The organism is Pseudomonas sp. 3JA, from assembly GCF_036961705.1.
Lineage (GTDB): Bacteria > Pseudomonadota > Gammaproteobacteria > Pseudomonadales > Pseudomonadaceae > Aquipseudomonas > Aquipseudomonas fluorescens_Q.
The window spans coordinates 1-45418 of sequence record NZ_JBAMDJ010000048.1; the positions used below are offsets into that span (position 1 = coordinate 1).

General features: G+C 63.8%; 18 protein-coding genes. 9 read left to right on the plus strand and 9 right to left on the minus strand.

Features of this window, described 5'->3' with window-relative positions:
* Both V7773_RS26465 and V7773_RS26470 read right to left on the minus strand, forming a co-directional pair.
* Positions 1 to 272 (minus strand): hypothetical protein (locus V7773_RS26465; protein ID WP_336076092.1); only part of this gene is annotated, 272 nt, incomplete at its 3' end.
* 178 nt (positions 273 to 450) lie between these two features.
* Positions 451 to 1398: an AraC family transcriptional regulator gene (locus tag V7773_RS26470; RefSeq protein ID WP_336076093.1), complete on the minus strand. Its 948-nt coding sequence runs from the start codon at positions 1396 to 1398 to the stop codon at positions 451 to 453.
* A gap of 202 nt (positions 1399 to 1600) precedes the next feature.
* On the opposite strand from V7773_RS26470, the gene V7773_RS26475 reads away from it, so the two are divergent.
* Positions 1601 to 2338 (plus strand): SDR family oxidoreductase, encoded by a 738-nt coding sequence (locus V7773_RS26475; RefSeq protein ID WP_336076094.1) that lies wholly within the window; start codon positions 1601 to 1603, stop codon positions 2336 to 2338.
* 35 nt (positions 2339 to 2373) lie between these two features.
* The gene (locus V7773_RS26480; RefSeq protein WP_060741379.1) at positions 2374 to 2631 is read left to right on the plus strand and encodes an Atu4866 domain-containing protein; all 258 of its coding nucleotides are present in this window, start codon (positions 2374 to 2376) and stop codon (positions 2629 to 2631) included.
* A 72-nt stretch (positions 2632 to 2703) separates the two neighbouring features.
* Here the strand turns inward: V7773_RS26480 and inhA are convergent, their stop codons facing one another.
* Positions 2704 to 3390 (minus strand): isonitrile hydratase, encoded by a 687-nt coding sequence (gene inhA / locus V7773_RS26485; protein WP_336076095.1) that lies wholly within the window; start codon positions 3388 to 3390, stop codon positions 2704 to 2706.
* Positions 3391 to 3489: 99 nt separating this feature from the next.
* Here inhA and V7773_RS26490 point away from each other — a divergent pair, with 99 nt between their 5' ends.
* The gene (locus V7773_RS26490; protein ID WP_336076096.1) at positions 3490 to 4482 is read left to right on the plus strand and encodes a GlxA family transcriptional regulator; all 993 of its coding nucleotides are present in this window, start codon (positions 3490 to 3492) and stop codon (positions 4480 to 4482) included.
* Here V7773_RS26490 and V7773_RS26495 read toward each other — a convergent pair.
* Together V7773_RS26495 and V7773_RS26500 are read right to left on the minus strand one after the other, a co-directional pair.
* Positions 4451 to 5353 (minus strand): alpha/beta fold hydrolase, encoded by a 903-nt coding sequence (locus V7773_RS26495; protein ID WP_336076097.1) that lies wholly within the window; start codon positions 5351 to 5353, stop codon positions 4451 to 4453. The genes V7773_RS26490 and V7773_RS26495 overlap by 32 nt on opposite strands.
* A gap of 28 nt (positions 5354 to 5381) precedes the next feature.
* Complete coding sequence (locus V7773_RS26500) at positions 5382 to 5759, minus strand: hypothetical protein (protein ID WP_336076098.1); 378 nt, start codon at positions 5757 to 5759, stop codon at positions 5382 to 5384.
* A gap of 537 nt (positions 5760 to 6296) precedes the next feature.
* Here V7773_RS26500 and V7773_RS26505 point away from each other — a divergent pair.
* Positions 6297 to 6662 (plus strand): DUF6124 family protein, encoded by a 366-nt coding sequence (locus V7773_RS26505; protein ID WP_336076099.1) that lies wholly within the window; start codon positions 6297 to 6299, stop codon positions 6660 to 6662.
* 174 nt (positions 6663 to 6836) lie between these two features.
* On the opposite strand, the gene V7773_RS26510 is transcribed toward V7773_RS26505, so the two are convergent.
* From V7773_RS26510 to tam, 4 genes are all read right to left on the minus strand, one after another.
* The gene (locus V7773_RS26510) at positions 6837 to 8660 is read right to left on the minus strand and encodes a glycoside hydrolase family 15 protein (RefSeq protein WP_336076100.1); all 1824 of its coding nucleotides are present in this window, start codon (positions 8658 to 8660) and stop codon (positions 6837 to 6839) included.
* Positions 8653 to 9453, minus strand: coding sequence for an SDR family oxidoreductase (locus V7773_RS26515; RefSeq protein ID WP_092412877.1), 801 nt, complete (start codon positions 9451 to 9453; stop codon positions 8653 to 8655). Before V7773_RS26515 ends, V7773_RS26510 begins: the two co-directional genes overlap by 8 nt.
* Before the next feature lie 273 nt (positions 9454 to 9726).
* A complete protein-coding gene (locus V7773_RS26520) occupies positions 9727 to 10860 on the minus strand; it encodes a cupin-like domain-containing protein (RefSeq protein ID WP_092412875.1) in 1134 nt (377 codons plus the stop codon).
* A 91-nt stretch (positions 10861 to 10951) separates the two neighbouring features.
* Positions 10952 to 11722: a trans-aconitate 2-methyltransferase gene (tam, locus tag V7773_RS26525; protein WP_336076101.1), complete on the minus strand. Its 771-nt coding sequence runs from the start codon at positions 11720 to 11722 to the stop codon at positions 10952 to 10954.
* A gap of 145 nt (positions 11723 to 11867) precedes the next feature.
* Between tam and V7773_RS26530 the strand changes: the two genes are divergently transcribed.
* The 5 genes from V7773_RS26530 to V7773_RS26550 all read left to right on the plus strand — a co-directional run bounded on the left by V7773_RS26530 (position 11868) and on the right by V7773_RS26550 (position 45283).
* Entirely contained in the window at positions 11868 to 12602 is a 735-nt protein-coding gene (locus tag V7773_RS26530) for a thioesterase II family protein (protein WP_092225570.1), read from the plus strand.
* 297 nt (positions 12603 to 12899) lie between these two features.
* Positions 12900 to 25346 (plus strand): non-ribosomal peptide synthase/polyketide synthase, encoded by a 12447-nt coding sequence (locus tag V7773_RS26535; RefSeq protein ID WP_336076102.1) that lies wholly within the window; start codon positions 12900 to 12902, stop codon positions 25344 to 25346.
* Positions 25346 to 38881, plus strand: a complete 13536-nt coding sequence (locus tag V7773_RS26540; RefSeq protein ID WP_336076103.1) for a non-ribosomal peptide synthase/polyketide synthase — start codon at positions 25346 to 25348, stop codon at positions 38879 to 38881. The genes V7773_RS26535 and V7773_RS26540 overlap by 1 nt, the downstream gene beginning before the upstream one ends.
* Positions 38878 to 42105 carry a non-ribosomal peptide synthetase gene (locus V7773_RS26545; RefSeq protein ID WP_336076104.1) on the plus strand — a complete coding sequence of 1076 codons (3228 nt, stop codon included), beginning with the start codon at positions 38878 to 38880 and terminating at the stop codon, positions 42103 to 42105. Before V7773_RS26540 ends, V7773_RS26545 begins: the two co-directional genes overlap by 4 nt.
* A gap of 703 nt (positions 42106 to 42808) precedes the next feature.
* Positions 42809 to 45283: a TonB-dependent siderophore receptor gene (locus V7773_RS26550; protein WP_336076105.1), complete on the plus strand. Its 2475-nt coding sequence runs from the start codon at positions 42809 to 42811 to the stop codon at positions 45281 to 45283.
* Positions 45284 to 45418 lie beyond the last annotated feature (135 nt).

Here is a 45418-nt window from a genome sequence, read left to right on the forward strand (position 1 = left end):
GTCCGGTCTGCACCATCGGCAGCCAAGGTCTGGCCTCCCGGCGTCCGGTCTGCACCATCGGCAGCCAGGGTCTGGCCCCCAGGCGTCCGGTCTGCACCATCGGCAGCGACTGTCTGCCCTCCAGGCGTCCGATCCGCACCATCAGCGGCCACAGGCTGCTGGTAATCGTTAGCCTGGGTAAAGAAGCGGTCTTGCTGCTGGCTCGGCAGGGCAAACGCACTGACGCTCAGGGCGAAGGTGGTAACGGCGATCAAGGTGTTGAACGTTTTCATGGTAAAGACTCCGGTCATATCAAGGGTTGAGTGCCGGGTCGTTCAGATGTCGTGATCTGCTGAACCCGTTGCAGCGGCGACGGTTGTCTTGCTGCATGGGTTCAGATTAGGAGCGAGGCGGGGGTGGGCGTTAGACGGATACTGTCCTGGTTTTGCCTGATCCTGTTTGTGTGCAGAATCAGGCGCTACTGGCTTGCAGCGTCTGGGCACGCAAACGAGCGATGTCCTTGCTCGGGGAGGCGCCAAATAGACGGCTGTATTCACGGCTGAACTGCGAGGGGCTTTCATACCCCATCTTGTAGCCGATTGACGAAATGTCGCTGTTCTCCGCCAACAGTAACCGTCGGGCTTCCTGCAAGCGCAGTTGTTTCTGGTATTGCAGCGGACTCATGGCGGTCACGGCTTTGAAGCGGTGGTGCAGCGCCGAAGGGCTGAGATTGATCATTTGTGCCAGGCTGTCGATGCTCAACGGCTCGGCGTAATGGGTATTGAGCCATTCGATGGCACGGCTGATGCGATGGGTCTGGGTGTCGGGAATGGCGATTTCGTGCAAGCGCTGGCCTTGGGCGCCACGCAGCAGCCGGTAGAAAATCTCCTGTTGGGCCAACGGCGCGAGGGTGGCGATATCGTCCGGGCTGTCCAACAGCCGCAGCAAGCGCAACACTGCGTCGAGCAATGGCGCATCAATGCGATCCAGGAACAGCCCGCGACCGGTTCTTTCGGCCGGCACGCCGATAGGGCTGGCGTCGGCAATCAGACGGCAGATCTGTGCCGGGTCGATGTCGAGGCGGATGCACAGGTAGGGGCGCTCGGGGCTGGCTTCAATCACCTGGCCGGCCAGTGGCAGGGTCACCGAGACGACTAGATAGTTGAGCGGGTCATACACGTAGCATTCGTCCGCCAGGCGCACTTCCTTGCGCCCCTCGATAATCACGCATAAACCAGGCTTGTGTACGGTGTGCAGGGCTTCGGTTGGCTGGTCGCTACGGATCAGGTGCAAGGCCTCGATGGCCGTGGGGTGGACGCCGAATTCCGGGGCGAAGCGCTTCATCAGGCTCGCCAGTTCGGCGCGGCGCTGGCTGACGCCGTCGTCTGGCGCAATGTGGATGGACGTGGATACCGACATGCCGATCAATCTCCCTGGCCAAAATGAATAGACCGCGCTAGTAAAGCCGATTGCGCGGCTGTCGACCAGAGTCGGATCTATCGCTACAGGATCGTGCAAGTGCGCAGGAGGATCCGGCTAACCCAGGCCGTGGTCGGTTCCCTAATCTGGACCTGTCAAAACGCTCCCACCGGGGCGAACACATCCAGACGAGGAAACCATCATGTCCGACATTCAAAACAAAGTAGTGGTCATCACCGGCGCCAGCAGCGGAATTGGTGAAGCCGCGGCGCGGTTGCTCGCGGCTCGCGGTGCCCGTGTCGTGCTTGGCGCCCGGCGCATCGATCGTCTGCAAACACTGGTGCAGGAACTCGAAACCGCCGGCCAGCAGGCTGTTTGCAAAGCGGTGGACGTGACCCGCCGCGACGATGTCCAGAACCTGATCGACTTCGCTGTCCAGCGTTACGGCAGGGTCGATGTGATCATCAATAATGCCGGGGTCATGCCGCTCTCCAAGCTCGAGGCGCTGAAAGTCGAGGAGTGGGACCGCATGATCGACGTCAACATCCGTGGCGTGCTCCACGGCATCGCCGCCGGCCTGCCGCTGATGCAGCGCCAGCGCAGCGGGCAGTTCATCAACATCGCGTCGATCGGTGCCTACACCGTCAGCCCGACGGCCGCCGTGTATTGCGCCACCAAGTTTGCCGTGCGGGCGATTTCCGAGGGCTTGCGCCAGGAGGTCGGAGGGGATGTGCGCGTGACGGTAATTTCCCCCGGCGTGACCGAATCGGAACTGGCCGAGAGCATTTCCGATGAAGGTGGACGTGCCGAAATGCGCGAGTTCCGCAGGATCGCCATTCCGGCCGAAGCCATCGCCCGGGCAATCGCCTACGCCATCGAACAACCAGCGGACGTAGACGTCAGCGAATTGATTGTGCGGCCCACCGCCAGTCCATTCTGACCGACTTGACCGACTTGACCGACAGGAGGTGTCCCATGAGAAAGGCATTTGGAGACCAGGATAAATTCGTCGGCCTATGGGTGACGGCTGATGGCGTGATTCGCCATCGGCTGCTGCCGGGCGGACGCTATGACGAAGCGCGAGGTGTACGTGAGAGCGCATATCAGGGCGACTACTGGCTGCAGGATGACCATATCGAATACCACGACGACACCGGTTTCACCGCCGATGGGGATTTTCGTGAAGGCGTGCTCTACCACGCGGGGATGGTGTTGTATCGCCAGGAGGGATGATGAACCGATAACCTTTGCGGTGAGGGGACAACTCCCCCTCACCACGGATTTCATTTCCATCGGGACTGATCGTTACGCCCGTTCCAAGCGCGCCGCAGCACGCTGGGTGATTTGCGAGCGCACCCGGAACGACTCGGCCGCACGCCGGTTCGCTTCTTCCAGCACGCGCGTCGGCGCGGTGTCCGGGCTGCCGGCGTTGAACGGCGGGGCAGGGGCGTATTCGAGTTGCAGCTGGACCAGCTCGGCGGTGTCCTGGTCGAACAGTTCGGCCGCCAGGGTCAAGGCAAAATCGATCCCGGCCGTGATGCCGCCACCGGTGAGCAGGTTGCCGTCGCGGACCACGCGCTCCTTGATCGGCGTCGCGCCCAGGGTTTGCAGCAGGCTGTGATAGGCCCAATGGGTGGTGGCGCGCTTGCCTTGCAACAGGCCCGCGGCACCGAGCACCAGCGAACCGGTGCACACGGACGTGATGTATTTCGCCTCGGCGGCCTGCCGCTTGATGAAGGCCAGCGTCTGTTCGTCTTCCATCAGCGGCCCGACGCCGGTCCCGCCGGGAACGCAGATCACGTCGAGCTTCGGGCAGTCCTCGAACGTGGTGGTGGGCAGCAACACCAGCCCGGTGCTGGCAGTGACCGGCGCCAGGTCCTTCCAGATCAGGTGGACCTTCACGTCCGGCAACGAGGCCAGCACGTCATAAGGGCCGGTCAGGTCCAACTGCTGGACTTGGGGAAATAACAGCAAACCGATCTGCAACGTCATGTCGCGTGCTCCTTTGGATGATACCCGAGGGGTGGACGGTTTTACTTTAGATCCGTAGGCTCTGGCGTATACGCCAATAAGCCCACGAATCACGCCAATATGCCCAACGCTCCGAAAATCGTTCATGTCCTGGCCTTCGCCAACGTGCAAGTGCTGGATGTCACCGGGCCCTTGCAGGTCTTCGCATCGGCCAACGACCTGGCCCGCCAGCAAGGCCTGCCGCTGCCGTACACGCCGACGGTCATCGCCGTGGGCGGTGGCGCGGTGATGTCCTCCGCAGGCTTGGCGCTGATGGCCGAGCCGCTGCCGAGTGAAGGCAGCGACACGCTGTTGATCGCCGGTGGCTGGGGCGTGTACGAAGCGGCGAAGGATCCGGCGCTGGTGGCCTGGGTCAAGGAGCACGGCCTGCGTTCGCGAAGGGTGGCGTCGGTGTGCACCGGGGCGTTCCTGCTGGCCGCCAGCGGTTGGCTGGACGGACGGCGCGTGGTGACGCACTGGACTCGCTGCGAACAACTGGCCGAGCAACATCCGCAATTGCGGGTCGAACCCAACCCGATTTTCATCAACGACGGCCCGGTCTGGACCTCGGCCGGGGTTACGGCCGGCATCGACCTGGCCTTGGCGCTGGTGGAGGAGGACCTGGGCCGTGCGGTGGCGCTGGAGGTCGCCCGGCACCTGGTGGTGTTCCTCAAGCGTCCCGGTGGGCAATCGCAGTTCAGCGTGACGTTGTCGCTGCAAAAGCAGGGCAGTCGGTTTGATGACCTGCATGCCTGGATCGCCGAAAACCTCACCCGCGACCTGGGCCTGTCGAGGCTGGCCGCCGAGGTCGGTATGAGCGAACGCAGCTTTGTGCGGCACTATCGCGCCGACACTGGCCAGACCCCGGCGCGGGCGGTGGAGTTGATTCGCGTGGAAACCGCTCGCCGCCTGTTGTCCGACACCGCTGTGTCGATCAAGCGGGTGGCGGTGCAATGTGGCTTCGGCAGCGAAGAAACCCTGCGTCGCAGTTTCCTGCGGGCCATGGGCGTGACACCCCAGGCCTATCGCGAGCGATTCGCCGTCAGCCCTCAAGCAGATCCAGCAATGCCTTGAGCGTGGCCTCGGGGGCTTCCTGTGGGATGTTGTGGCCGACACCGGCCAGCACTCGGCGCTCGTAAGAACCTGTGAAGTGTTCGGCGTCTTCATCGTGTTCCGACGCTGGCCCCACGCCGTCGTCGGCACCGCACAGGGAAATGCTCGGCACGCTGATGGCCGGTTGTGCCGCCAGCCGTTCCTCCATCCACTCCAGCGTCGGGTCGCCCGGTGCGTACATGAACCGATGACGGTAGGAGTGGATCACCACGTCGACGAAGTCCGGGTTGTCGAACGACGCAGCACTGAGGGGATACCGTTCGGCGCCACGTTTCCAGGTTGGTGACCACAGGCGCCAGAGCAATTCACACAGTTCACGTCGGTTCTGGGTCAGGCCCTCGACACCCCGCGCCGTGTGGAAATAGTACTGGTACCACAGGCGATGTTCGGTTTCCGGGGCCAGCGGCTGCGTGGAACGTGGAATGTCCTGCAGGTTGTAGCCGTCGCCGGTCACCAGGCAGCGAACGCGCTCGGGCCACAGCGCCGCGACGATACACGCCGCCCGACCGCCCCAGTCGTAGCCGCACAGCGCCGCCTGGGGGATGGAGAGTGCGTGCATCAGGTCCAGCAGGTCCTGGGCCAACGCCGCCTGCTGGCCGGAACGCATGATGTCCGGGTTGTTGAACCGGGTCGGGCCGTAGCCGCGCAGGTAGGGCACGATGACCCAATATCCACGCTCGGCCAAGGCGGGTGCGATTTCATCGAAAGCCCTGGGGTCGTAAGGAAAACCGTGCAGCAGGATGACTGGCTCGCCGCTGGCGGGACCCTGTTCTTCGTAGGCAATGCGCAACAGCGGCGTCACTGCGAAGTTGACCTTGGGATCGAGGTTCATGTTGGCCTCCGGCATTGCTCGGTTGCGGTCAGGCGGGTTCCTGGTTCACGTATTTGGCCCGATCCGGCGTGAACGTCACGATCATGTTCGTGCTGGAGCAGGTCAGGGTGCGCTCCTGGGTCAAGTCGATGTCCAGGTCTTCACCGCGCAGGCCCTGCCATTGGGCGAGGTACTTGAGACAGCCGAATTTTTCGTTTTTCTTCAGGCTGCGGCTGACGCCACCTTTCCAGCCCAGTACCGGCAACTCACCCTCCAGGCAGCGTTGCGCCAGTTCGGGAAACTTCATCGCGCGGTCGCGGCCGATTTCCCAGCATTTGATCAGGCCCCGGTCCTGGCGTTCCCAGAGGTCTTCGCGGGTCAGGCCTGTTCGGGGTGGGGTGGTGATGGGGCGTTTGATATGGGTCATGTCAGGTCCTTGAGTCGGGTTTTTATCGGGCAGCTCCGCTGCACCCGTGAGCATCGATCTTAGGAGGGGTTGGCGGGGCTGGCAACTTCTAACGGGACGTCACGATAAATGGGAAGCCGGTACTGCAATGCTCTTGTGGCGAGGGAGCTTGCTCCCGCTGGGTTGCGAAGCGACCCCACGATTTTTGCGCCTGCTACGCAGTCGAGCGGGAGCAAGCTCCCTCGCCACGGGGTTTGTGTCCTACAAAAAATTAGGTGAACCGGAATTTTCTGACGAGTCGCGTCGGTTGCCGGCTCGGAAGGGGCGGGGATAGGCTTTGCTCGTCGCTGCAAAATCAGCGACCGGGTTTGGTCGCCCGGGTTTAGAATGGCGCACGGTGCCGCGCGAGCGGCTGTCTGCTTTATGGCTGACTGTGCGTGGGAGGGCTTCGGGCCCTGCCGGGTTTCCATTCCCTGGTCGACCAACCTGCGTACAGTTCGCCACCCTCTGCTTGGTCGCGGAAATGGTGAACTCCACTTTCGAATGGAGATTCATATCATGGTCAAGATCACCCCCAACCCTCCACGCGCCGAAGACCTTTCTGCCTACACCACCCTCGACACAAAAAAACTCCGCGAAGCCGCCGACCGGGCGCTGAACATTCACCTGTCTCCCACCCCAACCAAACCCGATACCCAGGACGGCCAGGTTTTCACCGTGGTCCCCGGGCTAAACACCGAATCGGTGCTGACCAGCCTCAGCGAAACCCTGGCATCGGCCGATGCCATGGTCGGTGATCTGACGTTCGATCTGGAAGGTTCCCGGCGGCATGTGGCGCTGGGGATTCAGCAGTTGATCGAGCTGGCCAAGTTGCTGGCCAATCGAGCTTTGGATGACATCGAATTGGCCGACTCAACGCGATAGCCAGCGCACCGCTTTCCCTGTGGCGAGGGAGCTTGCTCCCGCTGGGTTGCGAAGCGACCCCCATACCAGACGCTGATTCTTTGGAGGCTGGAAGATTTTGCGCCTGCTACGCAGTCGAGCGGGAGCAAGCTCCCTCGCCACAGGGACTGTGCCCAGTCTGAAGGGCTACTCAGTTCACGGCTGCCAATGAGTCTTCTCCCCACTCAACTTGCGATCCAGGAAGCTCGCCGCGCTGATCAGTGCTAGGTGGGTCAGGGCTTGGGGCGTGTTGCCCAAGTGGTAGCCGTGGCTGTCGAATTCTTCAGCGTACAGCCCCAGCGGGTTGGCGTAGCGCAGCAGTTGTTCGAACTCCAGCTGGGCTTTTTCCACGCGGCCGGCGCGGGCCAGGCATTCGACGTACCAGAACGAGCAGGCCGCGAATGAGCCTTCGATGCCGCTGAGGCCGTCGATGGGGCTGTCGTCGTTGCGGTAGCGATAGACCATGCCGTCGCGCACCAGGTTTTTTTCGATGGCATCGAGTGTCGAGAGCCAGCGCGGGTCGCGGGCGCTGACGAAGCGCACCAGCGGCATCAACAGCATCGAGCCGTCCAGGGCGGTGCTGCCCAGGCGCTGGATGAAGTGCTGGTGTTCGTCGTTCCAGAAGTTCGTCCAGATGTCCTGGTAGATGGCCTGGCGCGTTTCGTCCCAGCGGGCGAACGGGGCGGGCAGGGAGCGTTTTTCGGCCAGGCGGATGGCGCGATCCACCGCGACCCAGCTCATCAGCCGCGAATGCAGGAAATGCTGTTTGTCGCCGCGCATTTCCCAGATACCCACATCCTTGTCCTGCCAGACCTTGCACACTTGATCGACCACGTCGACGGTGTGTTTCCAGCCTTGATGGGAGATCGCTTCGCCGTATTTGTTGACCAGGTACACCGCGTCCATCAGCTCGCCGAAAATGTCCAACTGCACCTGTTTGTAGGCCAGGTTGCCGATGCGCACCGGTCGGGCGTTGCCAAAGCCGCTCAGGTGCGGCAGCTCGGTTTCCGGCAGTTCCAGCCTGCCGTCCAGACCGTAGAGAATATTGAGTTTGGTCGGTTGATCACAGCAGTCACTGACCCGACCGCGCAGCCAGCGCATGTAGGCGTTGGCTTCTTCGACGAAGCCCAGGCGCATGAACGCATAGACGGTAAAGGAAGAGTCGCGGATCCAGGTGTAGCGATAATCCCAGTTGCGTTCGCCGCCGCGGGTTTCTGGCAGGCCGAAGGTGGCGGCGGCGAGGATGGCGCCGTGTTTGCGCGAGGTCAGCAGCTTCAGCGCCAGGGCCGAGCGGTTGACCACTTCCCGCCAGCGTCCGCGGTAGGTGGACTGGCCGATCCAGCCGCGCCAGAACGCCAGGGTGCGTTCCAGGCAAATCGCGCTGACATCGTCCTGAAGGCGCGGGTCGTCGATGCCACCCAGCAGGAATTCGGCGCTCTGGCCCTGCGCCAGGGTGAACTCGGCCACCGCCGCATTGCCGTCCAGCGTCATGGGCTGGTCGGAGCATAAGCGCAGGCTCGGTTGCCCCGGCGCCTCGAAACAGATGTGGGCAGCGTCCTGGCGCGCAGTGGTGGCGGCCCGGGCGTAGTCATGCCGTACGGCGCAGCGCATGCGAAACGTCGCGCTGCCGACGGTCATGTGCACTTTGCGCATCAGCACCGGTAAATCATCCTCGCTGTCACCGATGGGCAGCAGGTCGGTGACTTCCACCACGGCGCCGTCGCTCAGCCAGCGGGTTTGCAGCACGTTGGTGTCGGGCAGGTAGATCTGCTGGCGGCGGGCATTCGGCAGGTCCGGGGCCAGTTGGAAAATGCCCGCTTCGGGCGTATCCAGCAGCGCACAGAAGATCGATGGGCTGTCGAATTCCGGCCAGCAGAAAAAATCTATGCTGCCTTGGTCATTGACCAGCGCGGCGCTGCGCATGTCGCCGATGATGCCGTGGTTCTCGATGAGGCTTTGCGGTTCGTCATGGTCAGCCATTGCCGCGAAACCCCGGATAAAGGCTCATCCCGCCATCGATGAACAGCGTGGTGCCCACCACATAATCGGACAAGTCCGAGGCCAGCCAGACCACCGCGTTGGCGACGTCCTCCACAGCGCCGACGCGACCGTAAGGAATCAGCTCCAGCAGTTTCTGTTCCTGCTCGCCCTCGGTGGCGTCCTGGTTGATGGCCGTGCGGATGGCGCCGGGGGCGATGCTGTTGATGCGGATGCGTTGGTGGCTGGTTTCCTGGGCCAGGCTCTGCATCAGCAGATCGACCCCGCCCTTGGACGCGGCGTAATTGGCGTGGCCCGCCCAGGGAATGCGCTGGTGCACCGAGCTCATGTGGATGATCTTGCCGGCGGCCCGGGACACGCCCTGGCGAATGCCCTGGCGGGTGAAAATCCGCAGGGCGGCACGAGCGCAGAGGAACTGGCCGGTGAGGTTGGTGCCGATCACGGTGTTCCAGTCTTCCAGGCGCATGTCGACGGTGGCGGCGTCTTTTTGCAGGCCGGAGTTGGCGACCAGGATATCCAGCGCGCCAAACGCTTCGAGGGTCTGGGCGAACAGCCGCTCGACGTCCGGCTCTTTCGACACATCGGCCCCGACGGCGATGGCGCGGCCGCCGTTGGCGTTGATTTCACGGGCCAGGTCTTGCGCCGGGCCTTCGCTGGAGTGGTAGTTGAGTACCACCGCGGCACCCGCGTCTGCCAAGGCCCTGGCCGCGCCTGCGCCAATGCCGGAGCTGGCACCGGTGACCAGGGCAACCTGTCGGGCGAGGGATATCTGCATGGGCTTAGCACCTTGAGTGGAGGGCTTTACCTGCTGACTGATGTGAGGTGGTTGGAGTTCACTTGGGTGAAGCGATCTTCACACTTCAGCCACATACGGACGCTAAACCTGTGGCGAGGGAGCTTGCTCCCGCTGGGCTGCGCAGCAGGCCCTCCAAAGGTAATCTCAATCTACCTGAATGATCGAGGTGTCATGTTTTGGGGCTGCTTCGCAGCCCAGCGGGAGCAAGCTCCCTCGCCACAGGTCTGTGTTCACACAAGTAGTGTTTGACCGCTACCAACCCCGCCCCGAATTCACCCAGAAGTTCACCGACAACGACGTCGACACTGACTCCACCTGATGGAACCAGCCTTCCGGCAAAAACAGCAAATCCCCAGCCTCCAATGTCACGCGCAGGAAGGTCACGTCGCGAGCGTGGGGGAAGCGTTGGTAGTCCGGCGCGTCCGGGTTGAAATCACAGCCGTCCAGCCCACCTTGGGGCGCCGTGGACCAGGTGCCCAGGGCCTCGCGGTGGTGAGGCGCGGCGAGGGTGAAGGTTTTCTGGCCCCAGACCTGGGCGAACAGGTTGTCGGTGTCGTCGCGGTGCAGCGGCGTCAGGGTGCCCTTGGGGCCGATCCAGATGCGCGGTGGGATGAACAGCGACGGGTCGAAATAGGGCGGGTACTGGATCTGCTCCATCAATTGCGCCGGCAGGATGTTGTTGCCCATGTAGGCCGGTGGTTCGCCGTCGGCGCCCTTGGTCGCCGGGCTGTCCAGGGAGGCGATGAAGTCGGCCATGGACGTGGAGCGGAAGTCCCGTTCGGTAGAGAAGGTCTTTTTCACGTAGTCGCCGTGGCGGGTGATGCCTTGCAGTTCGGCAAAATGCACCAGGGACTCCTCGCGGCTGAGCTTGAACAACGGCCAGTCCTGCAAGGCATCGCTGATAACCACCGGAATGCCATGGGGCAGGTAGCGTGCTTGAAACTCCTGCACCGATAGCTCACTGCGAGGACGACGCTCGACGCTGCGTTGAGTGGGCAGGCTGGCGGTGAGTTTTTCGCTGAAGCGCGACGGGGTGGGGTAGCGCTTGTTCATGTCGACCTTTTCCACCACGCCACCGCCATGCCGGGCATGGTCGATGATCTGCGGCAGCAACGTCGCCAGGCCCATGTTGCCGCCGATCTTCAGGCGCCCGCTGGCGAACAGTTCCTCGACATTGGCCATGCCGGCCATGATCCCGAGGAAGTCCTTTTCCGCCACCTCGATGGTGACGTCGGGGCTGCTGTGGCGGCCCGCCTGGGTGCGACTGCTGGCCTTGACCTCGGACCAGTACACCTGGTGCGGGCCGAACACGAATTGGAAGACGCCTTCGATACCAACGGCGCCGGCATTGGCGAACAGCTTGCCCAGGATGGTTTGCAGGTCCACGGCGGTCACTCTTGCGGGTTTTTGGTCTTAGCAGGTAACGAGGGCCCGGAGCATAAATTTAGCCCCCATCGCTGCGTCATCGACCGTCGCCCTAGCGCGTCGCGACCATGAACACCCGGGGAAACGGCAGCAGCACGGTGCCATCGTCCAGGGCGGGATAAGCCTGTTCGATCGCCTTGAGGTACTGCGCCAGGTACTGCTCGCGTTGCGCCTCATCCAGCGGTTCGAGAAACGGGCGCAAGCCGCTGCCCTTGAACCACTCCACCACGCCTGCGGCGCCACCGGCCAGGGGGTGATGGTAGGTGGTGCGCCACACATCGACGCGGCTGCAGTGGGGCTTGAGAATCGCGTAATAGATGCTGGCGTCCTCTACCTCGGTCCGTGAATCAGCCGCCCCGGCCAGTTGACTGGCCCACGGGCCGTTGGCGGCGATTTCCCGCATCAGGCGGTGGGAGGGCTGGTGCAGGGTGTCGGGCATCTGGATCGCCAGGCTGCCACCGGGGGCGAGTTTGCCCACCAGCGAGGGCAGCAGGGTGGCGTGGTCGGGCAGCCATTGCAGCACGGCGTTGGCGAAGATCACGTCGAACGGCCCGGGTTCATCCCATTGGCCGATGTCGGCGGTGTCGAACGCCACGGCGGGCAGGCGTTTGCGTGCGGCCTCGACCATGTCGCTGGAACTGTCCAGGCCGCGCACCGTGGCGCCGCTGAAATGTTCCACCAGCAGTTCGGTGGAATTGCCCGGGCCACACCCCAGGTCGATCACCGAACGGGCCTGTGTGGGGGGAATGGCGGCGAGCAGGTCCCGGGACGGACGGGTGCGTTCCTGTTCGAAGGTGACGTATTGCTTGGCGGACCAGCCCATGGCGTTCTCCTGTGCGGCGCAGTGAGTCGAGGTGCCGTCAGTATAAGGTCGGGCGAAGACGATGTAGCGAACGTAACGGTTTTGACTAATTCTGTAGGTTACGATTTCGTTATCTTCCCTACACGACCGATCGGAGAAAACCGCAGTGACCCAACTGACCCTGCTGTGCCTGCCTTATTCCGGCGCCAGCGCGATGGTGTACAGCCGTTGGCGGCGCACATTGCCGCAGTGGCTGCATGTGCAACCGGTGGAACTGCCGGGGCGCGGGGCGCGCTTCGACGAGCCGCTGCACACCGACATGGGGCCGTTGGCGATGCAACTGGCGCGGGAGTTGTCCGCGACGCTCCAGGCCCCTTACGCCTTGTTCGGCCACAGCCTGGGTGCGCTGCTGGCCTGCGAGATCGGCCATGCCCTGCGTGAACTCGGCTGCCCGGAACCGGTGGCGCTGTTTGCGTCCGGCACCGCGGCACCGACGATGCGGGCCGACTACGACCGCGGTTTCGCCGAACCGAAAACCGACGCTGAGCTGATCGAGCAACTGCGCACCCTCAACGGTACCAGCGAGGAAATATTGGCCAACGAAGAGCTGATGGCCCTGACCTTGCCGGTCCTGCGAGCCGACTTCCTGCTGTGCGGACGTTTCCAGCCGCGAATCCGACCGCCGCTCAACTGCCCGGTGCATGTGCTCGGTGGCGCCGCCGACAAGGCCACCACGGAGCAACTGATTGGCTGGCGCCGGGAAACCACGGGCAGCTTTTCGGTGGACATGCTGGCCGGTGGGCACTTCTTCATTCATGAGCACGAGGCCAAGGTGTTGCGGCTGATCAAGGATCAGTTGAGCGTGCATCATCGGCGGCATGGGTTGGCCATCAGCGCCTGATCCACTGATGCACAAATAACCTGCTTTTGTGGTGAGGGGATTTATCCCCGTTGGGCTGCGCAGCAGCCCCTCAAAAAAACAACCTCAATTAACCTGACATACCGAGTTGCCAGATTTTGGGGCTGCTTCGCAGCCCAGCGGGGATAAATCCCCTCGCCACACTGTGGGCGGTCTGTTGCATGTCGGGATGCTCTTCCTGATACAAATTCCCAAACGCTAATTTTTCCGGTCTGCATTCGTTTCATAGGGACGACTTGCCTTTGTGCCTTGTGCCCACTGATTCCGGATACCCCAGAAATGAATGCTGAAGACGCCTTGAAACTTGCTCGCCGGTTTATCGGGTTGCCCCTGGACAAGCGCCGGATGTTCCTCGCGGCGCTGGCCAAGGAGGGCGTGGAGTTCAGCGGTTTTCCCATCCCCCAGGGCGTCGAGGCCGAGGATCGCCAGGCCTTGTCCTATGCCCAGCAGCGCATGTGGTTCCTTTGGCAACTGGAGCCGGACAGTGGCGCCTACAACCTGCCCGGGGCGGTGCGGCTTAGCGGTGTGTTGAGCCTGCCGGCCCTGGAGCAAGCCTTCGCCAGTCTGGTGGCGCGGCATGAAACCCTGCGCACGGTGTTCCAGCGCCAGGCCGACGACCGTCTCCTGCAGGTGCCGGCCAGCGCGCCACTGGTGATCGACCACGCGGACTTCAGTGCCATGCCGGCCGACGAGCGCGAGCAGGCGGTTCGCCTGGCCGCCGAGGCCCAGTCGATGCGGCCCTTCGACCTGGCCTGCGGCCCGTTGCTACGGGTCGAATTGCTCAAGCTCGATGAGCAGGAGCACGTGCTGCTGCTGACCCTGCACCACATCGTTTCCGATGGCTGGTCCATGAACGTGTTGATCGATGAGTTCATCCGTTTCTACGACGCCCATGAGGCAGGCGTTGCACCGCAGTTGGCCGACTTGCCCATCCAGTACAGCGACTACGCCCTGTGGCAACGGCGTTGGCTGGAGGCCGGCGAGCTGCAGCGGCAACTCGATTACTGGCAAGCGCAACTGGGCGACGAGCATCCGGTGTTGGAGCTGCCCCTCGACTACCCACGCCCGATGCTGCCGAGCTATCGCGGTCGTCGCCTGGAACAGGTGGTGGAGGCCGAGCTGGTCGAGCAACTGCGCGGCGTAGCCCGGCAACAGGGGGTGACCTTGTTCATGCTGTTGCTGGGTACCTTCAGTGTCCTGCTGCACCGTTACACCGGACAAGACGACCTGCGGGTCGGGGTTCCGGTCGCCAACCGCAACCGCCAGGAAATCGAAGGGCTGATCGGTTTCTTCGTCAACACCCAGGTGTTGCGGGTGCAAGTGGATGGCCAGGCCCGCCTTGGCGACCTGTTGCGTGACGTCAAGGAAACCGCCCTCGGCGCCCAGGCCCACCAGGACCTGCCCTTCGAACGACTGGTCGAGGCGCTGAAGCTTGAGCGCAGCCTGAGCTACAACCCATTGTTCCAGGTGATGTACAACCACCAGCCGGAGGTGGCCGACGTCACCACGCTGAAAGTCGGCAGCGGTCTGGAGCTGGGTGTCATCGAGTGGGAATCGCGCAGCACCCAGTTCGACTTGAGCCTGGACACCTACGAAAAGGGCGGCCAATTGCATGCCGCGTTCACCTACGCCAGTGATTTGTTCAACCCCGAAACCATCGAGCGCATGGCGCGGCACTGGACGCTGCTGTTGCGCAACATCGTCGCCGACCCACAGCAGCGGGTCGGCGAACTCGCGTTGCTGGCGCCGGCTGAATACCGGCAGTTGGTGACTGAGTGGGGGCGCCACGACACGACCTGGCCGAGCGAGCGCCCGGTGCACGAACTGTTCGAGGCGCAAGCTGAACACGGCCCGGACGCCATCGCCTTGATCTGCGATGGACAACGATTGACCTATGGCCAGCTCAACGCCCGATCCAATCGCCTGGCGCGCACGTTGGTGGCGGCGGGTGTCGGTCCTGATGTGCTGGTGGGCATTGCCGTCGACCGCAGCCTGGAACTGGTGATCGCCATTCTTGCCGTGCTCAAGGCCGGTGGTGCGTACGTGCCGCTGGACCCTCAGTACCCGGTTGATCGCCTGCGGTTCATGATTCAAGACAGCGCCAGTCGCCTGCTCCTGACCCAAAGCCATTGGCTTGAACGCCTGCCTGTGCCCGAGGGCGTGCGTTGCTTGTGCCTGGATCAGAGCCCGTCTTGGGAAGACACTGAGCCCGGCAATTTGCAACGCCAGGTGTGGGCCGACAGCCTGGCCTACGTCATGTTCACCTCCGGCTCGACCGGGCGCCCGAAAGGCGTCGGCATCAGCCACGGCGCGCTGAGCAAGCATGCGTTCGCCTCGCAGCACTATTACGGCTTGAGCAGTGCCGACTGCGTGCTGCAATTCGCCACGTTCAACTTCGATGCCTTTGGCGAGCAACTGTTCGGGCCGCTGACCTGCGGCGCCTCGGTGCTGCTGCGTGGCAACGAGGTGTGGGACAGCGAAACCCTGTACCGCCACATCGTCGAGCAGGGCATCACGGTCATGGACCTGACCACCGCCTACTGGAACATGATCGCCAAGGAGTTCGCCGCTGCCGGCCCGCGTGACTATGCCGCGCTGCGCCAGGTGCACAGCGGTGGCGAGGCGATGCCGCCCGAAGGCGTGCAGGCCTGGCGCCGGGCCGGGCTTGAGCGGGTCAAGCTGCTCAACACCTACGGCCCGACCGAAGCCACGGTCACCGCCACCACCCTTGATTGCAGCGATTACGTCTTCAATCGCCGGCCGCTGCCGCTGACGTTGCCCATTGGTCAACCGCTTCCAGGCCGGCATACCTATCTGCTCGATGGGCACCTTGAGCCCACGCCGGTGGGCGTGGTCGGCGAGCTGCTGATTGGCGGCGAGCTGCTGGCGCGCGGTTACTTCCAGCGTCCGGGTTTGACCGCCGAACGGTTCATTCCCGATCCGTTTTCCACCACCGGCGCGCGCCTGTATCGCACCGGCGACCTGACACGTTTCAACACCTTGGGCCAGATCGAATACGTCGGGCGCGTTGATCATCAAGTAAAGATCCGCGGTTTGCGCATCGAGCTGGGCGAAGTCGAAGCACGCCTGCTGGAACTGGACGCGGTAAACGCAGCCGTCGTGCTGGCGGTGCAGGGTGGCAGCAGCCTGCAACTGGTGGGCTACGTGGTGCCCCAGGATGCATCGCTGGTGTCGGCCTCGGCCGAGGTGCGGGGCGCGGCGCGGGACACCCTGAAGGCGCAGCTCAAGGATCACCTGCCGGATTACATGGTGCCCACGCAATTGCTGTTCCTGGCGCAATTGCCGCTGAGCCCCAACGGTAAGCTCGACCGCAAGGCCTTGCCTTCAGCCGATGCCAGCCAGCTGCAGCAAGCCTTCATCGCGCCCCGCAGTGAGCTGGAACGAGGCATCGCGGCCATTTGGCAGGACGTGCTCAAGCTTGAACAGGTCGGCCTGACCGACAACTTTTTCGAGCTGGGCGGCGACTCGATCATCTCGATCCAGGTGGTCAGCCGTTCGCGACAGGCGGGGATCCATTTCACCCCCCGTGACCTGTTCCAGCATCAAACCATACAAGGCCTGGCGAGCGTCGCGCAGCAGGGCGGCAGTGGCCTGCAGATCGATCAAGGGCCGGTCAGCGGCGAGCTGCCGTTGCTGCCCATCCAGCAGGTGTTTTTCGAGGACACCATTGCCCAGCGCCACCACTGGAACCAGGCCGTCTTGTTGCGCAGCCATCTGCCGTTGCAGGCACCGGCGCTGCTCCAGGCGCTCAACGCACTGCTGGCGCATCACGATGCCCTGCGTTCACGCTTTACCGAAACCCCGATGGGCTGGCGTGCCGACGTGGCGCCGATTGCGATCGACCCCGAGCTGCTGTGGACCGCGGACAACCTGAGCGCCGCTGAGCTGCAAGACCTCTGTGCCAAGGCCCAGCGCAGCCTCGACCTGCAAAAGGGCCCGCTGCTGCGTGGGGTACTGGCGAACATGGCCGATGGCAGCCAGCGTCTGTTATTGGCCGTGCACCACCTGGCCGTGGACGGCGTGTCGTGGCGCATCCTGCTCGAAGACCTGCAACGGGCTTATCAACAGGCCAGTGCCGGAGCCACCCTCCGGTTGCCGGCCAAGACCAGCGCCTACAAGGCCTGGGGCGAACATCTGCAGGCCTACGCGAGCACTGAAACGCTGCGCGCCGAATTGACCTTCTGGCAGCAACAACTGCAAGGCGCCATGATGGATCTGCCCTGGGACAATCCCCAAGGCAGCCGGCAAAGCCGATACGCAAAAGTGCTGCACAGCCGACTCGACAAAACCCTCACCCAGCAACTGCTGCAACAGGCCCCCGCGGCGTATCGCACCCAGGTCAACGACCTGCTGCTGACCGCCCTGGCGCGGGTGATCTGCCGCTGGACCGGGCATGCCGACACCCTGATCCAACTGGAAGGCCATGGCCGCGAAGAGCTGTTCAGCGACGTCGATCTGACCCGTACGGTCGGCTGGTTCACCAGCCTGTTCCCGGTGCGCCTGACCCCGGCCGACCGCGTGGGCGCCGCGATCAAGCAGATCAAGGAACAGCTGCGGGCGATCCCGAACAAGGGCATTGGTTTTGGTGTGCTGCGCTACCTGGGCGACGACGCGGCACAAGCCTGTCTCAAGGCCTTGCCATTGCCGTGCATCACCTTCAATTACCTCGGCCAGTTCGACGGCAGTTTCGATGCCAGCGAGGGCGCGCTGTTCAGCCCTGCGGGCGAAAGCGCCGGGCTCGAGCAGAGCCTCGATGCGCCGCTGGACAACGGGCTGGGCGTCGAGGGTCAGGTCTATGACGGCGAGCTTGATTTGCGTTGGACGTTCAGCAGTGAGCAATTCAACGAGGCGACCATCGCCCGTCTAGCCGATGACTATGCCCGCGAACTGGAAGCGCTGATCGACCATTGTTGCCTGGCCGATGCCATGGGCGTCACGCCGTCGGATTTCCCGCTGGCGCGTATCACCCAGGCGCAGTTGGACGCGATCCCAGTGCCGGCTGCCGCTATCGAGGACATCTACCCACTGTCGCCGATGCAGCAAGGCATGCTGTTCCACACCTTGTACGAGCAGGGCACCGGCACCTACATCAACCAACTGTGCGTGGATGTCGATGGCCTCGACCCCGAGCGTTTCCGCGCCGCGTGGCAGGCGACCATGGACGCCCATGAGATCCTGCGCAGCGGCTTCATCTGGCAGGGTGAGTTGCAGGAGCAGTTGCAGATCATCCATCGCCGCCTGGCGCTGCCTTACACCCTGCTCGATTGGCGCGGGCGCCATGATGTCGCCCAGGCCCTCAAGGATTTCACCGCCGCCGACCTGGCCAAGGGGTTCGACCTGACTCAGGCCGGACTGCTGCGGGTCACGCTGATTCAGCTGAGCGATGAGCGTCATCACCTGATTTTCACCAACCATCACATCCTGATGGACGGCTGGAGCAGCGCGCAGATGCTTGGCGAAGTGCTGCAACGCTACGCCGGTCAACAGCCGCCGCGTCCGGTCAGCCGCTACGCCGATTACATCCAATGGTTGCAGCGCCAGGACACAGCCCTCAGCGAAACGTTCTGGCTGGGGCAACTGGCCGATCTCCAGGAGCCGACGCTGCTCGCAAACGCCGCCGCGGCGAGTGCTGAAGTGCGCAGCGAAAGCGCTCACGCGCTCAGGCATTACACGCTGGATGCGCCGCGCACGGGCCGTCTCAACGCATTCGCCCGCCAGCAGAAAGTCACCGTCAACACCTTGGTGCAAGCGGCGTGGCTGCTGCTGTTGCAGCGTTACACGGGTAGCGACTGCGTGGCGTTCGGCACCACCGTGGCCGGGCGACCGGCAGAACTGGTTGGCATCGAACAACAGGTCGGCCTGTTCATCAACACCTTGCCAGTGATCGCAGGCTCGCGTCCGGACCAGACGGTCGCTGCCTGGTTGGCCGCCGTGCAAGCCCGGAACCTGAGCTTGCGCGAGTTCGAGCACACACCGCTGGCAAACATCCAGCGCTGGGCCGGGCAGGGCGGGGGAGCGCTGTTCGACAGCCTGCTGGTGTTCGAAAACTTCCCGATCTCCGCGGCGTTGCAACGTGGCACCGCCCAAGGCGTGGTGTTCGGCGAAGTCGCCAACCAGGATCAGACGCATTACCCGCTGACCCTGGGCGTGACCTTGGGCGAGACGCTGGCGCTGCACATGAGTTTTGACCAGGCGCATTTCAGCGTCGCGACCATCGAGCGCTTGAGTGCGCAATTGCTGCACCTGCTGGAACGGTTTGCCGAATCCGCCGAGCGTCGCCTCGGCGAGATCGCCCTGGCCAACGATGAGGAACACCGGGCGCAACAGGCTGCCAACTACCCGCAACCGTACCCGACCGACATCGCCGTGCATCAGCGCATCGCCCATCTGGCGGCGCTGAAACCGCACAGCACCGCGGTGATCTTCGATGGACAACGTTTCAGCTACGGCGACATCGACCGTCGGGCCAACCAACTGGCTCATGCACTGGTCGCCCGTGGCGTGGGCCCGGAAACCCGCGTCGGCGTGGCCCTGCCGCGCAGCGAAGGGGTGATCGTCGCGCTGCTGGCGGTGCTCAAGGCCGGCGCTGCCTACGTGCCGCTGGACACCAGCTACCCTCGTGAACGCCTGGCGTACCTGATCGAGGATTCGGGGCTGGCGCTGTTGCTCACCGATTCTCGCGTGTCGGCGCAGTTGCCCCTGGAACGTGCCGCACAGGTGCTGGAACTCGACCGTCTGGATCTGAGCCAGCAGCCAGTGGAAACCCCGTCCATTCAGGTCGATCCACAGAACCTGGCGTACGTGATCTACACCTCCGGCTCCACCGGCAATCCCAAGGGGGTGAGCGTGGCCCATGGGCCGCTGGCGATGCACTGCCAGGCCATCGGCGAGCGCTATGAAATGCAGGGCAGTGATTGCGAATTCCATTTCATGTCCTTCGCCTTCGACGGTGCCCACGAACGCTGGCTCACCAGCCTGACCCACGGCGCCTCGCTGCTGATTCGCGACGACAGCCTGTGGACCCCGGAGCAAACCTACGACGCGATGCGCGAGCATGGCGTGACCGTGGTGGCGTTCCCGCCGGTGTACCTGCAACAACTGGCCGAACACGCCGAGCGCGAAGGCAACCCGCCCAGGGTGCGCATCTATTGCTTCGGCGGCGATGCGGTGCCCAACGCCAGTTTCGAACGGGTCAAGCGCGCCCTCGATCCGGACTTCATCATCAACGGCTACGGCCCGACCGAAACCGTGGTCACGCCGCTGATCTGGAAGGCCGGCCGTGACGTGACGTGCGGCGCCGCGTATGCGCCCATCGGCAGCCGCATCGGCGACCGCAGCGCCTACGTGCTGGATGCTGACTTGAACCTGCTGCCCCAAGGCGTGGCCGGCGAGTTGTACCTGGGCGGCAGCGGCCTGGCCCGGGGTTACCTGAACCGCCCGGGGCTGACGGCCGAGCGCTTTGTCGCTGATCCGTTCAGCGCGGAAGGCGGCTTGCTGTACCGCACCGGCGACCTGGTGCGCCAACGCGCCGACGGCACTTTCGATTACCTGGACCGTATCGACAACCAAGTGAAGATCCGCGGTTTCCGCATCGAACTGGGCGAAGTCGAGGCCAGCCTGCAAGCCCTGGATGGCGTGCGCGAAACGGTCGTCGTGGCCCAGGAAGGCCCGGCTGGCAGTGGCAAGCGTCTGGTGGCCTATGTGGTGGCCGATGCGTCGGCGGCCCCGCGTGAGGCGTTCGCCGAGCACCTGCGCGAACAGCTCAAGGCGACCCTGCCAGCGCACATGGTCCCGGCCTATCTGCTGCTGCTTGAACGCTTGCCGCTGACCCCCAACGGCAAGCTCGACCGCAAGAACCTGCCCAAGCCCGACGTCAGCCAATTGCAGCAAACCTACGTGGCGCCGCGCAGCCCGCTGGAGCTGCAACTGGCGGCCATCTGGCAGGACGTGCTCAAGCTTGGGCAAGTCGGCCTGCAGGACAACTTCTTCGAACTGGGCGGCGATTCCATCGTCTCGATCCAGGTGGTCAGTCGCGCCCGCCAGGTCGGTATCCAATTCACGCCGAAGGATCTGTTCCAGCACCAGACCATCGAGGCCCTGGCCGCCGTGGTCCAGACGGGCGCGCCGCTGCAACCGATCGACCAGCAACCCGTGACCGGCGAAACCGCACTGCTGCCGATCCATCAATGGTTCTTCGCCCAACCGATCCCGGACCGTCATCACTGGAACCAATCGGTGATGCTCAAGCCGACGCAAGCGCTGGATGCACAGGCGCTGGAGCAGGCCTTGGGCGCGCTGATCGAGCACCACGACAGCTTGCGCCTGGACTTTATCGAGCAGGGCGAAGGCTGGACCGCGCGTTACCGTGACGTCGAGGCGCAGGCCGCTGGCACGCTACTGTGGCAGGCCAACGTTGCTGATCTCGCCGAGCTGGAAGTGCTGGGCAACCGGGCCCAGCGCAGCCTGCAACTGGATGGCGGGCCGCTGCTTCGCGGGCTGCTGGCGAACCTCGCCGACGGCACGCAGCGGCTGCTGCTGATCGTGCATCACCTGGTGGTGGACGGGGTGTCCTGGCGGATTCTGTTCGAAGACCTGCAAAGCGCTTATCGGCAGATACTCGCGGGCGCAGCGCTGCAACTGCCGGCCAAGACCAGCGCGGTTAAAGCCTGGACCGCCGCATTGCAGGACTACGCTGCCAGCGCACCCTTGCAGGCTGAGCTGGGCTTTTGGCAGCAACAGTTGCAAGGCGCCTCGGCGGGGTTGCCTTGGGATAATCCTCAGGGTGGGCAGCAACACGGCCAAGCCGTGACGATTCGCACGGCACTCGATAAAACCCTCACCCGGCAACTGTTGCAACAAGCCCCGGCGGCGTATCGCACCCAGATCAACGACCTGCTACTGACCGCGCTGGCGCGGGTGATGGTGCGCTGGACTGGGGACGACAGCGTGTGGGTGCAACTCGAAGGCCACGGTCGCGAAGATCTGTTCGACCACGTCGACCTGAGCCGTACCGTCGGCTGGTTCACCAGCCTGTTCCCCGCGAAGCTGACCCCGGCTGCTGATCTCGGCGTCTCGCTGAAGCAGATCAAGGAACAACTGCGCGCCATCCCCAACAAAGGCATTGGCTTCGGCGCCTTGGCGCACCTGGCCGATGACTCTGCGCGCCAGACCCTGCAAGCCTTGCCGAAACCGCAACTGACCTTCAACTACCTCGGCCAGTTCGACGGCAGTTTCGATGGGGCCGACGAGGCCTTGTTCGTGCCAACCACCGAGCGCGGCGGCGAAGAAGTGAATCTGCACGGCCCGCTGGGCAGCCCGCTGGCCCTCGACGGCCAAGTGTTTGGCGGCGAGCTGGACTTGAGCTGGACCTTCAGTGGCGACAAGTTCAACGTCGCGACCATCCAGCGCCTGGCCGACGACTATGTACAGGAGCTCACTGCGCTCATCGCCCATTGCTGCGACAGCACTAGCGGTGGCGTGACGCCGTCGGATTTCCCCCTGGCGCGGCTGACCCAGGCGCAACTGGACATACTGGTGCAACAGCCCCAGGCCATCGACGACATCTACCCGCTGTCACCGATGCAGCAGGGCATGCTGTTTCATTCCTTGCTCGGCCAGGGCAGTGGCGACTACATCAACCAGATGCGCCTCGACGTCGAGGGCCTCGACCCGCAACGTTTCCGCGCCGCCTGGCAAGCCGTGGTCGATGCCCATGACATCCTGCGCAGCGGCTTCTTCTGGCAGGGCGACCTGGCGCAGCCGGTGCAGATCGTGCAGCGGCAGGTCGAGGTGCCGTTCCGTGTGCTCGACTGGAGCGGGCGCACTGATATTGATGGCTCCCTGCAAGCCCTGGCCGATGCAGAACGTGCCCAAGGCGTGGACCTGACCCGGGCGCCGCTGATGCGCCTGGTGCTGGTACGCACCGGCACCGACCGTCATCACCTGATCTACACCAACCATCACATCCTGATGGACGGCTGGAGCAGCGCGCAGTTGCTCGGTGAAGTCTTGCAGCATTACCGGGGTGACAGCGTGGCCCGTCCGGCCGGGCGCTATCGCGACTACATTGCCTGGCTGCAACGCCAGGACGAGGCCACCAGCGAAGCGTTCTGGACGCCTGCGCTGCAACGCCTGGAGACGCCGACGCGCCTGGCCGACGTTATGGCGAAGCCGGCAGAGGCCCTGGCCGGTTACGGCGATCATGTCCAGGTGCTGGACGAAGCGCTGACCCGACGCCTGGAAGCCTTTGCCCGTGCCTCGAAAGTCACCGTCAACACCTTGGTGCAGGCAGCGTGGCTGCTGCTGTTGCAGCGTTACACCGGTCGAGACACGGTGGCCTTCGGTGCGACGGTCGCCGGTCGCCCGGCGGATTTGCCCGGCATCGAGCAGCAGATCGGCCTGTTCATCAACACCTTGCCGGTGATCGCCAGCCCGCGGGCCGAACAGTCCCTGGACAGTTGGTTGCAAGCGGTGCAAGGGCAGAACCTGGCGCTGCGGGAGTTCGAGCACACCGCGTTGCTGGACATCCAGCGTTGGGCCGGGCAGGGCGGTGAAACCCTGTTCGACAGCCTGCTGGTGTTCGAGAACTACCCGATTGCCCAAGCCTTGGAGCAAGGCGCGCCAGACGGCCTGCGCTTCGGCCCGGTGGCCACCCAGGAGCAGACCAATTACCCGTTGACGCTGTTGGTGGGCCTTGATCGGCAGCTGTCAGTGCACATGAGCTACCAGCGGGCCAGTTTTGAGCCCGCCACCGTGGCGCGACTGGCGGCGCACCTGGCGCAACTGTTGGGGCAGATGAGCGCCCATGGCGAACGCTGCCTGGGTGAACTGTCGATGCTTGAGTTTGATGAGCATCAGCGCCTGACCCATGACTGGAACCCGGTGGACGCCCCGTTCGAGCAAGCGCTGTGCATTCACCAGCTGATCGCTCGTCAGGTCGAAGCCACGCCAGATGCCCTGGCGGTGACTTTCGCCAACACGCGCCTGAGCTACCGCGAACTGGACGGTCGCGCCAATCGCCTGGCCCATAGACTCATCGCGCTGGGGGTGGGCCCGGAAGTGCGGGTAGGCGTGGCAATGCCGCGCTCCGAGCAGTTGCTGATCGCCTTGCTGGCGGTGCTCAAGGCCGGTGGCGCCTACGTCCCGCTGGACCCGGACTATCCGGCCGAACGTGTGGCCTACATGCTCGACGACAGCCGTGCGCGGGTGCTGCTGACCGAGCACGCGGTGGCGGCGACGCTGACCGTTGCGGCCGAGACCGTTGTGTTGGTGCTGGATCAACTCGACCTGACGCACTACCCGCTGAGCGCACCCCACACCCAGGTCATGCCAGACAACCTCGCCTACGTGATCTACACCTCTGGCTCCACCGGCCAGCCCAAGGGCGTGGCGATTGCCCATCGCAACGTGCTGGCGCTGATCGACTGGTCGAAATCGGTCTACAGCCGCGACGATATCCAAGGCGTGCTCGCATCGACTTCCGTGTGTTTCGACTTGTCGGTGTGGGAGCTGTTCGTGACTCTGGCCAATGGCGGCTCGCTGATCATCGCTCGTAACGCGTTGGAGTTGCCGCACCTGCCGGCCCGGGATCAGGTGCGCCTGGTCAACACCGTGCCGTCGGCCATTGGTGCGTTGCAGCGCAGCGGTGAAATCCCGGCCAGCGTGCGCATCATCAACCTGGCCGGTGAGCCGTTGAAGCAGAGCCTGGTGGAGGCGCTGTACCAGTGTGGGAGCAAGCACGTCTACGACCTCTACGGCCCATCGGAAGACACCACCTATTCCACCTGGACCCGCCGCACTTCCGGCGGCACGGCAAACATCGGCCGACCCCTCAAGCACACCGCCAGCTACCTGCTGGACAGTGACTTGCAAGCGGTGCCCCAAGGCGTCTCGGCCGAGCTGTACCTGAGCGGCGCGGGCATCACCCGTGGCTACCTCGGCCGTGCCGCGATGACCGCCGAGAAGTACGTGCCCAACCCGTTTTCCAGCAACGGCGAGCGCTTGTATCGCACTGGCGACCTGAGCCGTTATCGCGTCGATGGCGTGCTCGAATATCAGGGCCGGATCGACCATCAGGTGAAGATCCGCGGCTTCCGTATCGAGCTGGGGGAAATCGAAGCGCGGCTGCTGCAACAACCCGAGGTGCGTGAGGTGGCCGTCCTGGCCCAGGACGCGGCGGGTGGCCAGCAACTGGTGGCCTACGTGGTCGCCCCAGCGCTGAACCTGGACGCCACCGAAGCGCAGCGAGCCCTGCGCGATCAGCTCAAGGCCGGTCTCAGGGAACACTTGCCCGACTACATGATTCCGGCCCATCTGCTGTTCCTCGATCAACTGCCGCTGACCCCCAACGGCAAGCTCGACCGCAAGGCCTTGCCGGCCCCGGAGACCGGCTTGCTGCAAACCGGTTATGTCGCGCCGGCCAGTGAACTCGAGCAGCAGGTCGCGGCGATCTGGGCCCAGGTGCTCACGGTGGAACGCGTGGGTTTGAACGATCACTTCTTCGAGCTGGGCGGCCATTCGCTGCTGGCGGTCAATGCCGTCTCGCGTCTGGCCCTCGAATTGGGGCTGAGCCTGACCCCGCAACTGATTTTCCAGCACCCCGTCCTGAGGGACTTTGTCGCGCAACTGGACATCGGGGACGGGCCAATCAACGAACAGAAACTGAACAAGCTGGAAGCCCTGCTTGATGAAATGGAGGAAGTCTGATGGATAAGAGTGTTGCTTTGAGGATTGCCAAGCGCTTTATCACTCTGCCGCTGGACAAACGCCGGCTGTACCTGGAAAAAATGCTTGAAGAAGGCGTCTCGCCGGCCAACCTGCCGATCCCCGAGGTGCGCTCCGGGTTTGAACACATCGCGCTGTCCTATGCCCAGGAACGCCAGTGGTTCCTGTGGCAGATGGACCCGCACAGCTCGGCCTATCACATCCCCAGTGCCCTGCGCCTCAAGGGGCCGTTGGACGTGGCCGCCCTGGAGCGCAGCTTCAACGCCCTGGTCGAGCGCCACGAGAGCTTGCGCACCACTTTCATCGAGCATGGCGAGCAGGCCGTGCAGGTCATCCACCCGCACATGCCGCTGCGTATTGCGGTCCACGCGTTGCCCGCCGGTTCGCCGGCCAGCCAGGACGACAGCATCAAGGCCTTCGTCGAGGCGCAAAGCGCGCGCCCATTCGATCTGCGCCAGGGGCCGCTGCTGCGGGTTTCACTGTTGCAAATCGCCGAAGACGACCATGTGCTGGCGCTGATCCAGCACCACATCATCTCCGATGGCTGGTCGATGCAGGTGCTGGTGGATGAGCTGGTCCGCCATTACGCTGCGGACACTGCCGGCCAGCCACTGGCGCTCCCGGAGCTGACCGTGCAGTACGCCGACTACGCCATCTGGCAGCGCCACTGGCTCGAGGCCGGTGAGCGCGAGCGGCAACTGGCCTATTGGCGCCAGACCCTGGGTGGCGAACAACCAGTTTTAGAGCTGCCCCTCGATCACCCACGCCCACCCGTGCAGAGTTTTCGCGGTGCGCGCCTGGACCTGAACCTGTCGCCGGGACTGGGCACGGCGCTCAAACAATTGGCCCAGCGTGAAGGGGCCAGTCTGTTCATGGTGCTGCTGGCGTCGTTCCAGGCCTTGCTGCACCGCTACAGTGGCCAGCCGCAGATCCGCGTCGGCGTGCCCGTGGCCAACCGCAACCGGGTCGAGACCGAGGGCCTGATCGGCTTTTTCGTCAACACCCAGGTGCTCAGCGCCGATGTCGATGGACATCTGCCGTTCGATCGTTTGCTCCATCAGGTCAAGCAGGCGGCCATGGCCGCCCAGGCTCATCAGGACTTGCCCTTCGAGCAGTTGATCGAAGCCCTGCAACCGGAACGCAGCCTGAGCCACAGCCCGATCTTCCAGGTCATGTTCAACCACCAGACGGCCGGCGATACCCAGGACCGGCAGTTGCAGCTGCCACAGCTGAGCATCGAGGACCTGGTGTGGGAAGGGCGCACCGCCCAGTTCGACCTGACCCTGGGCACCTATGAAACCGAGCAGGGCCTGGCCGCCGAGCTGACCTACGCCACCGACCTTTTCGAAGCGCAGACCATCGAACGCCTGGCCCATCACTGGCAGAACCTGCTGCAAGGCATTGTCGAGACGCCGCAACAACGTATCGGTGAGTTGCCGTTGCTTGACGCCGCCCAGCAGCGCCTGACGCAGCAAGACTGGTACCGCGTGGCCGACCACGGTGCCGGAACCGGATGCGTGCACTGGCGCATCGCCGAACAAGCGCGCCAGACCCCCGACGCGCTGGCGCTGACCATCGATGGACAGACCCTGACCCATGGGCAACTGGACGCGCGCGCCAACCAGCTCGCCCACCGCTTGATGGCCCTGGGCGTGACGCCTGACCAGCCAGTGGGCATCGCGGTGGAGCGCAGCGTCGAGATGATCGTCGGCCTGCTGGCGATCCTCAAGGCCGGTGGCGCCTACGTGCCCCTGGACCCGGCGTATCCCGAGGATCGCCTGGCCTACATGATCGAGGACAGCGGCATCGAATTGCTGTTGACCCAGGCCCGTTTGCAGGCGCTGCTGCCGATTCCGGCCACCCTGCAGACCCTGTTGCTGGACCAGCCCGACGCCGCGCTGCAGGCCGCACCGCGCAGCTGTCCGGTGGTGCCACTGAGCGCAGAGCATCTGGCCTACGTCATCTACACCTCCGGTTCCACCGGCAAACCCAAGGGCGTGATGGTGCGTCATGGCGCGCTGAGCAATTTCGTCGCCAGCATGATCGCCCAGCCGGGGCTTGCGGCCAGCGACCGCATGCTCTCGTTGACGACGTTTTCCTTCGACATTTTTGGCCTGGAAATCTACGGGCCGTTGTCGGCCGGGGCCAGCATCGTGCTGACCGGCCAGAACGTCCACCAGGATCCGCAAGCGGTGCTGGCGCTGATCGAGCGCCATGACGTGACCGTATTGCAAGCCACGCCTTCGAGCTGGCGCATGCTGCTGGATCACGAGCAGTCTGCGCTGCTGGCCGGGCGCACGTTCCTGTGTGGCGGCGAGGCGTTGCCCCTGGAACTGGCGCAACGCTTGTTGGCCCTTTCGCCGAAGGTCTGGAACCTCTACGGCCCGACCGAAACCACGATCTGGTCGGCGGTGCACCCCTTGAGCCTGGAAAGCAGCCGCCCATTCCTGGGCAAACCCCTGGACAACACCGCGCTGTACATCGTCGGCAGCGACCTGACGCTCAACCCACCCGGTGCGCCGGGTGAGCTGTTGATTGGCGGTGAAGGCCTGGCCCGCGGCTATTTCCAACGCCCGGCCCTGACCGCTGAACGCTTCGTGCCCGATCCGTTTTCCAGCACGGGCGAGCGGTTGTACCGCACCGGCGACTTGACCCGTTATCGGGCCGAAGGCGTGGTCGAGTACATCGGTCGTATCGACCATCAAGTGAAGATCCGTGGCTTGCGGATCGAACTGGGGGAAATCGAAGCGGCGTTGCTGGCCCAGGCGAGTGTGCGTGAAACCGTAGTGGTGGCCCATGAAGGCCCGACCGGGGCGCAACTGGTGGGCTACGTGGTGCCGGCCACGGCTGAAGTGCTGGACGCCGAAGCCGAGGCCGCGTTGCGCGCCTCGCTGAAAACCGCGCTCAAGGCGCAGTTGCCCGAGTACATGGTTCCGGCGCACCTCTTGTTCCTGGCGCAACTGCCGCTGACGCCCAACGGCAAGGTCGATCGCAAGGCGTTGCCGGCCCCGGATGCCAGCGAATTGCAACGTGCCTACGTGGCGCCCCGCAGCCAGCGCGAGCAGCAAGTGGCGCAGATCTGGCAGGAGGTCCTCAAGCTTGAGCGTGTCGGGCTGCACGACAACTTTTTCGAGTTGGGCGGACACTCGTTGCTGGTGACCCAAGTGGTCTCGCGGGTTCGTCGGCTGCTGGACATCGAGGTGCCGCTGCGCAGCCTGTTCGAATACAGCACGTTGCAGGATTTTGTCGCGGCCCTCGACGCCGGGTCGGGCGTACAGCCCCAGGCCATGGCCGCCGTGGCGCGGGATAAGCCACTGCCGCTGTCGTTTGCCCAGGAGCGCCAGTGGTTCCTGTGGAAAATGGACCCGGACAGTGCCGCCTACAACATTCCCACGGCGCTGCGATTGCGCGGCACCCTGGACAAAATCGCCCTGCGCCGCAGCTTTGAAGCGCTGGTGCAACGGCATGAAAGCTTACGCACCGTGTTCGTGGAGGACGATGGGCGCACCTGCCAGGTGATTCGCCCGCAAGGGCAAGTCAGTTTTATCGAGCAACGCTTGACCGGGGCGGATGAGGCCAGCATTCAGGCCTTCCTCGAAGAGCAGACACAACGCCCGTTCGACCTCTTGAACGATGCGCTGCTGCGCGTGGCATTGCTGGAACTGGGTGAGCAGGACCACGTCCTGGCGCTGACCCTGCACCACATCGTTTCCGACGCCTGGTCGTTGCAGGTGATGGTCGACGACCTGATGAGCCTGTATTCGGCGTTCGCCCAGGGGCTGCCCGCGCAGTTACCCGTGCTGGAAATACAGTACGCCGACTATGCCGTCTGGCAGCGCCAATGGATGGCCGCCGGCGAACAGGATCGGCAACTGGCCTACTGGACCGCGCAACTGGGCAGCGAGCAACCCCTGCTGGAACTGCCCACCGACCATCCGCGCCCGGCCCAGCAAAGCCTGCGCGGGGCGCGGCTGCCGATTGTGCTGGATCCTGCGTTGAGCGATGCCCTCAAGGCCCTGGCCCGACGGGAAAACGTCACGCTGTTCGTGTTGTTGCTCGGTTCTTTCCAGGCGTTGCTGCACCGCTACAGCGGCCAGGCCGACATCCGCGTCGGGGTGCCGATTGCCAACCGTCAACGCCTGGAAACCGAACGGTTGATCGGTTTCTTCGTCAATACCCAGGTGCTGCGCGCCGAGTTCCACAGCGATCTGACCGGTGCCGATTTGCTGCAACAACTCAAGCAGACGGCCATGGCGGCGCAGATGCATCAGGACCTGCCGTTCGAGCAATTGGTCGATGCCTTGCAGCCCCAGCGTAACCTGAGCCACAGCCCGTTGTTCCAGGCCATGTTCAACCACCGCAACGAAACCGCCTCGGTCTTTGACGACGCATTGCCGGGCCTGGCGGTCGAACCCCTTGGCTGGGCGCAGCGCACCGCCCAGTTCGACCTGAGCCTGGAGACCACCGACAGCCCGCAGGGCCTGCACGCCGCGTTGATCTACGCGACGGACCTGTTCGAGCCGGCCACTCTGGAGCGCATGGGCCAGCATTGGCTCAACCTGTTGCACGGCTTGGTGCAGGACCTGCATCGCCCGGTTGCGCAGTGGACGTTGCTGGACGCTGTCGAGCGTCGGCGCCTGCTCGTCGACTGGAATGCGACGGCGGTTACGTACCCCCTCGATCGCAGTGTCCAGGGGTTGATCGAAGAACAGGTACGCCGGACGCCGGATGCCCCGGCGCTGGTGTTTGGCGAGCAACGCCTGAGCTACGGCGAGCTCAACGCCCGGGCCAATCGCCTGGCTCACACCTTGATCAAGCATGGCGTCGGCCCGGATGTGTTGGTGGGCATCGCCGTGGAACGTTCGGTGGAAATGGTCCTGGGGCTGTTGGCGATTCTCAAGGCCGGCGGTGCCTATGTGCCGCTGGACCCGGAATACCCCCGGGATCGACTGGCCTACATGTTCGAGGACAGCGGCATTGGTTTGCTGCTGACCCAGCAGCATTTGCTCGATCAGTTGCCGATTCCGCAGGGGATCGACAGCCTGGTGCTGGACCTGCCTGATGGCGGGGTGTACGCAGGTTGCGACACAAATCCGGACGTGGTGGTCGACGGCGAGAACCTGGCTTACGTGATCTACACCTCCGGTTCCACCGGCAAGCCCAAGGGCGCGGGCAACCGGCATTCGGCACTGGTCAACCGGCTGTGCTGGATGCAGCAGGCCTACGGGCTCGATGCCACCGACAGCGTGCTGCAAAAAACGCCGTTCAGTTTCGACGTGTCGGTGTGGGAGTTCTTCTGGCCGCTGCTGACCGGCGCGACCCTGGTGGTGGCCGCGCCGGGCGTGCATCGCGACCCGACGCAACTGATCGAGTTGATCACCGCACAGCGCATCACCACGCTGCACTTCGTGCCATCGATGTTGCAGGCTTTTGTGCAAGACCCCCACGTGGCCGAATGCACCCGCCTCAAACGCATCGTTTGCAGCGGTGAAGCCCTGCCGGTGGATGCCCAGCAGCAGGTGTTCGCCAAACTGCCGAACGCCGGCCTGTACAACCTCTATGGCCCGACCGAGGCGGCCATCGACGTGACTCATTGGACCTGTGTCGAGGAAGGTCGCGACAGCGTGCCGATCGGCCAGCCGATCGCCAACCTGGGCACCTACATCCTGGACGATGAGCTTTCGCCGGTTCCGGTGGGCGTGATCGGCGAACTGTACCTGGCGGGCGAGGGACTGGCCCGTGGATACCACCGCCGCGCCGCGCTGACGGCCGAGCGGTTCGTGACCGGCCCCTTTGGTCACGGCCAGCGGCTGTACCGCACTGGCGACCTGGCGCGCTACCGCACCAACGGTGTGATCGAATACGCCGGGCGCATGGACCATCAGGTGAAAATCCGAGGCCTGCGCATCGAACTGGGGGAAATCGAAGCGCGCCTGGCCGAGCACGATGACGTGCGCGAAACCGTGGTGATCGCCCAGGGCGGTAGCCTGCTGGTGGCCTACGTGGTGCCGACACGCGCTGAATTACTGAGCGCCGAAGAGGCCGTGCGCCAGGCACTGCAAGGCCGTCTCAAGGTGCACTTGAGCCAGTGCTTGCCCGACTACATGGTGCCGCAGCACTGGTTGTGGCTGGAAAAAATGCCGGTCAGCCCCAACGGCAAATTGGAGCGCAAGGCGCTGCCCCCAGCCGATCTCAGCGCCAGCCCCAAGGCTTACGTCGCAGCGCATACCGCCATGGAACAGGCACTGGCCGGTATCTGGCAAAGCGTGCTCGGGCAAGCGCAAGTGGGTGTCAGCGACAACTTCTTCGAACTGGGGGGCGATTCGATCATCTCCATCCAGGTGGTCAGCCGGGCCCGTCAGGCCGGGATCCATTTCAGCCCCAAGGATTTGTTCGTCCACCAGACCATCCAAGGCCTCGCCAGCGTGGCCACCCTGGATGACAGCCGCCCCGGCATCGACCAGGGCCCGGTGACGGGGAACGCGGTGTTGCTGCCGTTCCAGCAGTTGTTTTTCGAACAGGACATGGCCGAGCCTCACCACTGGAACCAGTCGGTACTGCTCAAGGGCTTGCGACCGATCCACGGCGGGCACCTGGAGCAGGCGCTCCAGGCCTTGGTGACCCACCACGATGCCTTGCGCCTGGCCTTCAAACGCGAAAATGGCAGCTGGACCGGGCACCATCAAACCCTCGCCGAGCAGCAGGCGGCTTGGCAACGTTCACCCCTGTTATGGACCGCCGAAGTGGCCGATGCCCCGGCGCTCGAACGCTTGGCCGAACAAGCCCAGCGCAGCCTTGAACTGGAAAGCGGCACGTTGTCGCGCGGGGTATTGGCAAACCTCGCCGACGGCAGTCAACGGCTGTTGCTGGTGATTCATCACTTGGTGGTGGACGGTGTGTCCTGGCGCATTCTGCTGGAAGACCTGCAACAGGTTTACCAGCAGTTGCAAGCCGGCCAGCCCCTGAAACTGCCGGCCAAGACCAGTGCCACGCAGGCCTGGGCGCAACGCTTGAAGCTGCACGCCGACAGTGCGGCGTTGCAGGTGCAGATGGCTTACTGGCAAGCGCAACTGGAGGGCGCTCGTCACGATCTGCCTTGCGACCGTCCTCAGGGCGAATTGCGCAGGTGCGATGGGATGCAGGTTCAGACGCGACTGGACAAAGACCAGACCCGCCGGCTCTTGCAGCAAGCGCCAGCGGCCTATCGAACCCAGGTCAACGATTTGCTGTTGACGGCCCTGGCCCGGGTCATAGGTCGATGGACCGCAGAGGCCTCGACCTTGATTCAACTGGAAGGCCATGGCCGTGAGGCGCTGTTCGATGATGTGGACCTGAGCCGCAGCGTCGGCTGGTTCACCAGTCTGTTCCCGGTGCGTTTGACACCGGCAGCGACCGCTGGGGAATCGATCAAGGCCATCAAGGAGCAGTTGCGGGCGATCCCCGACAAAGGCCTCGGATTCGGTGTGTTGCGCTACCTGGGCGACGAGCAGACGCGGCGTACCCTTGAGGCGCTGCCGAAGCCGCGGATCACCTTCAACTACCTGGGCCAGTTCGACAGCGGTTTTGCCGAGGAGGCCGACGGGCTGTTCAGCCCGGCCAGTGAAGCGGCAGGCGAGCCACAGAGCCCCCTGGCGCCGCTGGACAACTGGTTGACGCTCAACGGCAGTGTCTACGCGGGCGAGCTGAGCATCGACTGGACATTCAGCGCGCAGATGTTCGACGCCTCGACGATCCAGGTGCTGGCCGTGGATTACGGTCAAGAGTTGCAGGCGCTGATCGAGCACTGCTGCCAGGCGCAGCACCAGGGCTTCACACCGTCGGACTTCCCCCTGGCCGGGTTGACCCAGGCGCAACTGGACGCCTTGGCGCTGGCGCCGCGACAGGTCGAGGACATCTATCCGTTGTCGCCCATGCAGCAGGGCATGTTGTTCCACACGTTGCTTGAGCAACAGGCCGGCAACTACATCAATCAGTTGCGGGTAGATGTCGAAGGCTTGGACGTCGAGCGCTTCCGCCAGGCCTGGCAGGCGGCCATGGACGCCCATGACGTGCTGCGCAGCAGTTTTGTCTGGGAAGGCGAATTCAAGCGCGCCTTGCAGGTGGTGCACAAACGCTTGGACGTTGCGTTCGTGTCCCATGACTGGCGCGCCAGGACGGACCTGGCCCAGGACCTTGAAACCCTTGCATCGGCACAGCGCCAGGGCTTTGCACTGGATGCGGCGCCGTTGCTGCGACTGGTGGTGGCGCGCGTGGCGGAGGATCGCTATCACTTGATCTACACCAGCCATCACATCCTGATGGATGGCTGGAGCAACTCGCAGTTGCTCGGCGAAGTGCTGCAACGCTACAGCGGCCAGGTCCTGGCCCGACCATCCGGACGCTACCGCGACTACATCAAGTGGCTGTCGGCTCAAGACCCTCGGGCCAACGAGCAATTCTGGCAGGCGCAACTGGCCGAACTGGACGAGCCGACGCTGCTGGCGGGGGCTTTTGCCCGGGACAACCGCACCGATGCCCGTCATGGCCACGGCGAACACGAGCAGTTGCTCGATGCCCAAACCACGGCGCGGCTGCAGCGCTTTGCCCGTGAGCAGAAAGTCACGGTCAACACGCTGGTGCAAGCGGCCTGGCAGTTGTTGCTGCAACGCTGTACCGGACATTCCACCGTTGCCTTCGGCGCCACCGTGGCCGGACGTCCGGCACAGATTCCCGGCGTGGAGCAGCAGATCGGCCTGTTCATCAACACCTTGCCGGTCATCGGCCAGCCCCGGGCCGAGCAGAGCGTCGGCCAATGGTTGCAGGAGGTCCAGGGGCGCAACCTGAGCCTGCGCGAACACGAACACACGCCGCTGTTCGATATCCAGCGCTGGGCCGGGCAGGGCGGTGCGGCACTGTTCGACACGCTGCTGGTGTTCGAGAACTACCCGGTTGCCCAGGCGCTGCAAGAGGGCGCGCCGGCCACGTTGCGCTTCGGCGAGGTGGTCAATCACGAGCAAACCAACTACCCACTGACCCTGGCGGTGAACCTGGGGGAAACGCTGTCGTTGCTCTTGAGTTACAGCCACGACAGCTTCACGCCGGCCGACGTGAGTCGTATCGGCGGGCACCTGCGCCATCTGCTGGAGCAACTGACCCTGGGCGGCGAGCGCTCGGTCGGGCAATTGGCATTGCTCGATGCCGAACAGCAACAGGTCCAGCAGGGTTGGAACGCTACCGCGATGGATTACCCCCTCGATGGCAGTGTGCATCGACTGATTGAAGCGCAAGTGGATAAAACCCCCGACGCCTGTGCCCTGGTGTTTGCGTCCCAGCGGCTGAGCTATGCCGACCTCAATGCCCAGGCCAACCGCCTGGCCCATGTGCTGATCGAGCACGGGGTCGGCCCGGATGTGCTGGTGGGCATCGCCGTGGAGCGCTCGGTGGAAATGGTGGTCGGCCTGTTGGCGATCCTCAAGGCCGGCGGCGCCTACGTGCCGCTGGATCCCGAATATCCCCAGGATCGCCTGGCCTACATGTTCGACGACAGCGGCATCGGCTTGCTGCTGACCCAGGGGCATTTGCTGGAACAACTGCCGCTGCCGACCGGCCTGCGCAGCCTGGTGCTGGATCAGCCCGGCGACTGGCTGGCCGGCCGCAGCGACAGCAATCCAGCGGTCGCGGTCGATGCTGAAAACCTCGCCTACGTGATCTACACGTCGGGCTCCACCGGCAAACCCAAGGGCGCGGGTAACCGTCACTCGGCGCTGGTCAATCGGTTGTTCTGGATGCAGGACGCCTATGGGTTGGCGGCGAGCGACCGTGTGCTGCAAAAAACGCCGTTCAGTTTCGACGTGTCGGTCTGGGAGTTCTTCTGGCCATTGTTGACCGGTTCGACCCTGGTCATGGCGCCACCCGGTGCCCACCGCGACCCGGCGCAGATGATCGAGCTGATCAACGCGCAGCAGATCACCACCTTGCACTTCGTCCCGTCGATGTTGCAGGTGTTCATGCAAGACCCGGCGGTGGGTCGTTGCCAGAGCCTGAAACGGATCATTTGCAGTGGCGAAGCCTTGCCGGTGGATGCCCAGTTGCAGGTGTTCGCCAAACTGCCCGCCGCCGGCCTGTACAACCTGTACGGCCCCACCGAAGCGGCCATCGACGTGACGCATTGGACCTGTGTCGACGAAGGCCGGGACGCGGTGCCGATTGGCCAACCGATCGCCAACCTGAGCACGTTTATCCTCGACCCGGACCTGTCGCCGTTGCCGGTGGGGGTCACCGGCGAGCTGTACCTGGGGGGCGAAGGCCTGGCGCGGGGTTATCACCGTCGTCCGGCGTTGACCGCCGAACGCTTCGTCACCAGCCCGTTCGGTGACGGCGCGCGCCTGTACCGGACCGGCGATCTGGCGCGCTACCGGGCCGACGGTGTGATCGAGTACGCCGGGCGCCTGGATCATCAGGTGAAAATCCGTGGCCTGCGCATTGAACTGGGCGAGATCGAGGCGCGCCTGGCCGAACATGCCGAGGTCCGCGACAGCGTCGTGATCGCCCAGGACGGCACGCTGCTGGTGGGCTATGTGGTGCCGCAATCCTCGGCGCTGTTGAATGCCGAGGCCAGTATCGGCCTTGCCTTCGAGCAAGCCTTGAAGACCCACCTGGGTCAACACCTGCCGGACTACATGGTCCCGCAGCATTGGGTATGGCTTGAGCGCATGCCGGTGAGCCCGAACGGCAAACTGGAGCGCAAGGCGCTGCCCCGATTCGACGCCAACCAGTCGCAGCAAGGCTTCGTGCCGCCCGAGGGTGAGCTGGAGCAACGGATTGCCTGCATCTGGCAAGAAGTACTGGAGGTAGAGCAGATCGGGCGCAACGATCATTTCTTCGAACGCGGCGGCCATTCGTTGCTGGCCACCCAGGCCGTCTCACGACTGCGCAAGCTGACGGACTATCCGCTGAGCCTGCGGGACCTGTTCAATCATCCGCAGCTCAAGGCGCTGGCGGTCCTGATGGCTGGGAGTGCGGATGGAGCGGTTCGGGCGGGCGACTCCAGTGGGATCCGGCTCAAGGCCCATGGGCCGCGACGTTCGGCACCGTTGTCGCTGGTGCAGCGGCGCCTGTGGATCGCCGAACAATTGTCCGGCGGCACCTCGGCCTATGGCATGCCCCTGGCGTTGCGCTTGTCTGGCGAGTTGTCGGTGGAACACCTGTTGAGCAGCTTCGCCGAAGTGGTCCGCCGCCATGACGTGCTGCGCACGGCGTATACCCAGGACGACGAAGGCGATCCGCTGGCGCTGATTGCCGATGAGATCGAAGGGGACTTCCCGGTGATCGATTTGTCGGGCCTCTCGCCCAGCGCCCAGCAAGAACAGGTGGCCCGGGCGACGCTGGAAAACGCGCGCACGCCGATTGACCTGCAACAGGCTCCGCTGTGGCGCGGGCGGATCCTGCACCTGGGACCGACCGAGCATGTGTTGTTGTATGCCATGCACCACATCATCTCCGATGGCTGGTCGATGGGGCTGTTGATCAACGAACTGGTGCAGGTCTACGAAGCGTCCCTCAACGGCCAGCCGATGCCACTGCCGCCCCTGGACGTTCAGTACTACGACTTCGCGTTGTGGCAGCAGGCGCTGGAAGACCAGGGCGTGCTGGCGCGTCAGGCCGACTACTGGAAACACCGGCTCAGCGGCTATGACGGTCGCCTGAGCCTGCCACTGGAAAACCCGCGGGGGCAGACGGCCTCCTATGACGGCGATGCGTTGCAGTTCCACCTTTCCCCCGGATTGACGGCGGCATTGCGGCGTTTATCCAGCGAGGCCGGTGTCACGCTGTACAGCACACTGCTGGCGTCGTTCCAGGTGTTGTTGCACCGGGTCTGCGCGGCGCAAGACATCGTCGTGGGTGCCGACGTGGCCGGTCGTGAACAGCCTGAGCTTGAGCGCCTGATCGGTTTCTTCGTCAACGTGTTGCCCCTGCGTTCGCGTTTTGACGCCGAACTCACGTTTGCAGCGTTCCTGGCCCACACCCAGGACAACCTGCTCGGTGCGCTGGAGCATCAGGACCTGCCGTTTGACCAGATTGTCGAGGCGTCGGGCGTACCGCGACACAAGGGGATGAATCCGTTGCTCCAGGTGTTGTTCGTGATGAACAACGTACCGGTACGCAGCCGAACCGTGGCCGGATTGAACGTGGAAGCCCTGCCAGCCCTTGAGACCCATTCTAAATTCGACATGGCGTTGTTCGTTGACGAAGAAGAAGGGCAACTGCGCGGTAATTGGCAGTTCGCCACAACCTTGTTCGGACATGAGCGCATTCAGCACCTGATTCAGGCCTGGACAGCCCTGTTGGAACAGATCGTCGCTGATCAGGACATTCAATTGGGAGCTATCCGCATGCCAGTCAACCACTTGGCGGCAGCCGCCAGGCCTGCCACCGTCCCGGGGCCCAAGGCCGATAAGTTGGGCAAGTTTCTCAAGCGTTCCGCGACCCCGGTCGCCAGGCCCCGGCCAACACGGGTGCGCGAATCCCTGGTGGCGGCGCCGCAACGATTCCCGCTGATGCTGGAGCCGGGCGAGCCCCATCTGGATGTCATCGAGTGGATCCAGCAGAACCGGGCGTTCATTGAACAGAAGCTGGCCGAACATGCGGGCATTCTGTTTCGCGGTTTCCAGCTGGACGGCATCCAGGGCTTTGAAGCGTTCGCCGAAGCGATCCAACCGGGCCTTTATGGTCAGTACGGCGACCTGCCCAAGAAGGAAGGGGGCAAGAACACCTACCGTTCCACGCCGTACCCCGAGCGCAAGATGATCCTGTTCCACAACGAGAGCTCCCATCAGGACCGCTGGCCGCGCAAGCAGATGTTCTATTGCGAGCAAGCCGCGCCCGTGGGCGGCGCGACCCCGGTGGTGGATTGCCGCTTGATGTACGAAAAGCTGCCGGCGGACCTTCGTGAAAAGTTCGAGGACAAAGGCCTGCTCTACGTGCGCACCTTCACCGACAAACTCGACGTGTCGTGGCAGCACTTCTTCAAGACCGAAGACCGCGGCGAAGTGGAGGCCCGCTGCCGGGCGGGTGGTATCCAGTGGCGCTGGCTCGATAACGACGAGTTGCAAACCCGCACGCCGGGCCCGGCGATCATCACCCACCCGATCACCGGCGAGAAGTCGTTCTTCAACCAGGTGCAGTTGCATCACATCTACTGGCTGGAGCCGGATGTACGGGAAGACCTGCTGTCGATGTTCGGCCTCGAACGCATGCCACGGCAGGTGTATTACGGCGACGGGACACCGATTGAGGATGAGGTGATGGCGCGTATCGGTGAATTGTACGAAGCCTGTGCGGTGCGCTTCGACTGGCACAAAGGCGACGTGATCCTGCTGGACAACATGTTGGTGGCCCACGCTCGCGATCCGTTCGAAGGCCCGCGCAAGATCGTGGTGGCCATGGGCGATATGTACGACCACAGCAGTCTTGAGCACCGGCCTGCCGCCGGGCAAACCACCCAGGGCGCACTCAACACCGAGGAAAGCGGAGCATGAACGAGGTCACGATGGACGCGCACGATTCAGGTTTCGCCCTGACGCCCGAGCAACAAACCGTGCTTGAGCAACTGTCGACCACGGCGACCTGTGGCGACGCCTTGCGCTGGTTGAACGTGGTCATTGACGGCGATCTCGATCCGCAGCGCTTGCAGGTGGCGTTCGATACGCTACTGGCGCAGCAGCCGATGCTGCTGGCGCAACTGGGTAAAGTCGCCGGGTTCCACGGTTTGCGTCAGGCCGCCGCTGGTGCCGGGCGCTTCCCACTGACGGTGCAGGCCGGTGAGCAACGGGCCGAGGAAGTCCAGGCGCAGATCAACGAATCGATGGGCCGCGCGTTTGTGCCCGGCGAATCGGCAAGCGTCCAGGCTGTGCTGTATCGCCTGGGGCCCCAGCAATGGCAACTGCGGCTGGGCATCGCCCGCTACAGTGCCGATGGGCAGTCGCTGAATCTGCTGCTTGAGCAAGTACAGCACGCATACGCCGGGGAGCCGCCAGCGGAAGACGACGCGCCGGGCGAGTTTGCCCAGTACCTGGAGTGGCGCAGTGAAGTGGTGCTGGATGAAGATGCCGCCAGCGCACGCAGCTACTGGCAGCAACACCTGCAAGGCCAGCAGACGGACATCGCCACGCCATGGTTGGCCGGCCGCAGCGCCAGCCGCGAGACCCGCGCCGCCGACGCCTGCGTGGCCCTGACACTGGAGCCTGCCCAGTGTGAGGCTTTGCAACGTCTGGCCACGCAGCTCGGGCAGCCGCTTGCCACGCTGCTGCAAGGCGCCTGGTGGGTGTTGCTGGGCCGTTTGAGTGGGCGTGAGCAGGCGCTGGTCGGTGTGCGCCATGACAGCCGCAGCGACTACGAATACTTCGCCAGTGCCGTGGGCGTGTTCGAGAAAACCTTGCCGCTGTGCGTTTCGTTGCCCGCCGCCCAGTCGTTCAATGAGTGGCTGGTGGCGCTGGCGGCTCGTCTCGAAGAACACCGCACCTGGCAGGAATACTGGACGCCGGAACTGAGCCCTGACGCGGCGCGCCCGGCCTACGGTTTTACGGTGGCTCAGGCGAGTCGTGCCCAGGACAGCAGTGGTCTGCACTGGGCGCCAGTGTCGGTGCCTGTGCGGGCCGATGGGTTCGAGTGCTTGTTGCAGGTGCAATTGAACGGTGCCGAGCAGCTTGCCGGGGTTGATCTGTACTACGCCAGCGCGCTGTATTCGCCAGCCTCGGCCAATGCCGTGCTGGAGCAGTACGGCGTGCTATTGGCGTCGATCCTTGCGGCCGGGGACACCCCACTGGCGCAGCTCAGCCTGCTGAGTCGCGCCGAAGAACAGCGCTTGCGAGCGATCAACCCGCCGATGCAGGCCTTGGTCGATGGCCGCTATCTGCCCCGGCGCATCGCCGATTGGGCGAGTCATGCGCCGGATGCCATCGCCCTGACTGATGCCCACCAGCAGTTGAGCTATGGCCAGTTGCAAACCCGGGTCGACAGCCTGGCCCAGGGCTTCAAGCAACAAGGCCTGGGCAAGGGTTCGATTGTCGCGCTGGCGTTGCCGCGCTCGGCGGAGCTGGTGATTGCAATGCTGGCGAGCTGGCGCGTGGGGGCGGCGTATCTGCCCCTTGATGTGCAATGGCCCCAGGCGCGCCAGGCGCTGATGCTGGAGCAGGCTGGCGCGGCTGTGTTGCTGACCGATGCGGCGCATCTGCCGGCCTGGCAGGATCAGCCCTACACGGCGCTGACCGTGGCGCAGCTGAGTCAGTCGACGGGGGCATTGCCAGACCTGGTCACTCAGGGCAACGACATGGCCTATGTGTTGTTTACATCCGGCTCCACCGGGGTGCCCAAAGGCGTGGTGATCGAGCATCGGCAATTGCTCAACTACACCGCCCAGGCCAGCCAGGCCCTGGGACTTGAGCAGTGCAAGGACGTCGGTTTCACGTCCACTGTGGCGGCGGACCTGGGCAACACGACGTTGTTTGGCGCGTTGTTCAATGGCGCGACCCTGCATGTGGCCAGCGATGAGCAAATGCAGGACGGCGCGTTGTTTGCCGAGTACCTGCAGCAGCAACGGATCGACTGCCTGAAAATCGTACCGTCGCACCTTGCGGCACTGCTCGACAGTGAGCAGGCGACCCTGCCGCTTACGCTGATTCTGGGCGGCGAGCCGATCCCCGCGACGTTGATCGAGCGCATCGCCCGGTTGCGCAGCGATTGCCGGGTGTTCAACCACTATGGGCCGACCGAAGCCACGGTGGGGGTGATGATCCATCCGTTGTCGCTGCACGGCGCGGTCGATGATTGTTCGGCGCTGACTCAGGTGCTGGGCAACAACCAGGTTTACGTGCTGGACGCCGATCTGCGCTTGGCGCCGGTGGGCGTGCTGGGTGAGGTGTACCTGGGCGGCGCGCAGTTGTGCCGGGGTTATCTGAATGCCAAGGCGGATGAGCAGACGTTCATCCAGAGCCCGTTCGATCCGGCCCAGCGCTTGTATCGCAGCGGCGACCTGGCGCGTTATCGCGCGGACGGGGCGATCCAGTTGCACGGTCGGCGTGATCAGCAGGTCAAGGTGCGTGGGTTCCGTATTGAGCTGGCGGAGATCGAGGCCGAGCTGCTGCGTGTGCCGCAAGTGGCCGAAGCATTGGTGCTACCGGCAACGTCGGCTGAGCAGGGACTGTTGGCCTTTGTCGTGGCGCAGCAGGGCAGGTCGGCGGGTTTGCTGGACGCCGTCCGTGCTGAGCTGAGCGCTCGCCTGCCCAGTGTGATGGTGCCGCAGCAATTGCAACTGATCGAACGGTTCCCGCGTCTGGCGAACGGCAAGATCGATCGCAAGGCGTTGCAACAGTGGGCGGGTGCGGCGATGGCGGACGAAGACGCGGCCCCACGGGATGCACTGGAGCAATTGCTTGCCGCGCGCATGGCGCAATTGCTTGGGCTTGAGCGATTGGGCATCGATCGCGACTTCTTTGCCGCCGGTGGTCATTCGTTGCTGGTGATCAAGCTGGTGGCCGGTATTCGCAAGTTGTTGCAGTGCGACATCCACCCGGGGCTGGTCTTCGATCATCCGACCGTGGCGTCGTTGGCACTGGCCTTGCGGGCAGTGGAAAGCAGTCCGGGGCAGCTGGAAAAAATCGCCCAGGTCCGCCTGCGCATGGAAGCGATGAGCCCCGAGGAAAAGGCCCTCCTGACCGAACAGGCCCGCCAGCTGCAAGCCGCCAGGGCGGCGCCGCTGGGCTGATTCAGGGGCGGGTCAAATCTTAAAACCCGGCAGAACCCTGTGGTGAGGGGATAAATCCCCTCGCCACAAAGGCCGAGTTGCCAATGAATAGGTCTGCCCGACGCTGACGAATCCGAATAACCCACCATCAATCCCGCCATACACCAACCCCCGTGGCGAGGGAGCTTGCTCCCGCTGGACTGCGCAGCAGTCCTGAAACCGGCTGCCGCTATTTGTCTGGCTCACCGCGTGAGGGCTTTTGGGGCTGCTGCGCAGCCCAGCGGGAGCAAGCTCCCTCGCCACATTCTGATCGTTCCCACGCTCTGCGTGGTAACGCATCCCGTGACGCTCTGCGTCACCTTGTAGAAGCGGAACGCGGAGCGTCCCTGGCGGCATTCCCACGCGGAGCGTGAGGAACGATCGATCTAGCGGCGGTTTTTTAACTTTTTACGCGAATGATAAATAAACTCATTCCGGTTTTTGGCAGGTGCTGCGTCTTACTTAGGTATGTGGGCAAATCGGGTCGGGCAGGACGCCCAGGCACCGGGTTTGTTCAGCAAAGATTTCGCCGTCGTCCAGCCAGATGACCGTGCCCGGGGAGGGGCCGGTCGGCCACGCACTGACATTGCCTTGGGGCAATCGACCGTGCGGGCTCACGTGTGCTGGCGAGCGGCGGGCCCTTCGGCCCCATGGACTTTTACTTCTACCAATAATAGAGAGCACGATGTCATCCATTCATGAGTTGAAACCTCTGTTCAAGGCACTCGTCATGTCCCGCGGCCTGCGTTCGCGGCGGGTGTTGGCCGGTCTGGGGTTGGTCTGCGTACTGCCCCTCAGCGCTCAGGTGATGGCGGAAGACGTCAGCATCAACATTCCTGCGCAACCGCTGCCGCAGGCACTGCAAGCGTTCGGTCAGCAGACCAACCAGCAAGTGATCTACAACGCTGCTGATATGGCCGACCTGAAGAGCACCCGCGTCAGCGGCAAGATGAGCCCGCAGGCGGCCATCGCCGAACTGCTCAAGGGCACTGGTGTGCGCTACAGCCTCGAGGGCAATACTCTGATGCTGATGCGCGGCCCTGCCACCGGAGGCCTCGAGCTGGGCGCGACCACCGTCAAGGCAACGGCCCTGGACGCGACGACCGAAGGCAGCCAGGCCTATACCAGTAACGCGGTGACCATCGGCAAGGGCACCCACACCCTCAAGGAAATTCCCCAGTCGATCACCGTGATGACGCGCAAGCAGATGGATGACCAGAACCTGGTCAGCCTCAAGGACGCCGTCAACCAGACCACCGGTATCGTTGGCCTGCAGGGCGTCGGCCAAGGCATGATCCTGTCGTCCCGCGGTTTCCAGATCGACGACTGGCAGTACGACGGTGTGCCGATCCTGCGGAACAACTATTCCCTGGGCAACTGGGCGACCCAGGACCTGATTTTCTTCGACCGCCTGGAAATCATGCGCGGCGCCGCCGGCCTGCTGCAAGGCACTGGCAGCCCCGGCGGTGCCGTCAACCTGGTGCGCAAGCGTGGCCAGCACGCTCCGACCGTGACCCTGACCGGCAAGGCCGGCTCGTGGGATCACTACGGCCTGCAACTGGACGCTGGCGGCCCGCTGAATGACGCCGGCAACATCCGCGGCCGTATCGTCGCCGACGAAGACCAGAGCAATTCCTTCGTCGACCATGCGTGGAGCAAGACCCATTCGCTGTACGGCGCGCTGGACATCGACCTGAGCGAAGACACCACCCTGGGCTTCGCCGTCAGCCAATCCAACGGTGAATCACGCGGCAACATCCGCGGCTTGCCACGCTACGCCGACGGGTCGATGCCCGACGTGTCGCGTTCGACCTACACCGGCGCGCGCTGGAACCGTTCCGACATCGATGTCACCACCTACTACACCGACCTGGAGCATCGCTTCAACGAGGACTGGGCGCTCAAGGTGGGGGCCGTGTACATGACCGAAGACAACCAGGCGAAAAACCAGCGAACGCAAAATGGCGGTGTCGGTCTCAATCCTGATGGTACTGGTGTGCAATATGCCGACTTCGTGACCGATTTCCAGTCCACGAAGTCTGGTCTGGACATGAACCTGAACGGCAAGTTCGAAGCCTTGTCGATGGAGCAGGAAGTCATGCTGGGGGGCAACTTTTCGCAGTTGGAGACCGATGATAAATTCGCCCGGACTTTCAACAACAGCAGCAGCGACACGATCTTCGACTTGAACAACAACCGTCCGGACATCAGCTACGATGGCCTGATCAATAGCCCGGGGGGGCGAGGCACCCTCAGCAAATACGATATCCGCCAGAAGGGTGTGTACGGCACCTGGCGCGTCAAGCCGGTCGATGACCTGACGCTGGTGCTGGGTTCCCGTGTCAGTTGGTATGACTTCAGCTACAAGTCGAAAACCGAAACCGCGGCCAACGGTATCACGCCCAACGCCCCAAGCACCGGAACCGAAACCGGGGTGGTCACGCCCTACGCCGGCATCATCTATGACCTGAGCCGTGAGTGGGCGGTGTACGCCAGCTACACCGATGTGTTCCAGCCGCAGACCGAGGTCGATCCCAGCGGTTCGGTGCTCAAACCCATCGTCGGCACCAACTACGAAGTTGGCCTCAAGGGTGAGTTGATGGACGGTCGGGTCAATACCTCCCTGGCTGTCTTCCGTTACGACCACGAGAACCGTGCCGTCTCCATCGATGGCTGTACTGACGTGAACTGCTCCAGTGCCTCGGGGAAAGTGCGCAGCCAGGGCATCGATGCCGAAATCAGTGGTGAAGTGGTGGACAACCTGCAGTTGTTCGCGGGCTACACCTACAACACCACCAAGTATCTGGAGGACCCGGACAATGAAGGCAAGGTCTTCAGTACCTGGACGCCGAAACACATGCTGCGCGTGTGGGGTAACTACCAGTTCACCGGTGACTGGAGCCGTGTCAGCACCGGCTTGGGCTTCACCACCCAAAGTCACACGATGGTTTACGACTATGACCGCGAAATCCCGGGTTACACCGTATGGAATGCCCGCGTTGGCTACCAGCTGACGCCGGAAATCGCTTTGGCGGTCAACGCCAACAACCTGTTCGACAAGACGTATTTGACGTCCGCTTACAACCAGCTCAATGGCAACAACAACTTCGGTGACCCACGCAACCTGATGTTCACCGTGAAGTACACCCCGCAGTTCTGATTCACGCGCGCAGAAAAAACCGACCCGCCTTGTGCGGGTCGGTTTTTTTATGGGGTTTGCCAGGCCGTCCAGCCAGTTTTCAGGGGAATGCAAAACCTGTGGCGAGGGAGCTTGCTCCCGCTTGAGTGCGAAGCG

Bases quoted from the DNA above. Each gene is read 5' to 3' on its own strand.
- V7773_RS26470 (WP_336076093.1), bottom strand. From the start codon at position 1,398: ATGTCGGTATCCACGTCCATCCACATTGCGCCAGACGACGGCGTCAGC.
- V7773_RS26475 (WP_336076094.1), top strand. From the start codon at position 1,601: ATGTCCGACATTCAAAACAAAGTAGTGGTCATCACCGGCGCCAGCAGC.
- V7773_RS26480 (WP_060741379.1), top strand. From the start codon at position 2,374: ATGAGAAAGGCATTTGGAGACCAGGATAAATTCGTCGGCCTATGGGTG.
- inhA (WP_336076095.1), bottom strand. From the start codon at position 3,390: ATGACGTTGCAGATCGGTTTGCTGTTATTTCCCCAAGTCCAGCAGTTG.
- V7773_RS26490 (WP_336076096.1), top strand. From the start codon at position 3,490: ATGCCCAACGCTCCGAAAATCGTTCATGTCCTGGCCTTCGCCAACGTG.
- V7773_RS26495 (WP_336076097.1), bottom strand. From the start codon at position 5,353: ATGAACCTCGATCCCAAGGTCAACTTCGCAGTGACGCCGCTGTTGCGC.
- V7773_RS26500 (WP_336076098.1), bottom strand. From the start codon at position 5,759: ATGACCCATATCAAACGCCCCATCACCACCCCACCCCGAACAGGCCTG.
- V7773_RS26505 (WP_336076099.1), top strand. From the start codon at position 6,297: ATGGTCAAGATCACCCCCAACCCTCCACGCGCCGAAGACCTTTCTGCC.
- V7773_RS26510 (WP_336076100.1), bottom strand. From the start codon at position 8,660: ATGGCTGACCATGACGAACCGCAAAGCCTCATCGAGAACCACGGCATC.
- V7773_RS26515 (WP_092412877.1), bottom strand. From the start codon at position 9,453: ATGCAGATATCCCTCGCCCGACAGGTTGCCCTGGTCACCGGTGCCAGC.
- tam (WP_336076101.1), bottom strand. From the start codon at position 11,722: ATGGGCTGGTCCGCCAAGCAATACGTCACCTTCGAACAGGAACGCACC.
- V7773_RS26535 (WP_336076102.1), top strand. From the start codon at position 12,900: ATGAATGCTGAAGACGCCTTGAAACTTGCTCGCCGGTTTATCGGGTTG.
- V7773_RS26540 (WP_336076103.1), top strand. From the start codon at position 25,346: ATGGATAAGAGTGTTGCTTTGAGGATTGCCAAGCGCTTTATCACTCTG.
- V7773_RS26545 (WP_336076104.1), top strand. From the start codon at position 38,878: ATGAACGAGGTCACGATGGACGCGCACGATTCAGGTTTCGCCCTGACG.
- V7773_RS26550 (WP_336076105.1), top strand. From the start codon at position 42,809: ATGTCATCCATTCATGAGTTGAAACCTCTGTTCAAGGCACTCGTCATG.